The organism is Streptomyces sp. NPDC002602 (assembly GCF_042889445.1).
Lineage (GTDB): Bacteria > Actinomycetota > Actinomycetes > Streptomycetales > Streptomycetaceae > Streptomyces.
In genome coordinates this window covers 522415-580085 of sequence record NZ_JBIAQX010000002.1, presented here as the reverse complement: position 1 = coordinate 580085, position 57671 = coordinate 522415, and the positions used below count along the sequence as shown (strand labels likewise).

Below are 57671 nucleotides of genomic sequence, written 5' to 3'. Positions count from 1 at the left end.
CTGACCACAGCACTGCCAGACACAGTCCGCGTAGCAATCAGCCGCGGCCATCGCCTAGTGACATCGGCAGCATCCGCTCGTGGAGAACGCGACGTCGTACCTCGTCCGCCGACGGTCGTGAGCTAGCGCCACCTCCACCCCAACGGCAGGAAGCCTCCAGACGAGCACTGGGGGCTTCGTTGTGTGCGCTGCGGCTTTCCAAGCTAGTTGCTGTTCCATGGCCTCGTGTACGAGGCTATCCACCTGTGTTCATGCCCCGGCGGCATCTCAGCTGGGTTCGGTTGCCGTCCAGCCCTGAGCGCCCGTGAACCGCACTGAACAGGACGGAACTGAGATGGGGGCTCCGGTGGAACGAGTAGAGGCTGAGCTGTTCACCTACGGCGGGAACGACGCCGTGGTGCGCCTCCAGGGCCGCAACTTTCCTGGTGTCCTGATCCAAGGGGACACCCTCAGCATCCTGCAAGGGGATGTGGCCGAGCTGATCGAGTTGTGTACGGCGGGTGACCTGGAAGAGGCCAAGTACGTGGCGGGCCTCATCCATGCCGATCTGGGGGAGAAGCTGAAGCGCTATACCGATGCGCTGGAGGCCCACGGGATCTCCCGCCCCTTCTGATCTGCAGCTCCAACCAGACCGTCAGCGATGGCCACACTGGCCGCTTCGAGGCTGCGGAGAGCCAATAGGTGTACATCCGCCGTCGGTGATGGCCGGCCGGCCGCTCTCACTCGTCGTCGCAGCGCTCCAGGACCAACCCGAGGGACCCGTCCTCCAGTCCGTTGCTGTCTTCGAGGTGCAGGTGGCTCCCATCGGGAACACCCTCCCCGGCAAGTACAAGCAGATGTCCTGCAAGCGTCCTGAGTCCTGCGGCATTCGCCTCAATCACGACTTCTCCCCCCAAGCCCCGCACCTCAATCCGCGCGTCCGCCTCCCACGTGAAGACTTGCGCGACACCATCGGTGACGGCCGTGACTTGGGTGCTCTCAACGGGGGCGCTGCGGGATTCAGAGGTCATGGCGACCATCATGCCGCCCAGCGCACACGGCTCCGGAGGCCCCGTGCGTCTCACACGTTTCAGCAGGTCGTGGCCTTGGACGCGCCTACCCAGCTTGGGCTGACGAGCTCGTGCATGGTTGGCAGTGAGACGCTGGATCTTGATACCTGATCATGTTCGTGTGGTGGGGAACGGTCTCGTGCAGCGATCATCAGCGATCGGCGGATCACAGGGTTGTCGGCCGAGGTGATCGCCGAACTCGTCGCCGAGGTTGGTCCGTTATGGCATGAACGGCATCGGGCGAGACTGGAGTCCAGGCCACGCAAGCGGGCCGTGGGCGCCGGGGCAAAGCATCAGCTGGTCTTTGTCGATCGGCTCCTGGCCACACTGGTCCACTTTCGCCGCGGTGCTACTCACGACATGCTGGCCTGCTGGTTTGGTGTGGACCGGCCGACACCAAACCAGCAAACGCGAAGCCCGCGGCCTGGACGACAACGAGCCGGACACCGTGCTCGTCCTCGCCTCCTGGCAGTACGCCGGCCACGGACACAGCCCGCGGGAGTCGGTACTAGCCGACACCATCGCCCGCGGCATCCAGCTGAATCGCCAGACCGCCCGCGAAGCCCTGCAGGGAGAGCAGCATGAATGAGCGTTTCCTCAGCGTCGTTCAGGTCGCCGAACTGCTCGGAACCACCGTGCGATTCCCCCGACGCCTCGTCGAGGAGCGGCGGATCACCTATGTGAAGGTCGGCCGGTACGTACGCATCCCCGAGAGCGCCGTTCAGGCGTTCATCACGGCGAACACCGTCGAGCCGCGCCGTCGCCGTCTGGGGGTGGCTGCCTGATGGCCGGAAAGCGCCGCCAGTTCGGCCGGGTCCGCAAGTTGCCCTCCGGTCGGTACCAGGCTCGGTACCTCGGTCCGGACGGGGAGCTCCGTCCCGCACCCGAGACGTTCCGTACGAAGAAGGACGCGGACGACTGGCTCGCGACAAGCAGACCGAGATGCGTAAGGGGGACTGGCACGACCCGGACGCCGGGAAGGTCGCCTTCGGACCGTACGCCGTCGTATGGATCAAAGAGCGCGAGCTGACCAGCACGACGAGACAGCTCGACTCCTTACTCCTCAAGCACCACCTGGAGCCGGCCCTCGGCGCCGTCAACCTGGAGGAGGTCTCTCCACCTCTCGTGCGCAGTTGGCGTGCCGACAAGCTCACCGCGGGCACCGGCCCCACCACAAGCGGTACGCCGAGGCCGGCGCCGACGGCCGCGTTTTCATCGGGGTCAAGGGGGCGACCCCGCGCCGGAACCACTTCAACCGGCTGTGGCACAAGGCGTGTGGTGAGGCGGGCATCAAGGGGCTGCACTTCCATGACCTTCGGCACACGGGCAACACGCTCGCCGCGTCGACGGGTGCCAGCACGCGGGAGCTGATGACGCGTATGGGCCACAGCACCGCCCGCGCCGCACTCATCTACCAACACGCCAGTGCCGATCGGGACCGGCTGATCGCCGACGCGTTGAGCGGGCTTGTGAACAAGAGCCGCAGGAACAACAAGAACAAGAAGTAAGGACGTGCGGGGCACGCGGGAAGATCCACGGCGGAAGGGGCACGCAGGGGACACGGAGAGCTGATCGCCGCCCCGGAAACGCATCGGGGCCAGGTCGAGGAAACATCCTCTGACCTGGCCCTGAGCCGTTGAGAGCGGGTGACGGGAATCGAACCCGCGTAGCTAGTTTGGAAGACTAGGGCTCTACCATTGAGCTACACCCGCAAGACGTGCGACGCAGGTCCGGGGACCGCGGCACGGACAGCATCCTAGCGGGTCGCGGCGGGGGATCGCACACCGCTTTCCGGGGTGGCGTCGTGCCCGGTGTCGGTCCGCCGCCCCACGCGCGCACGCCTCTGTGGGAAACGCGCGCGTCGGAGGGTCTCCGGGCATGTACCCTACGTGTCGCACCGACGGGGTGTGGCGCAGCTTGGTAGCGCGTCCGCTTTGGGAGCGGAAGGTCGTCGGTTCGAATCCGGCCACCCCGACCAGCCAGCCTTATCCGCACGATGATCGCGTTGTGGGCTGATTGCCGCTTGCGGTTACTATGCAAGCTGCGTGCCCGTGTGTCTGATGCCGGGCCGAATCCGCTGAACCGCTGAATCACAGCGTGACGGCAGAACCCCCAGCAGTCAGCCACAAGGAGACCGAACCGTGAAGAGCGCCGTGGAGACCCTGAACCCGACTCGGGTTCGGCTCACTGTTGAGGTGCCCTTCGAGGAGCTCAAGGACAGCCTCGACGCGGCCTACAAGAAGATCAACCAGCAGGTCACGGTGAAGGGCTTCCGCAAGGGCAAGATCCCGGCCCGCGTCATCGACCAGCGCTTCGGCCGCGGTGCGGTGCTGGAGGAGGCCGTCAACGACGCCCTCCCGAAGTTCTACACCGAGGCGGTCAACGAGGCCGACCTGAACCCGCTGGGCCAGCCCGAGGTCGACATCAAGGAGCTGAAGGACGGCGAGCTGCTGTCCTTCACCGCCGAGGTGGACGTCCGCCCCGAGATCGAGATCCCGGACTACGCGGGCATCGAGGTCGAGGTCGACGCCATCGACGTCTCCGACGAAGAGGTCGAGAAGGCCGTCGAGCAGCTGCGCGGTCGCTTCGCGTCCACCAAGGACGTCGAGCGCGCGGCCGAGGACGGCGACGTCGTCACCCTCGACCTTGAGGCGAAGGTCGACGGCGAGGTCCTCGAGGACGGCGTCGCCCAGGACGTCTCCTACACCATCGGCTCGGGCGAGCTTCTCGAAGGCATCGACGAGGCCGTCAAGGGCCTGGAGGCCGGTGGCGAGGCCACCTTCACCTCCCAGCTGAAGGGCGGCTCCGCCGAGGGCAAGGACGCCGAGGTCACCGTCAAGGTCACCAAGGTCTCCGCCCGTGAGCTGCCGGAGCTGGACGACGAGTTCGCGCAGATGGCGAGCGAGTTCGACACCCTCGACGAGCTCAAGGCGGACAGCCGTACCCGCCTGGAGAGCCAGAAGCAGTACGACCAGGCCACCCAGGCCCAGGAGCGCGTCCTGGAGAAGTTCCTGGAGCTCGCGGAGATCCCCGTTCCCGAGAAGCTGCTCGCGGACGAGGTCCAGACCCGCAAGCACAACCTGGAGCACCACCAGCTCGGCCAGATGGGTCTGACCATCGAGAAGTTCCTGGAGCTCCAGGGCAAGACGGTCGAGGAGTTCGAGGCCGAGACCGGCGAGCAGGCCGTCAAGGGCATCAAGACCCAGTTCCTGCTGGACGCCCTGGTCAACAAGGAGAAGCTGGGCGTGACCCAGGAGGAGCTCACCGAGCACCTCATGCGCCGCGCGCAGTCCTCCGGCATGTCCCCCGACCAGTTCGCCCAGGCGGTCGTCGAGGGTGGCCAGGTTCCGATGCTGGTCGGCGAGGTCGCTCGCGGCAAGGCCCTCGCGGTCGTCGTCGAGAAGGCCAAGGTCACCGACACCAACGGTGAGGTCGTCGACCTGTCCGACGAGGACGAGGACGAGGCCGCCGCCGAGGTCGCCGAGGTCGTCGAGGCCGACGCGGACGCCGACGAGGCCAAGGCCGACGAGGCCAAGTAACACCTCGGGCGACGCCTCGCGCGGAGCCCGCCCCGCATGGCTTGAAACATGCCCCGAAGGGCCCGGACGCAGCAGCGTGCGGGCCCTTCTGCGCTTGCCGGCGACGGCTCTGACCTTGCGCTCCGAGCGAACAGTTCGGGAAGCGGGATGGCGTTGTCCCACCTGCGCGTTAGGGTCCATGAATACGAGGGCACGGGAGTACCCGAAGCCGGCGGACGTCGTCCGTACCGGTTGGTCCGCGCCCCAGAACGAGACGCTGAGACGGCATGTGGCCGTCGGAGACGAGCAGGTGGATACGTGACGAATCTGAAGCCTTACGCCGCGGGTGAGCCGTCCATCGGTGGCGGCCTCGGCGACCATGTCTACAACCGGCTGCTCGGCGAGCGCATCATCTTCCTCGGCCAGCAGGTAGACGACGACATCGCGAACAAGATCACGGCGCAGCTCCTGCTCCTGGCCGCCGAGCCGGAGAAGGACATCTTCCTGTACATCAACAGCCCCGGCGGCTCGGTGACGGCCGGCATGGCGGTCTACGACACCATGCAGTACATCCCCAACGACGTCGTCACCATCGGCATGGGCATGGCGGCCTCCATGGGCCAGTTCCTGCTGACCGGCGGCGCCAAGGGCAAGCGCTTCGCCCTGCCGAACACGGACATCCTGATGCACCAGGGTTCCGCCGGCATCGGTGGCACCGCGTCCGACATCAAGATCCAGGCCCAGTACCTGCTGCGCACCAAGCAGCGCATGGCCGAGATCACGGCGTTCCACTCGGGCCAGACTGTCGAGGCGATCATCCGCGACGGTGACCGCGACCGCTGGTTCACCTCCGAGGAGGCCAAGGAGTACGGCCTCATCGACGAGATCATCTCGGCCGCGTCCAACGTTCCGGGCGGCGGCGGCACCGGGGCCTGATTCCCGGCAAGCACCGTCAGTCCCCAGTCGACAGCCCGCAGAACGCCACCAGGATGGTGAACACCCAGATGCACATGAACAACCTCTCTCCCGCGAGCGGCCTTTACACCGGCGCTCAGGTGGACAACCGCTACGTCATCCCGCGCTTCGTCGAGCGCACCTCGCAGGGCGTGCGCGAGTACGACCCGTACGCGAAGCTCTTCGAGGAGCGCATCATCTTCCTCGGCGTGCAGATCGACGACGCCTCCGCCAACGACGTCATGGCGCAGCTGCTGTGCCTGGAGTCGATGGACCCGGACCGCGACATCTCGATCTACATCAACAGCCCCGGCGGCTCGTTCACCGCGCTGACGGCGATCTACGACACGATGCAGTTCGTGAAGCCGGACATCTCGACGGTCTGCATGGGCCAGGCGGCCTCCGCCGCCGCCGTCCTGCTCGCCGCCGGCAGCCCCGGCAAGCGTCTCGCCCTGCCGAACGCCCGCGTGCTGATCCACCAGCCGTCCGGCGGCACCGGCCGTGAGCAGCTCTCCGACCTGGAGATCGCGGCCAACGAGATCCTGCGCATGCGCGACCAGCTGGAGAACATGCTGGCCAAGCACTCGACGACGCCCATCGAGAAGATCCGCGACGACATCGAGCGCGACAAGATCCTCACTGCCGAGGACGCGCTCGCGTACGGCCTGGTCGACCAGGTCGTGTCCACTCGGAAGATGAACGCGGCCTGATCCTTGCCGCCAGTTGACGTGGGTCCGTCGCCGGATTCGGCGATGTGAACCACGTCAAGGGGGCCCCGCACGGGGCCCCCGGCAAGGTACCGTCGGATATGAGGCACCAGGAGTCGCTGAACCAGGCGGCTCCCAGGCGAAGGGGAAGCACCTCGTGGCACGCATCGGTGACGGCGGCGACCTGCTCAAGTGCTCGTTCTGCGGAAAGAGCCAGAAGCAGGTGAAGAAGCTCATCGCAGGACCCGGTGTGTACATCTGCGACGAGTGCATCGACCTCTGCAACGAGATCATCGAGGAGGAGCTCGCCGAGACCTCCGAGGTCCGGTGGGAGGAACTCCCCAAGCCTCGTGAGATCTACGAGTTCCTGGAGAGCTACGTCGTCGGCCAGGAGCCGGCGAAGAAGGCGCTCTCGGTAGCGGTGTACAACCACTACAAGCGGGTCCAGGCCGGCGAGAACGGCGGCGCGCAGGGCCGGGACGACGCGATCGAGCTCGCGAAGTCCAACATCCTGCTGCTGGGTCCGACGGGCTCCGGCAAGACCCTGCTGGCGCAGACGCTCGCGCGCATGCTCAACGTCCCGTTCGCCATCGCCGACGCGACGGCGCTGACGGAGGCCGGCTATGTCGGCGAGGACGTCGAGAACATCCTGCTGAAGCTGATCCAGGCCGCTGACTACGACGTCAAGAAGGCCGAGACCGGCATCATCTACATCGACGAGATCGACAAGGTCGCCCGCAAGAGCGAGAACCCGTCGATCACGCGCGACGTCAGCGGCGAGGGCGTTCAGCAGGCCCTGCTGAAGATCCTGGAAGGCACGACGGCCTCGGTTCCCCCGCAGGGCGGGCGCAAGCACCCGCACCAGGAGTTCATCCAGATCGACACGACGAACGTCCTCTTCATCGTGGGCGGCGCGTTCTCCGGCCTGGAGAAGATCATCGAGTCGCGCGCGGGCGCCAAGGGGATCGGCTTCGCGGCGACGATCCGCTCCAAGCGCGAGATCGAGGCGAGCAACCAGTTCCAGGAGGTCATGCCGGAGGACCTGGTGAAGTTCGGGATGATCCCCGAGTTCATCGGCCGTCTGCCCGTGCTGACCTCCGTGCACAACCTGGACCGCGAGGCTCTGCTCCAGATCCTGATCGAGCCGCGCAACGCCCTGGTCAAGCAGTACCAGCGGCTGTTCGAACTCGACGGTGTGGAACTGGACTTCGAGCGCGAGGCGCTGGAGGCCATCGCGGACCAGGCCATCCTCCGCCAGACGGGCGCGCGAGGCCTGCGCGCCATCATGGAAGAGGTCCTGATGTCGGTGATGTACGAGGTTCCGTCCCGCAAGGACGTGGCCCGCGTGGTCATCACCGCGGACGTGGTCCGCTCCAACGTCAACCCGACGCTGGTCCCGCGGATCGTCCCGAAGGACCAGGGCCCGCACGAGAAGTCGGCGTAACGGCAACGCGGTTGTGTGAAGGGGGCGCCCCGGCCGGTCGGCCGGGGCGCCCCCTTCTTCACGTCGTGTCCAGGCCTCGGGTGACCGGTGCGGCGTGATCGGTTCGACGGCCTTGACGCCTGCCGGGATCGAGTGCTCGCCGCAAGTGCCGAAGGGGCGCCCCAGGCCGGGGCGCCCCTTCGGTGCTGAATGGTGAAGCGGTGCGGGCGGGGGTTATGTCCCGCCCGCTCGGATCACCCCTTGACGCGTGCCGTGTTGTACAGCTTCCCGGCGTACTCCGCGGTCTGGTCGAGGGTGAAGCCGTTCTTGTTGGTCACCGCCGCGCCCAGGTCGATGGGCATGATCATGCCCATGGTGCTGTAGTCGGTCCAGATGCACATGGACATCGAGAACTCCTTCGGGGCCAGCGGATTGGTGGAGGCCGTCTTGGGCTTGAACTTCGCCTCCTGGCACTTCATGAGCGCGCCCTTGAAGCCGGCCGGCTTCTTCGTCGTCGCCTCGCCGACGAAGGTGATCTCGTTCTTCTTGTCCTCCTTCTCGGCGCTGGCCTTCATCAGGTTGAAGGACGCGTCAAGAGTCTTGGCGGGGTCTTCGATCTCACCGTAGATGCCGGAGAAGCTGAGGATCTTGGCAGTGAGGGGGTTGGTCTTGGGATCGCCCGACTGGTAGTCCTGGGAGGCCTGCTGGGGGTTCTTGATGCCGATCCCCTCGGCTTCCTTCTTGTCGTCCGGGTCGAAGGTCTTGTCCGTCGAGCTCTTATTCGGGGGCTTCGTGAACTCGTTCACCGACTGGGGCGGGACGATCTTGAAGCCCTTGGTGTCGTCCGACACCGAGCCCGCGCCGCCGCTGCCCAGGAAGTACCACGCGCCGCCCGCGATGGCCGCCACCAGCACGACCGACAGGACGATCACGCCGGTCTTCGACTTCTTCGGCGGCTGCTGCGGCGGCATCCCGCCGTACGGCGGCTGCTGGGGCGGGATCCCCGGCTGCTGCGGGTAGCCGTATCCCTGCTGCTGCGGGGGCTGCTGGGGGTAACCGGGCTGCTGCGGGTACCCCTGGGGGGCGCCCGGCGGGGGCGGCTGCTGGGGGTAGCCGTAGCCGGGCTGCGGGGCCGGCTGGCCGTACGGGTTCGGCTGCTGCGGAGGCGGACCTCCGTAGGGCCCGGGCTGCTGCGGCTGCCCGCCGCCGTACGGTCCCGGCTGGTTGTAACTCATGACCGCGTCCCCCTTTAGGAACTTCTTATGTTCCTCTCATCCTGACGGAAGGACGCCGGGTTCCGGCCGCCGGGGCCCCAGGCGTTACGGAACCACGACGCCGACGCGGCCCCGAACCGCGAGGTCGGCCGGGAGCGGGCCCGGGAGGCGGAATGGATTCGTGGCCGGGGCGGCACCGCCCGTATCCTGTGCCCCGTGACCGAGAACACGCAGACACCCAGCGCCCCCACCTCCGAACTGCCGACCCAGTACGCGCCGGCCGAGGTAGAGGGAGAGCTCTACGAGCGCTGGGTCGAGCGCGGTTACTTCACCGCCGATCCGGCGAGCGAGAAGCCGCCGTACACCATCGTCATCCCGCCGCCGAACGTCACCGGCTCGCTCCACCTGGGACACGCCTTCCAGCACACGCTGATGGACGCCCTCACCCGCCGCAAGCGGATGCAGGGTTACGAGGCGCTGTGGCTGCCGGGCATGGACCACGCCGGCATCGCCACCCAGAACAAGGTCGAGCAGCAGCTCGCCGAGGAGGGCAAGTCCCGCCACGACCTGGGCCGCGAGGAGTTCATCGAGCGCGTCTGGCAGTGGAAGGAAGAGTACGGCGGCAAGATCCTCGGCCAGATGCGTCGCCTCGGCGACGGCGTCGACTGGTCGCGTGAGCGCTTCACCATGGACGAGGGCCTGTCCAAGGCCGTCCAGACCATCTTCAAGAAGCTCTACGACGACGGTCTGATCTACCGCGCCGAGCGCATCATCAACTGGTGCCCCCGTTGTCTGACCGCCATCTCCGACATCGAGGTGGAGTACCAGGACGACGCGGGCGAGCTGGTCTCGATCCGTTACGGCGAGGGCGAGGACAGCCTCGTCGTCGCGACGACCCGCGCCGAGACGATGCTCGGTGACACCGCCGTGGCCGTCCACCCCGACGACGAGCGGTACAAGCACCTCGTCGGCACCCGGATCAAGCTTCCGCTGACCGACCGGACCATCCCGATCGTCGCGGACACGCACGTCGACCCGGAGTTCGGCACCGGCGCCGTCAAGGTGACGCCCGCGCACGACCCGAACGACTTCGCGATCGGTCAGCGCCACGACCTCGAGTCCATGACGATCATGGACGAGCGCGGCGTCATCACCGTCCACGGCCCCTTCCAGGGCCTGGACCGCTTCGAGGCCCGTTCGGCCGTCGTCGGCGCACTGCGCGAGCAGGGTCGGATCGTCGCCGAGAAGCGTCCGTACCAGCACTCCGTCGGGCACTGCTCCCGCTGCAGCACCACCGTCGAGCCGCGCCTGTCGCTCCAGTGGTGGGTCGGCGTCAAGCCGCTCGCCACGGCGGCCGGCGACGCGGTCCGCGACGGCCGGGTCACCATCCACCCGCGCGAGATGGAGAAGCGCTACTTCGACTGGGTCGACAACCTCAACGACTGGTGCATCTCGCGCCAGCTGTGGTGGGGCCACCGGATCCCGATCTGGTACGGCCCGGAGGGTGAGATCGTCTGCGTCGGACCGGACGACGAGATCCCGACCGGCGAGGGCTGGACGCAGGACACCGACGTCCTCGACACGTGGTTCTCCTCCGGCCTGTGGCCGTTCTCCACGCTCGGCTGGCCGGAGAAGACCCCGGACCTGGAGAAGTTCTACTCCACCGACGTCCTGGTCACCGGCCACGACATCATCTTCTTCTGGGTCGCCCGGATGATGATGTTCGGTTTGTACGCCATGGACGGCGAGGTCCCCTTCAAGACGATCGCGCTGACCGGCCTGGTCCGTGACGAGCGCGGCAAGAAGATGTCGAAGTCCTTCGGCAACGTCGTCGACCCGCTGGACTGGATGGACAAGTACGGTTCCGACGCCGTCCGGTTCACCCTCGCCAAGGGCGCCAACCCCGGCACCGACGTCCCGATCGGCGAGGACTGGGTCCAGGCGTCCCGGAACTTCGCCAACAAGATCTGGAACGCGACCCGCTTCGCCCTGATGAACGGCGCCACCGTCGAGGGCGAGCTGCCGGCCCCCGAGCAGATGTCGGCGACCGACCGCTGGATCCTGTCGCGGCTGAACAAGACCGTCGAGCAGGTGGACGGGTACTACGAGGACTTCCAGTTCTCGAAGCTCAGCGAGGCGCTCTACCACTTCGCGTGGGACGAGGTCTTCGACTGGTACGTCGAGCTGTCGAAGACGACGTTCTTCGCGGGCGGCGAGGGCGCCAAGGTCTCCGGCCGCGTCCTCGGCGAGGTCCTCGACGTGACGCTGCGCCTGCTGCACCCGGTGGTCCCCTTCGTCACCGAGACCCTGTGGACCACGCTCACCGGCGGCGAGTCCCTCGTCGTCGCCGACTGGCCCAAGGACAGCGGCTTCCGCGACGAGGCCGCCGAGCGGGAGATCGAGAACCTCCAGGCCGTCGTCACCGAGGTCCGTCGCTTCCGCGCCGACCAGGGTCTCCAGCCGGGCCAGAAGGTCCCGGCCCGACTGGACCTGGCCGGTACCGCGCTGGCCGCGCACGAGGGTGCGATCCGGCAGTTGCTGCGCCTCCAGCCGGAGGGCGAGGACTTCAGCGCCACCGCGACCCTGCCGGTCGCCGGCGCCACCGTCGCGCTCGACCTGTCGGGCACCATCGACGTGGCCGCCGAGCGCAAGCGGCTGTCGAAGGACCTGGCCGCCGCGGAGAAGGAGAAGCAGCAGGCGGAGGGCAAGCTCGGCAACGAGGCCTTCCTGGCCAAGGCTCCCGACAACGTCGTGGACAAGATCAAGGGCCGGCTCGCCAAGGCCGAGTCGGACATCACCCGGATCAAGGCCCAGTTGGAGACGCTGCCGCCCGCGTAGCGGCCGTCGGCAGGGCACGGGCGAAGGCCCCCACACCGTCGAGCGGCGTGGGGGCCTTCGCCGTACTCGGCCCCCCGCCGCCTCGGTGGGGCCGGCCGGCCCTGCCGGAAATCATCCCGAGTGCCGCAAATCACTTCTTATGCCCCGTCACCTCATTCGATCGGGGCCGCTCACCACGGATGATGGGGGACATGCACGCCAAGCCCGTCGTCTCGGCGCTCCGCCAAGCCGCGGCCACCGGCCGCCGCCTCGGCGAGGGCTGGGCCGGGTCCCCCCGGGCCATGGACGTCCTGACCGCCCTGAGCTGCCTCGCACTGATGGCACTGGACCTGCCGGGCCTGGCCGCCGCCGACAACTCGCTCAACGGCTGGATGGCCGCCGCCGTCCTCACCGCCGGCTGCGCGAGCCTGCTGGTACGGCGCCGCATGCCCTGGCTCGCGTACCTCACCGCGCTCCTGTTCGTCGGATGGCTGCACGAGCTGACGCTGATCCAGTTCGCCCTGTACTCGGTCGGCCGCTACCGGGGCCGGCGGGCCGGAATCCTGGCCACCCTCGGGTACGTGGCGTTCGCGCTCGCTGTGTTCAGCGTTCCGGGATGGCCCGAGCCGCGGGCGCAGAGCCTCAGCGCCTTCCTCAGCCTGGTCGTGCCGATCGGGGTGCTCGCCTCGGCCGTGGGGATCGCCGCGTACCGGCACGACCTGGTGCGCGAGCTGGACGTCCGGCGGGCCGAGTCGGCCGTCCTGCAGGCCGTCCAGCAGGAGCGCACCTCCGTCGCCCGGGACGTGCACGACTTCGTCGGGCGGGAGCTGACCCTGCTGACCGTGCGGTCCGAGGTCCTGTCGACGCGGGCGCGCGAGACGGCGTACGCGAAGGACTTCGAGGAGCTGGCCGACACCGCGCGCCGGGCACACCTGGTGCTGAACGAGATCATCGTGCAGCGCGGCGGGCCGTCCGCGACCCCCGGCGTCGACGGCCTGGCAGCGCTGGCGCAGGAGAGCGGCCGGGCCGGGTCACCCGTTCGCCTGGTGATGGATCCCGAGGTGCACGAGGTGTCGCCGCTGCGTCAGGCGGCGGTCTACCGGGTGGTGCAGGAATGCCTCACCAACGCGGCCAAGCACGCCCGGGGCGAGACCATCGACGTGTCGATCGAGGCCGCGGGCCCGCACCTGCGGATCGCCGTCATCAACAGCCTCCCCGAGCGCACCCCGACCCGCGCCCCCGTCTCGGCGGGCTCGGGCACGGCGAGCATGTCCGAACGCGTGCGCAGCCTGGGCGGAACCCTGAAGGCGAAGCGGACCGACGAGTCGTACGTGGTGATCGCCACGCTGCCACGCGGCTGAGCCGTCCCTCACGGGTCCGCGCGGCCCGGCGGTCAGGCCTTTGCGGGGGAGAGCAGGCCGTTCAGGGTGTCGAGGTCCTCGACGCACTTGCCCGACCCCAGTGCCACGCAGTCCAGCGGGGCGTCCGCGACGAACACCGGGATGCCGGTCGCGGAGGCCATGCGCAGGTCCAGGCCGGGAAGCAGGGCGCCGCCGCCGGTGAGGACGATGCCGTGCTCCATCACGTCGCCCGACAGTTCCGGCGGACACTCCTCCAGGGTGCCGCGCACGGCGGCGATGATCGCCTCGACCGGTTCGTCGAGGGCGGCCCGGACGTCGCCGGCGGTCAGTTCCAGGGTCTTCGGCATTCCCCCGACCCTCTCGCGGCCCCGCACGGTGAAGGCGCGGGTCTCCGCTTCCGGCCGCTCCGGGACCGGCCAGGCCGAGCCGATGGCGACCTTGACGTCCTCGGCGGTGCGCTCGCCGATGAGCAGCCCGTGCTCCTTGCGGACATGGTCCATGATCGCCGCGTCCAGTCGGTCCCCGCCCACCCGCAGCGACCGGGCGGTGACGATGCCGCCGAGCGAGATGACGGCCACCTCGGTGGTGCCGCCGCCGATGTCGACGACCATGGAGCCGCGCGCCTCGGACACGGGAAGCCCGGCGCCGATCGCCGCCGCCATCGGTTCCTCGATCAGGTGCACGGTCTTGGCGCCGGCCCGGGTGGACGCGTGCACGATGGCCCGTCGTTCGACCGGGGTGACCCCGGACGGCACGCAGACCACCATGCGGGTGCGCGGGCGGCGGCCCGGGACGGCCTTGCGGACGAAGTGCCGGATCATCTCCTCGGCGGCCTCGTAGTCGCAGATCACCCCGCCCTGGAGGGGGCGGATCGCGGTGATGGAGCCGGGGGTGCGGCCGATGGTCTCCTTGGCCTCGGTTCCGACGGCCAGCGCGGTGGTCGTACCGGCCCTCACGGCGACCACGGACGGCTCATTGAGGACGATTCCGTGGCCCCGGGCGTAGACGAGCGTGTTCGCGGTCCCCAGGTCGATCCCTATGTCGCGGCTGGACTTCGTCTTGTTGCTGCTGGCCTGCGGCATTTGTTCCCCTATCTCCTGCCCGCAAGGCTTGCATAACGATCCGGTCGCTTTGATCGCCGAAGGTCCTGAAACGGCCGGGCCGAAAGTCCCGCGGGTCCTCGTCCGTAGACTGGCCCCGTGAGTGAGCAGCAGCCCGAGAGCCATGGCCCCGACGAACCGGGCCGCCCCTTCGACGGGATCGACGCGTTCGACCAGATCATCGCGGAGGAGTCCGACCGCGACCCCGACCTGGCGGTGATCGAGGCCGGCAGTCGCACCCTGCGCGCACACGGCGGAGCGCCGCTGGGCGAGCAGGTGCCCGCCGTCCCCACCGACCCGGAGGTGGCCAAGGCGCTGCAGGAGGTGGAGCAGGAGCTGGCCGGCCGCTGGGGCGAGACGAAGCTGGAGCCGTCCGTCTCGCGGATCGCCGCGCTGATGGACGTCCTGGGCGAGCCGCAGCGCGCGTACCCGTCCATCCACGTCACCGGCACCAACGGCAAGACCAGCACCGCCCGCATGATCGAGGCCCTGCTGAACGCCTTCGAACTGCGCACCGGCCGCTACACCAGCCCGCACGTGCAGTCGGTCACCGAGCGGATCAGCCTGGACGGGGCGCCGATCACCCCGGAGCGGTTCGTGGAGACCTACCACGACGTCAAGCCGTACGTGGAGATGGTCGACGCCGCCGAGGAGTACCGGCTGTCGTTCTTCGAGGTGCTCACCGGGATGGCCTACGCGGCCTTCGCGGACGCCCCCGTGGACGTGGCGGTCGTTGAGGTCGGCATGGGCGGCACCTGGGACGCCACCAACGTGATCGACGGCGTGGTCGCCGTGGTCACCCCGATCAGCCTCGACCACACCGACCGGCTCGGCTCCACCCCCGGCGAGATCGCGCAGGAGAAGGGCGGGGTCATCAAGCAGGACGCCACCGTCATCCTGGCGCAGCAGCCGGTCGACGCGGCGCAGGTGCTGCTGAAGAAGGCCGTCGAGGTCGACGCGACCGTGGCCCGCGAGGGCATGGAGTTCGGGGTCGTCTCCCGCGAGGTGGCGGTCGGCGGCCAGATGCTGACCCTGCGCGGCGTGGGCGGCGAGTACGACGGCATCTTCCTCCCGCTGTACGGCGCCCACATGGCGCACAACGCGGCCGTGGCGCTGGCGGCGGTCGAGGCCTTCTTCGGGGTCGGCGCGGAGCACGCGCGGGAGCTGGACACGGACACCGTGCGCAAGGCCTTCGCCTCGGTGACCTCGCCGGGCCGCATGGAGGTCGTGCGGCGCAGCCCGACCGTGGTCCTGGACGCGGCGCACAATCCGGCGGGGGCCCGGGTGACCGCCGAGGCCGTCACCGAGGCGTTCGGCTTCAGCCGGTTGATCGGGGTCATGGCCGCCAGCGAGGGCAAGGACGTCAGGGGCGTCCTGGAGGCCTTCGAGCCGATCTTCGCGGAGATCGTGGTCACGGAGAACTCCAGCCACCGGGCGATGTCGGCCGACGAGCTGGCGGGCGTGGCGGTGGAGGTCTTCGGGGCCGACCGGGTGCAGGTGGAGCCGAGGCTGGACGACGCCCTGGAGGCGGCGATCACCCTGGCGGAGGAAGAGGCCGAATACGGCGGGGCCGGGGTCCTGGTGACCGGCTCGGTGATCACGGTGGGCGAGGCCCGCCTGCTGTTCAAGAGGGGCTGAGGGAATGCGCACGCTCTGCGCGAGCACGCTGATCGGCGAGTTCTTCGTGATCGGTTTCGCGGGCCTGGTGGCCATGAAGGACCCGGACCTGACCCAGGCGACCGTGTGGACGGTGTGCGGCGTCGCGATGCTGCTGTCGATCCTGCTGTGCGGGATGCTGTCGCGGCCCGGCGCGGTGCAACTGGGATGGGCCCTTCAGGTGGGTCTGATCCTCAGCGGTTTCGTGGTGCCGACGATGTTCTTCCTCGGGGCGGTCTTCGCCGGTCTGTGGTGGTGCTCCGTGCACTACGGACGCCGCATCGACGACGTGAAGGCCCGTTGGGCCGCCGCCCATCCGGAGCACGAGGCGCAGGCCTGAGGTCACGGGTGCGTCACCCCTGGGCGGCCGGCGCCCGGCGGGCGCGGTCCGGCCCCGCCGCACCTGTAGATTCGTCCCACCGCACCCGTTTGCCGCAAGGAGTTTCCACATGACCCAGCGCACGCTCGTCCTGCTCAAGCCCGACGCCGTCCGTCGTGGCCTGATCGGCGAGATCATCGGCCGCATCGAGCGGAAGGCCGGCTGGACCATTCCCGCGCTGGAGCTGCGCACGCTCGACCAGGAGACCCTGGAGGCGCACTACGGCGAGCACAAGGGCAAGCCGTTCTACGAGCCCCTCATGGGCTTCATGTCCGGTGGCCCGGTCGTCGCCCTCGTGGTCGAGGGCGAGCGCGTGATCGAGGGTGTTCGCGGCCTCGCCGGCCCGACCGACCCGATCGCCGCGGCGCCCGGCTCGATCCGCGGCGACTTCGGTTCCATCACCCGGGAGAACCTGATCCACGCCTCGGATTCCGAGGAGTCCGCGGAGCGCGAGCTGAAGCTGTTCTTCCCCGCGCTCTGAGGCCGTTCCCCCATCAAGCGGAACGCTGCCACCGCAGTCTCCTCTGACGCGAGATCAGCCGAATAGCGCTCACGACCTGGGGCGACCGAAGTAATTTCGGTCGCCCTTCGGTATTACCGGCGCAGACGGGGAACGCATGTGCAGGACACGACGTCACCACTAAGGGGGCGGGTATCCGTTCCGGCGGGATTGCCGGAGTCCCGTCGCGCGATGTCCGTACACGCGGCACTACGATGGGGCCTCCACCCACACACCCACCTCGCCGACCTGACAGCAGCCGCTATCAACTGGAAGGCCAGACGCTCCTCATGGGGAACAAGGGGAACACTATGTCGTTCATCGGCCGTGACATGGCGATCGACCTCGGGACCGCCAACACGCTGGTGTACGTGAGGGGCCGGGGGATCGTCCTGAACGAGCCGTCCGTGGTCGCCATCAACACGAACACCGGTGGCATCCTGGCGGTCGGCTCCGAGGCGAAGAAGATGATCGGCCGGACGCCCGGCAACATCGTCGCCGTCAGGCCCCTCAAGGACGGCGTGATCGCCGACTTCGAGATCACCGAGCGCATGCTCCGGTACTTCATCCTCAAGATCCACAAGCGCCGTTACCTGGCGCGTCCGCGCGTCGTGGTCTGCGTGCCCTCCGGCATCACCGGAGTGGAGCGCCGCGCCGTCATCGAGGCGTCCACGCAGGCCGGCGCCCGCCAGGTACACATCATCGAAGAGCCCATGGCCGCCGCCATCGGCTCGGGCCTGCCCGTCCACGAGGCCACCGGCAACATGGTCGTGGACATCGGCGGCGGCACCACCGAGGTCGCCGTCATCTCCCTCGGCGGAATCGTCACGGCGCAGTCCATCCGGGTGGCCGGTGACGAGCTGGACAACGCGATCATCCAGCACATCAAGAAGGAGTACTCGCTCCTCCTCGGTGAGCGCACCGCCGAACAGATCAAGATCACCATCGGTTCGGCGTACGACCTCGACAAGGACGAGCACACCGAGATCCGCGGCAGGGACCTGGTGTCCGGGCTGCCGAAGACGGTCGTGATCTCGGCCGCCGAGGTCCGCAAGGCCATCGAGGAGCCGGTCAACGCCATCGTCGACGCGGTCAAGACGACGCTGGACAAGTGCCCGCCGGAGCTCTCCGGCGACATCATGGACCGCGGCATCGTCCTGACCGGCGGCGGCGCGCTGCTGCGCGGCCTGGACGAGCGGCTGCGCCGTGAGACCGGCATGCCGATCCACATCGCGGAGGATCCGCTCGACTCGGTCGCGCTCGGCTCCGGCAAGTGCGTGGAGGAGTTCGAAGCGCTCCAGCAGGTTCTGGACGCCCAGCCCCGGCGGTGATCGACTCCCCGTCCACGGGGCACGCGGAACACAAGGATCCGCCGTACGGGTGCTAGCGCGCCGGTGCGGCGGATCGTTGATATACAGGCAACAGTCCGGTGTGATCACAGCTGCACGTCTCACCGGAGCGGCTCTGCCGCACGGGTATCTACGAGGAAGGCACGGCCGCCGCACGTGAGGGACACACGAGAGAGCCGGCTGCTCCTGGTGCTTCTGATCGCCATCGCGTTCGCATTGATCACGGTGGACATCAGAGCGGGCGAGGAGTCACCGGTCGACGGTGCCCGACAGGCCGCCGCAGCGGTCTTCGGCCCCGTCGAGAAGGGCGTGGCGACGGCGGTGGATCCGGTGGCCCACGCCATAGGAGCCGTACGCGACTCCGGCGAGCGCCACAACCGGATCGCGACGCTGGAGCGCGAGAACACCGCGCTCAAGGCCAAGCTCGGCAGCGACGACCAGAACCGCAGCCGCGTCCGCGAGCTCGACGAGATGCTCAAGCGGGCCGGCGCGGGCCAGTACGGCATCAAGGGCGCCGAGGTCATCGCGATAGGAGCGGCCCAGGGCTTCTCCTGGACCGTCACCATCGACGCGGGCAGCAAGGACGGCATCGAGCGCGACATGACCGTCCTGAACGGGGAGGGCCTCGTCGGCCGGGTCTCGACCGTCGGCCCCGACACCGCCACCGTGGTCCTCGCCAACGACCCCGACTTCACCGTCGGCACCCGACTGGAGAAGACCGGCGAACTCGGCTTCGCCACCGGCCAGGGCGACCGCGCCCTGTCCGTGCAGATGCTCAACGGCAAGGCCAAGATCAACGCGGGCGACCGGCTCGTCACCTTCGGCTCGCGCGGCAACAAGCCCTTCGTGCCCGGCGTGCCGATCGGCGAGGTGGTCAAGGTGGACCCCTCCCGCGGAGACCTCACCCGTACCGTCTGGGTGCGCCCGTTCGTGGGCTTCTCGCGCCTGGACATCGTCGGCGTCGTCGTGATGCCGCCGCGCGAGGACCCGCGCGACGCGGTCCTCCCCCCGAAGCCCGCGGCCCCCAAGCCCACCCCGACGGTCACCGTCACGGTCACCCCGTCCGCCAGTGTGCCCGGCAAGCCGGACGACGAGTAGGAGCTGACCGTCCATGCGTTTCAACCGGATCCTGCTCTCGGCCACGCTCGTGGTGGTCGCCCTCGTGGTCCAGGTCGCCGTTCTCGGCCGGCTCCAACTGCCCGGCGCGGTACCCGACCTGGTCCTCCTCACCGTCGTCGCCCTCGCCCTGGTGTACGGCCACCTCAGCGGGGCCGTCATCGGCTTCGGCGCCGGCCTGCTCGCCGACCTGGCGCCGCCCGCCGACCACGCCGCCGGGCGGTACGCGCTCGTGCTGTGCCTCATCGGCTACCTCGTCGGCCTGGCCCGCCCCGACAACGGGCGGTTCCGCTCGGCCTGGGGTCCGATGCTGACCGTCGTCGCCGCCGCGATCGGCTCCACCCTGCTGTACGCGGGTGTCGGCGCCCTCGTCGGGGACACCGCCGCCCGCCACGTCGGCCTGGCCGGCCTGCTGTTCACGGCGACCCTCTACGACCTGCTGCTCGCGCCCTTCACCGTGCCGTTCATCATGGCGCTCGCCCGGCGCGCCGAGAACGACCCGATGGCCGTCGAGGCCGGCGGCGGCCCGCCCCAGGGCAAGGACGTCTCCTCCGGCTGGCTGGCCGGCGGCACGGGGCTGCGCATCGGCAGCCAGCGCGGTGGACTGCGCCTGAAGACCGCACGCGGACGCGCCAACCGGGCCGGCCGCATAAAGGGCGTCAAGGGTGTGAAGAGCGTCAAGAAACTGTGAGGGAGGAGAAGGCGTGAGCAACAACCCCGACACCGGCCGCACCTCCCGGGTGCGGATCCGACTCGTCATCATCCAGGTGCTCGTCTTCTCCCTGCTCCTCACCCTCGGCGGGCGCCTCTGGTACCTCCAGATCCGCAACGGCGACGAGTACTACCACGAGGCGAAGAACAACCACGTCCAGCAGGTCGTCCAGCCCGCCGTGCGCGGTTCGATCCTCGACGCGCGCGGCATCGCGCTCGCCGACAACGAGACCCGTCTGGTCGTCTCCGCCAGCCGCACCGAACTGATGAAGATGAAGGACAAGGGCAAGGGGGTCCTCACCCGGCTCTCGGACGTACTGGACATGACGCCGCAGGACGTCATGGACAAGGTCCGGCTCTGCGACTCGCGGACCCCCCAGCCCTGCTGGAACGGCTCCCCCTACCAGCCGATCCCGGTCACCAACAAGGCCACCACCCAGCAGGCCCTGCAGATCCGCGAACGCCCCGAGGAGTTCCCCGGGATCACGGCCGAGCCCACCGCGGTCCGCCGCTACGCCGCCCCCGGCGGCGCCAACACCGGACAGGCGCTGGGCTACCTCTCCCCGGTCACCGACGGCGAGATCACCCGGGCGAAGGACACCAACTCGCCCTTCCTGCGCTCCGACCAGGTGGGCCGCTTCGGCCTGGAACGCACCTACGACAGGCACCTGCGCGGCAAGTCCGGCGTGACCCGCTACGAGGTGGACAACCTCGGCCGGGTCATCGGCATGGCCCAGAACGATCCCGCGATCCCCGGCGCCAACCTCGTGACGAGCATCGACGCGCGCGTCCAGGCCGTCGCCGAGTTCGAGCTGAACGAGGCCATGATCGAGGCGCGCAAGCAGATCGACCGCAACACGGGCGTTCCCTACAAGGCCGACGCGGGCGCCATCGTCGTCCTGGAGTCCAAGACCGGCCGCGTCGTCGCCATGGCCTCCAACCCGACCTACGACCCGAACGTCTGGGTCGGCGGGATCTCCGCCAAGGACTACGCGAAGCTGACCGCCAAGGACTCCAACGTCCCGCTGATGAACCGGGCGATCCAGGGCCAGGCCGCGCCGGGCTCCATCTTCAAGGTGATCCCGACCGCCGCCGCCGTCAACGCCGGGTACAAGTTCGACGGCGAGTACCCCTGCCCCAGTTCGTACTCCATCGGCGGACAGGTCTTCAAGAACTTCGAGTCCCAGGGCCACGGCTCCATCACCCTCGGCCGGGCTCTGGAGGTCTCCTGCGACACCGTCTTCTACGCCCTCGGCCACCAGCAGTGGCTGAAGGACGGCGGGCTCAAGCCGAAGAAGCGCCCGGCCGAGATCTTCTACAAGACCGCCCACCAGTTCGGGCTCGGCGCCGAGACCGGCGTCGACCTGCCGGGCGAGGAGAAGGGCCGGGTCCCGGACCGCCAGTGGAAGCAGCGGTTCTGGGCGGCCAACAAGGACGTGTGGTGCAAGACGGGGAAGAAGGGCGGCACCTACGTCGAGCTGCTGTCCTACGAGAACTGCCTCGAAGGCAACCTGATGCGCGCCGGTGACGCCGTCAACTACTCCATCGGCCAGGGTGACACCCTCGTCACGCCGATCCAGATGGCCACCATCTACGCGGCCATCGCCAACGGCGGCACCATGTGGAACCCGACCATCGGCAAGGCGATCATCAGCGCCGACGGCAAGCGGGTCGAGAAGATCCCGCCGCGCGCCCACGGCCGACTGCCGGTCACCAAGGAGACCCTCGTCAAGATGGACGGCGCCCTCGCCGGCGTCGCCACCGAGGGCACCGCCGCATGGCGGTTCGGCGGCTGGCCGCAGAAGGAGATCCCGATGCACGCCAAGACCGGCACCGCCGAGGTCTACGGCAAGCAGACGACCTCCTGGTTCGCCACCTACACCTCGGACTTCACGATCGTCATGACGATCTCCCAGGGTGGTACCGGTTCCGGGGCATCCGGCCCCGCCGTGCGCAACGTGTACAACGCCATCTACGGTCTGGACATGGCCGGCAAGCAGGACGTGAAGAGCGCCCTGCTGATCAAGCCGGAGGCGAACCTGCCGACCATCCAACCCGACGGATCCATCGACGCCCCCGTGGTCAGGCCCTACGTGCGCCCGTCCCCGGAGGAGGTGCCCGCGCTCGCCGGGCCGCCCGCACCGCCCGCAGCAAGGCAGGACTGATGCAGACCGCGAACAAGTTCTCCGTAGCCCGGTACGCCCCGGAACGCGGAGCCATGGCCAAACTCACCGCCCGCGACTCGGTGGTGCGCCGGCTCGACTGGCCGATACTCCTCTGCGCGCTGGCGCTGTCCTTCATCGGCTCCATGCTGGTGTGGTCGGCGACCCGCAACCGGACCTCCCTGAACCAGGGGGACCCGTACTACTTCCTCTTCCGGCACGCCCTGAACACCGGCATCGGCCTGGTGCTGATGATCGGCACGATCTGGCTCGGGCACCGCACCCTGCGCGGCGCGGTCCCGGCCCTCTACGGGCTCTCGCTGCTGCTGATCATCGCCGTGCTCACCCCGCTCGGCGCGACCATCAACGGCGCGCACGCGTGGATCGTGATCGGCGGCGGATTCTCCATCCAGCCCTCCGAGTTCGTCAAGATCACGATCATCCTGGTCATGGCGATGCTGCTGGCCACCCGGGTGGACGCGGGCGACCTCGCTCACCCCGACCACCGCACCGTGGTCAAGGCGCTGTGCCTGGCCGCCGCCCCGATGGGCATCGTCATGCTGATGCCCGACCTCGGCTCGGTCATGGTGATGGTCGTCATCGTGCTCGGCGTGCTGCTGGCCTCCGGCGCCTCCAACCGCTGGGTGCTGGGCCTCATCGGCGCCGGCGCCGGCGGGGCCATCCTGATCTGGCAGCTCGGCGTCCTCGACGAGTACCAGATCAACCGCTTCGCCGCCTTCGCCAACCCCGAACTCGACCCGGCCGGCGTCGGCTACAACACGAACCAGGCGCGCATCGCCATCGGCTCCGGCGGACTGACCGGCTCGGGCCTCTTCAAGGGCTCGCAGACCACCGGCCAGTTCGTGCCGGAGCAGCAGACCGACTTCGTGTTCACGGTCGCGGGGGAGGAGCTCGGCTTCATCGGGGCCGGGCTGATCCTCGTCCTGCTGGGCATCATCCTGTGGCGGGCCTGCATCATCGCCCGCGAGACCACCGAGCTGTACGGGACGATCGTCTGCGCCGGGATCATCGCCTGGTTCGCCTTCCAGTCCTTCGAGAACATCGGGATGACCCTGGGGATCATGCCGGTCGCGGGGCTGCCGCTGCCCTTCGTGTCCTACGGAGGCTCGTCGATGTTCGCCGTGTGGATCGCGGTGGGGCTGCTGCAATCGATCCGGGTGCAACGGCCCCTTTCGGCCTGATCACCCGGGCGGCGGGTTTGGCTCCTGCCGACCTTCTCGCCGCCGGCCGGGCGGGACTAGATTCGAAGCATGGCCGAGACGAAGCGCGAGATCGAGCGGAAATTCGAGTTCACGCAAGCCGACGCGGGGCGGGGGAGCGGTTCGGGCTCCCCCGACCGGTCCGGTCCCCCCGACCGGAAACCGGCCCGGAAGGACCGCCCCCGGCTGCCGGACCTGACGGGCACCGCGGGCGTCGAGACCGTCTCCCCGCAGGGCACCGTCGACCTCGACGCCGTCTACTGGGACACCCCCGACCAGCGGCTCGCCGCCGACGGGCTGACCCTGCGCCGCCGCACCGGCGGCGCCGACGCCGGCTGGCACCTCAAACTGCCCGTCTCCCCGGACGTCCGCGACGAGGTCCGGGCACCGCTCAGCGACACCGTCCCCGACCGGCTCGCCGAACTGGTCCGCTCCCGGGTGCGCGACGGCCGTCTGGAACCGCAGGTACGGCTGCGCTCCTCCCGCGAGGTCAGCCACCTGCTCGACGCCGACGGAGCCGTGCTCGCCGAACTGTCCACCGACACCGTCCGGGCCAGGCGGGGCAAGGCCAGGGCCACCTGGACCGAGGTGGAGGTGGAACTGGCCGACGGGGTGGACCCCGAACTGCTCGACGCCGTCGAACGGCGTTTCCGCGAAGAGGGCCTGCGGGTCTGCGAGGCCCCCTCGAAACTCGCCCGGGCGCTCACGGAGACGGGCGGCGCGCCCCCCGCCCGGACCGAGACCGGGCCCGCCGAGGACACGGCCGGCGCGCGGGTGCTCGGGTACCTGCGCGAACAGCGCGACACCCTGGTCGCCCAGGACCCCGCCGTCCGCAGGGACCTGCCCGACTCCGTCCACCAGATGCGGGTCGCGATGCGGCGGATGCGCAGCGCCTTCAAGACGTACCGCAAGGTCCTCGACCGGGCGGCCACCGACCCGCTCGGGGAGGAACTGCGCCGGCTCGCCGCCGAACTCGGCGTCGCCCGCGACCAGGAGGTCATGGCCGAACGCCTCCTGACGCACCTCGGCGAACTCCCCGACACCCTGCGGCTCGGCCCGGTCCGCGGCCGACTGCGCGTCTGGGACACCACCCGCGGCCACGCCGCCCGGCAACAGGCCCTCGCCGCACTCGACAGCGACCGGTACGTCGCCCTGCTGGACGCCCTCGACGCCCTGCTGGCCGACCCGCCCCTGCGCGAGGCCGCCGGGCGCCCGGCCGAAGAGGTCCTGCCCACAGCGGTGACGCACGACTTCGAACGGCTCGCCGGCAGGGTCGAGACGGCACTCGACCTCGCCCCCGGACACGACCGGGACCTGGCCCTGCACGCCGCCCGCAAGGCCGCCAAGCGGGCCCGCTACGCGGCGGACGCCGCCGTACCCGCCCTCGGTAAGCCCGCCGCACACCTGTCCAAGGCCGCCAAGAAGGTCCAGACCCTGCTCGGTGACCACCAGGACGGCGTGGTCGCCCGCGAGGCCCTGCGAACGATCGCCGTCCAGGCGACCGCCGCGGGCGAGTCCGCCTTCACCTGGGGCCTGTTGTACGGCCGCGAGGAGTCGTTGGCCGAGCGGAGCGAACGCCGGCTCCCGGAGGTCTGGCGCAAGGCGGCGGCCGTACGGGACCGGGTGGACCTCAACGGATAGGTCCCGCCGTGGCCGGTGATCTTGGCGGCGGGCGGCCGCCGGGCATCGGGGTACGCTTGAGAGTCGCCCCCTGCCCGCTTCACGAAAGTCGCGTGATGTCCGAGTCGGTCTTCCCACAGCTCGAAGCTCTGCTCCCGCATGTGCAGAAGCCCATCCAGTACGTCGGTGGTGAGCTGAACTCCACCGTGAAGCCCTGGGAGAGCACGGACGTCCGCTGGGCGCTCATGTACCCGGACGCGTACGAGGTCGGTCTGCCCAACCAGGGCGTCATGATCCTCTACGAGGTGCTGAACGAGCGCGAGGGCGTCCTCGCGGAGCGCACCTACAGCGTGTGGCCGGACCTCGAAGAGCTGATGCGCGAGCACAAGGTCCCGCAGTTCACCGTCGACTCCCACCGCCCCGTCGGTGACTTCGACGTCTTCGGGCTCTCCTTCTCCACCGAGCTCGGCTACACCAACATGCTCACGGCGCTGGACCTCGCGGGCATCCCGCTGGAGGCCCGCAACCGCACGATCGACCACCCCATCGTCCTCGCGGGCGGCCACGCGGCCTTCAACCCCGAGCCGATCGCGGAGTTCATCGACTGCGCGGTCATCGGCGACGGCGAGCAGGCCGTCCTCGACATGACCGAGATCATCCGCGCCTGGAAGGCCGAAGGCCGACCCGGCGGACGCGAGGAGGTGCTGCTGCGCCTCGCCAAGACCGGCGGCGTCTACGTTCCCGGGTTCTACGACGTCGAGTACCTGCCCGACGGCCGTATCGGCCGTGTCGTCCCGAACCGCTCCGGCGTCCCGTGGCGCGTCTCCAAGCACACGGTCATGGACCTCGACGAGTGGCCCTACCCGAAGCAGCCGCTGGTCCCGCTCGCCGAGACCGTCCACGAGCGGATGTCCGTGGAGATCTTCCGCGGCTGCACCCGAGGCTGCCGCTTCTGCCAGGCCGGCATGATCACGCGCCCCGTGCGGGAGCGAAGCATCACCGGCATCGGCGAGATGGTGGAGAAGGGCCTCAAGGCGACCGGCTTCGAGGAAGTCGGCCTCCTGTCGCTCTCCTCGGCGGACCACACCGAGATCGCCGACATCGCCAAGGGCCTGGCCGACCGCTACTCCGACGACAAGGTGGGCCTGTCCCTCCCGTCGACCCGCGTGGACGCCTTCAACGTGGACCTCGCCAACGAGCTGACCCGCAACGGTCGCCGCTCCGGCCTGACCTTCGCCCCCGAGGGCGGCTCCGAGCGCATGCGCAAGGTCATCAACAAGATGGTCTCGGAAGAGGACCTGATCCGCACCGTCGCCACCGCCTACGGCAACGGCTGGCGCCAGGTGAAGCTGTACTTCATGTGCGGCCTGCCGACCGAGACCGACGAGGACGTCCTCCAGATCGGCGACATGGCGGTCAACGTCATCGCCAAGGGCCGCGAGGTCTCCGGTCAGAACGACATCCGCTGCACGGTGTCGATCGGCGGGTTCGTGCCGAAGCCGCACACCCCCTTCCAGTGGGCGCCGCAGCTGAGCGCCGAGGAGACCGACGCGCGGCTCACCAAGCTCCGCGACAAGATCCGCGGCGACAAGAAGTACGGCCGCTCCATCGGCTTCCGCTACCACGACGGCAAGCCCGGCATCGTCGAGGGCCTGCTCTCGCGCGGCGACCGGCGCATCGGTGACGTCATCCGCGCCGTGTACGAGTCCGGCGGCCGTTTCGACGGCTGGCGCGAGCACTTCAGCTACGACCGCTGGATGCAGGCCGCCGAGAAGGCGCTGCCCGCGTACGGCGTGGACGTCGCCTGGTACACGACCCGCGAGCGCACCTACGAGGAGGTCCTGCCCTGGGACCACCTCGACTCCGGTCTCGACAAGGACTGGCTCTGGGAGGACTGGCAGGACGCCCTCGACGAGACCGAGGTCGAGGACTGCCGCTGGACCCCGTGCTTCGACTGCGGCGTCTGCCCGCAGCTCGACCTCGACATCCAGATCGGCCCCACCGGCAAGAAGCTGCTGCCGCTCACGGTCGTCAAGTGACCGTCGTGCGAAGGCGGTGACCCGACGGCTGTCGAAGACGGCCATCGGGTGACGCGCCTCGGTCACATTCGGTAACACCTCGGTCTCGACAGGCCCCCACTCGCAACGGTGGGGGCCTGTCCCGTGTCCCTACCTGCATGGAACTCGACAAGGGGCGACCGACGAACGGCGGCGAGGGCTGCCTCGTCGGCGTCGTCCGCATCCCCGTGAAGATAGTGACCGTGCTCGTCGTACTGCCCGTACGAGTGGTGTGGGACCTGCTCGTGGCGTTCGGGCGGACGCTGAACCGGCACCTTCTCGGCCCCATCGGCCGCGGCCTGTCCTGGTGCCACCGGACGGTCGTCCGCCCGGTGGCGCGCACCCTCGGCCTGGTCCTCGTGACCCTGCTGAAGCTGGTGTTCGTCTGGCCCTGGGCGGGACTGTGGCGGTACGTCCTGGTCCCGGTCGGGCAGGGCCTGGCCCGGCTCGGGAGCGCCCTGACCAGCCACGTCCTAGCCCCGATCGGCGGCGCGCTGCTGCGGTACCTGCTCCGGCCCGCCGGACGGGGGATCTCCCGGCTGGCCCGCGCCGTGTACGCCCGCCTGCTGACCCCCCTCGGCCAAGGGTCCGCCCGCCTCCTGTCGTTCCTGGGCAAGGTGCTGTTCGTATGGCCGTGGGTGGGTCTGTGGCGGTACGTCCTGACGCCCGTCGGTCGGGGTGTGGCCTGGTCGGCGCGGTGGATCGGCGCGGGTCTCGGGTGGCTGGCGAAGGCGCTGTTCGTCTGGCCCTGGGTGGCTTTGTGGCGGTACGCCGTCGCCCCGATCGCGGTCGGCGCGTACCGGTACGTGCTCGCCCCCGTCGGGCGCGGGCTGTACACGTACGTCCTCACGCCCCTCGGACACCTGCTGCGCGGAGCCTGGTACCTGGCCGGCCGGATCAGCCGCACCCTCGGCCGCGGCCTGCTCCTCCTGTGGCGCGGGCTCGTGGTCCGGCCCGCCCGCTGGGCCCACCGGCGCATCGCCACCCCCGTCGGGCACCTGGTCCGGGAGGTGTGGCGGACCTCCCGCACCGCGGTGCGGGAAGCGCGGGCCGAGGTGCGACGGGCGCTGTTCGGTACGCCTCCGAGGGAACCGGCGAGGTCACGGGCGCGTAGTCTGGGTAGTACGACAGTCGCAGGCAACACGCCCGCCCCCGAGATCTCCCTCCACAAAAGGCAGGGGTGAGCCGGCCGGTGGGGCGTGGCCGGCAGGCTCACCAGACCTCAGGGCGACGCGCGAGCCGCGAAGCCCCGCACAAGGAGAAGAACCACTGGGCAAGCGACAGCCCGAAGGCCCGCCTCCCGCACCGGTGGTGCAGCGCATCCGACTGCGCTACACCAAGCGCGGCCGCCTCCGGTTCACCAGCCACCGGGACTTCCAGCGTGCCTTCGAGCGGGCCCTGCGCCGCTCGGAGGTGCCCATGGCGTACTCGGCCGGCTTCACCCCCCACCCCCGGGTCTCCTACGCGAACGCCGCACCCACCGGCACCGGCAGCGAGGCCGAGTACCTGGAGATCGCCCTCGCGGCACCCCGCGACCCCGACAAACTCCGGATCCTGCTCGACGAATCGATGCCGGTCGGCCTCGACATCGTCGACGCGGTCGAGGCCAGGACGTCCGGGCTCGCCGAGCGACTGACCGCCTCCGTGTGGGAGCTGCGCCTGGACGGCGTCGAGCCCGCGGACGCCGAGCGGGCCGTGGCCGCCTTCCTCGCGGCCGACACCGTCGAGGTCCAGCGCCGCACCAAGAACGGCATGCGGACCTTCGACACGCGCGGCGCCGTGGTCAGTCTCGAAGCACATCCGGCCCCGGCTGATAGGCCTCTGGACAATGCCTGTGCGATACTGCGGCTGGTTGTTCGGCATTTGACACCTGCCGTACGACCCGACGACGTCCTGTCCGGTCTCCGAGCTGTGGCCGACCTGGCGCCGCCGGTCCCCGCAGCGGTGACCAGGCTGGCGCAGGGGCTCTTCGACGAGGAGTCCGGCACGGTGACCGACCCGCTCGCGCCCGACCGCGAGGCTGTCACGGCCGCCCCACCCACGGCCGCCGTAGCCGCCGACGCGAAGGCGCCGGAAGGTCCCGCCGCGTAAGGAACGCCGTTGTCGCGCCGCCCTGGCACTCGGAAGCCTCCTGGGCCGGGCAGCGCACACAGACCTGAAGACTTCCGCCAGGCCGTACGGACAACACGTACGGAACCGGCGGCCATGAAACTGAGCTCCCGTGTGGCGAACGCGCCCCGGAGGCCGGTTCCGCGCTCATTACGCGGCGCCGTGCCGGACCGGATGTCAGCCGCGGCGCCCGGGAGCGTGACGGGAGAACCGCCCGCAATGCTCAACAACGAAACGTCTGAGAACAACCACACCGCCGGCAACGCCGATGGTGGAAGCCCCAGCGACAACCTGCCCCCGCGCAGGCGTCGCCGCGCCGCCTCACGGCCCGCGGGCCCGCCCGGCGCCACCGCCGCCGAGGCCGTGACCGAGACCCCGGCCGCCGCCCCCGCCGCAGTCGCCGCCGAAGAGCCCGCAGCCCCCGCGCCGCGTGCCCGCCGCCGTGCCACCCGCGCCGTCGCCGCGCCGGCCGCTCCCGCCGCCGAGGCCGCCCCGGCGCCCGCGGTCGAGACCCCGGCCGTCGAGACCCCGGCCGCTCCCGCCGTCGAGGAGCCCGCGGCCCCCGCGCCGCGTGCCCGTCGCCGTGCCACGCGTGCGGTCACCGCCCCGGAGGCACCCGCCGCCGAGGTCGCCCTGGAAGAGCCCGCCGCCGTCGAGGACCCGGTCGCCCCGGCGCCCCGTGCCCGTCGCCGTGCCACCCGCGCCGTCGCCGCGCCGGCCGCTCCCGCCGCCGAGGCCGCCCCGGCGCCCGCGGTCGAGACCCCGGCCGTCGAGACCCCCGTCGTGGAGGAGTCCGCGGCCCCCGCCCCGCGTGCCCGTCGCCGTGCCACCCGCGCCGTGACCGCGCCGGCCGCTCCGACGGCCGAGGCCGTCGTGGAGACCCCGGCCGAGGCGCCCGCCGCCGTCGAGGCCCCGGCCGTCGAGGAGTCCGCGGCCCCCGCGCCGCGTGCCCGTCGCCGTGCCACCCGCGCCGTCGCCGCGCCGGCCGCTCCCGCCGCCGAGGCCGCCCCGGCCCCCGCCGCCGAGACCCCGGCGCCGGCCGTCGAGACCCCGGTCGCCTCCAAGGCCACCGTCACCGTCGCCGACGCCGTGGACTCCCCGAAGCGCGGCGGCCGTCGTCGTGCCACCCGCTCCGGCGCCGTCACCCCGGCCGCCGCCGCGCAGCCCGCCGCCGAGGCCGAGGCGCCCGCCGCCCCGACCCAGTCCCGCGCCGGCCGTCGCGCGGCGCGTCCCGCCGTGGCCGTGTTCCAGGCCCCGGTGTTCGCCGAGCCGATGTTCCAGACCCCGGAGACCGCCGCCATGGCCGCGGCTGCCGCTGCCGCCGCCGGCCAGGTCGACGAGGAAGAGGACGAGGACGACACGGAGGTCGTGGCCGAGGCCGTACAGGCTCCCGCCGCCCAGCCGGCCGGTCGTCGCCGTCGCCGCGGTCGTGGGGCCGCCGAGCCCGCGGCCCCGGCCGTCGAGTCCGCGCCCGTCTCCCTCGCCGATGTGGAACTGCACCAGGCCGAGGAGACCGAGGGCGAGGCCGAGTCCGCCGACCTCGACGAGGACGAGAACGACGGCGAGCGTCCGTCGCGTCGTCGTCGTCGCGGGGGCCGTCGCCGCCGTCGCGGCGAGGCCTCCGACCTCGACGAGTCCACCGACGAGGACACCGAGTCCGAGTCCGCCGACCAGGAGACCGAAGAGGAATCCGCCGAGGAGGACGACGAGTCCGACGACGGCGCCCTCGGCTCCAGCTCCAGCCGGCGTCGCCGGCGTCGCCGCCGCCGCAGCGGTGACGGCGGTACCGACGCCGACGCGGCCGAAGAGGACGGCGTACGCACCGTCGTCAAGGTGCGCGAGCCGCGTCCCGCGCGCGAGCGCTCCGAGTCCGCCGCCGGTTCCGGCTCCACCTCCTCCGACGAGGTCCAGTCCATCAAGGGCTCGACCCGCCTGGAGGCGAAGAAGCAGCGCCGTCGCGAAGGCCGCGAGCAGGGCCGCCGCCGCGTGCCGATCATCACCGAGGCCGAGTTCCTGGCCCGTCGTGAGGCCGTCGAGCGTGTGATGGTCGTCCGCCAGGCCGGCGAGCGCACCCAGATCGGCGTCCTCGAGGACGACGTGCTCGTCGAGCACTACGTCAACAAGGAGGAGGCCACCTCCTACGTCGGCAACGTCTACCTGGGCAAGGTCCAGAACGTGTTGCCGTCGATGGAGGCCGCCTTCATCGACATCGGCAAGGGCCGCAACGCGGTCCTCTACGCCGGTGAGGTCAACTTCGAGGCGCTCGGCATGGCCCACGGCCCCCGCCGCATCGAGTCCGCCCTCAAGTCCGGCCAGTCGGTCCTGGTGCAGGTCACCAAGGATCCGATCGGCCACAAGGGCGCCCGTCTGACCAGCCAGGTCTCGCTGCCCGGCCGCTACCTCGTCTACGTGCCCGAGGGCTCGATGACCGGTATCAGCCGCAAGCTGCCCGACACCGAGCGCGCGCGCCTCAAGACCATCCTCAAGAAGATCGTCCCCGAGGACGCGGGCGTCATCGTGCGCACCGCCGCCGAGGGCGCGAGCGAGGACGAGCTGCGCCGTGACGTCGAGCGCCTCCAGGCCCAGTGGGAGGACATCCAGAAGAAGTCGAAGCAGATCTCGACCTCTTCGCCGAGCCTCCTGTACGGCGAGCCGGACATGACCGTCCGCGTCGTGCGCGACATCTTCAACGAGGACTTCTCGAAGGTCATCGTCAGCGGTGACACCGCCTGGGAGACCATCCACGGCTACGTGAACCACGTGGCCCCGGACCTGGCCGACCGGCTCTCGCGCTGGACCTCCGAGGTCGACGTCTTCGCGACGTACCGGATCGACGAGCAGCTCGCCAAGGCGCTCGACCGCAAGGTGTGGCTGCCCTCGGGCGGCTCCCTCGTGATCGACAAGACCGAGGCGATGATCGTCATCGACGTCAACACCGGCAAGTTCACCGGTCAGGGCGGCAACCTCGAAGAGACCGTCACCAGGAACAACCTGGAGGCGGCCGAGGAGATCGTGCGCCAGCTGCGGCTGCGCGACCTGGGCGGCATCGTCGTCATCGACTTCATCGACATGGTCCTGGAGTCCAACCGCGACCTGGTCCTGCGGCGCATGCTGGAGTGCCTGGGCCGCGACCGCACGAAGCACCAGGTGGCCGAGGTCACCTCGCTGGGCCTGGTCCAGATGACCCGCAAGCGGGTGGGCCAGGGCCTCCTGGAGTCCTTCTCCGAGACCTGCGTCCACTGCAACGGCCGCGGTGTCATCGTCCACATGGAGACCCCGACCGTGGTCGGTGGCGGCGGCAACGGCAAGCGCTCCAAGCGCCGCGGCGGCCGCACCCAGGACCACGACCACGACGTCGAGTCGGTCGAGTCGACCGACACCGGTGACACCGAGGTCTACGAGACCGAGGAAGAACTGGCCGCCGAGGTCTCCGCGCCCCGCGCGCTGCCCGAGCCGGAGTTCGTCCCGGACGAGGAGCTGTACGGCAGCCGGGCCGAGGCGGAGGCCGCGGCCTCCGGCGTGAGTGGTCGACGCAACCGTCGCCGTGCCACCCGCAAGGCGACCGCTCCGGCGGGCGCCCCGCGCGGCGCGGCGGCCCCGGAGCGGGCCCCGGCCGTCGTGGCCGAGCCCGAGCCGGTCGTGGAGCCCGTCGCCGAGCCGGTGGCCGTCGTCGAGCCCGAGCCCGTCGCCGTCGCCCCGGTCGAGCCCGAGGTCGCCCCGGAGCCGGTGGTCGAGGAGGCCCCCAAGGGCCGTACGCGTCGCCGTGCCACCCGCAAGGCCACCGCCCCGGCGGGTGCCCCCGCGGTCGCCGCCGAGGCCGCCGCGGAGCCGGAGCCGGTCGTGGAGGCCGTCGTCGAGCCCGTCGTGGAGCCGGAGCCCGAGCCGGTCGTCGTCGAGACCCCGGCCGAGCCGGTGGCCGAGCCCGTCGCGGACGCCGCGCCGGCCCGCCCGCGTCGCCGTGCCACCCGCAAGGCCACCGCACCGGCCGGTTCCCCGGCGGGCGCGGCCGAGGCGGCCGTCCTGGTCGTCGAGGCCGCTGCGGCAGCCGAGTCGGAGCCCGAGGCGGCCCCGGTCGAAGCCGACGCCGAGCCCGAGGCGCCGGTGAAGAAGAAGGCCGCCCGCAAGGCTCCGGCCAAGAAGGCGACCACCACCGCGGCGAAGAAGGCCCCGGCCAAGAAGGCGGCGGCCACCAAGACCGCCGCGAAGAAGACCGTCGCCAAGAAGGCCGCCACCACGGCCAAGAAGGCGCCGGCGAAGCGGGCCACGAAGAAGACCGCGGCGGCGGAGCAGCAGACGCTCCCGTCCGTCTCGGCTCCCACCGAGGCCTGATCCGCGTCACACCCGTGGGCCCCGCCGAACGGCGGGGCCCACGGGCGTTCCGGGCCCGGTTTGACCCCCTGGAACCGGGCCCGTAACCTAGACCGTCGGCATGTCCTAGATGATTTTCCGTCTAGTGCGCGTCGCGCTCCTGAGCACCTTCCTCCTCTGTACCTCCGCGTACGCGCCTCGCGCGTGCGCGCCGCCGGGGAGAGGCCGCTCGTCCAATCCGGATCACCGTGGGCCTCGGCCCGCGTGAGCGGCTGGCTTCAGGAGCATCCGTCCCGAGTGAGAGAGAGATCCGCGTGTACGCCATCGTGCGCAGCGGTGGTCGCCAGCACAAGGTTGCTGTTGGTGACATCGTTGAGGTTGACAAGATTTCCACTGCCAAGGTTGGCGACACGGTCGAGCTCTCGACCCTGCTCGTTGTCGACGGCGACGCCGTGACCAGCGACCCGTGGGTGCTGGCCGGGATCAAGGTCCAGGCCGAGATCGTGGACCACCACAAGGGCGCCAAGATCGACATCCTGCGCTACAAGAACAAGACCGGCTACCGCCGTCGCCAGGGTCACCGCCAGCAGTACACGGCGATCAAGGTCACCGGTATCCCCACGGCTGCGAAGTAAGAGGGACTGAGACATGGCACACAAGAAGGGCGCATCGTCCACCCGGAACGGGCGCGATTCCAATGCTCAGCGGCTCGGCGTGAAGCGCTTCGGCGGTCAGGTCGTTTCCGCCGGCGAGATCCTCGTCCGCCAGCGCGGCACCCACTTCCACCCGGGTTCGGGTGTCGGTCGTGGTGGCGACGACACGCTGTTCGCGCTGCAGGCCGGTTCGGTCGAGTTCGGCACGCACCGTGGCCGCAAGGTCGTCAACATCGTTCCGGCCGCCTGATCCAGCTCCTGCTGCATCACACGCGTTCGTAACACCCCGAGGGCGGATCTCAACTCTTCCCGGCGGAAGCCGGGAAGAGAGGTCCGCCCTCGGCGCGTTGTCACATAGACACGTTTAATGGGCGGCAAGGCCTGCCCGGGACATTCCCGTATGTATCTGGAGGAACACCCATGACCACCTTCGTGGACCGCGTCGAGCTGCACGTCGCCGCGGGTAACGGGGGCCACGGCTGCGCCTCCGTTCACCGGGAGAAGTTCAAGCCGCTCGGCGGCCCCGACGGCGGAAACGGCGGCCGTGGCGGTGACGTCATCCTCGTGGTGGAGCAGGCGGTCACCACCCTGCTGGACTACCACCACAGCCCGCACCGCAAGGCCACCAACGGTCAGCCCGGCGCCGGCGACAACCGCTCCGGCAAGGACGGCCAGGACCTGATCCTGCCCGTGCCGGACGGCACCGTCGTCCTCGACAAGGAGGGCAACGTCCTCGCCGACCTCGTCGGCCAGGGCACCACCTACGTCGCAGGTGAGGGCGGCCGCGGCGGCCTCGGCAACGCGGCCCTGTCGTCGGCGCGCCGCAAGGCGCCCGGCTTCGCGCTCCTCGGCGTCCCCGGCACCACCGGTGACATCGTCCTGGAGCTCAAGACCGTCGCCGACGTGGCGCTGGTCGGTTTCCCGAGCGCCGGCAAGTCCTCGCTGATCTCGGTGCTCTCCGCGGCCAAGCCGAAGATCGCGGACTACCCGTTCACCACCCTGGTCCCGAACCTGGGCGTCGTCACGGCCGGCTCGACGGTCTACACGATCGCCGACGTCCCGGGCCTCATCCCCGGCGCGAGCCAGGGCAAGGGCCTCGGCCTGGAGTTCCTGCGCCACGTCGAGCGCTGCTCGATCCTCGTGCACGTGCTGGACACCGCCACCCTGGAGTCCGACCGCGACCCGGTGGCCGACCTCGACGTCATCGAGGAAGAGCTCAAGCTCTACGGCGGTGGCCTGGAGAAGCGCCCCCGCCTCGTGGTCCTGAACAAGGTCGACATCCCGGACGGCCAGGAGCTCGCCGACATGGTCCGCCCGGACCTCGAGGCGCGCGGCTACAAGGTCTTCGAGGTTTCCGCGGTGTCCCGTACGGGCCTGAAGGAACTCTCGTACTTCCTCGCCGAGGTCATCGCCAAGGCCCGCGCCCGCAAGCCGAAGGAGGAGGCGACCCGCATCGTCATCCGTCCGAAGGCCGTCGACGACTCCGGCTTCACCGTCACCTACGACGAGGTCGAGGACGTCTACCAGGTGCGCGGCGAGAAGCCGGAGCGCTGGGTCCGCCAGACCGACTTCAACAACGACGAGGCCGTGGGCTACCTCGCCGACCGCCTCGCCCGCCTCGGCGTCGAGGAGGCGCTGAAGAAGGCCGGCGCCCGCGCCGGTGACGGCGTCGCCATCGGCTCCGAGGAGAACTCCGTCGTCTTCGACTGGGAGCCGACCATGATGGCCGGCGCCGAGATGCTGGGCCGCCGTGGCGAGGACCACCGCCTGGACGCGCCGCGCCCGGCCACCACGCGCCGCAAGGACAAGGAAGCCAAGCGCGGCGACTCCGCCCAGCAGGAGTACGACGAGTTCCGACCCTTCTAGGACATGTCCGGATCCTGACGGCGGTCCGCCGCCGTCAAGGGTCCGACGGGGGTCTTGAGGCGACCTTTACCCGGGTCGCCTAGGATCCAGCGGGTGACCAGCATCAATCCCGCCACCGTCTCCGTCGTGGTGATCGCGTACAACGACGCCGGGCTCGTGGGCGAGGCCGTCTCCTCGGCTCTCGACCAGGGCCCGGTGGTCGACGAGGTCATCGCGGTCAACGACGCCTCGTCCGACGACACCGGGCGGGTCCTGGACGAGCTGGCCGCCCGCCATCCCCGCCTGAAGGTCCTGCACCGCACGGAGAACAGCGGCGGCTGCGGGACCCCGCGCAACGACGGGATCGCGGCCGCGACCGCCCCGTACGTCCTCTTCCTCGACAGCGACGACGTCCTGCCGCCCGGCGCGGCGGACGCCCTCGTGAGAGCCGCCGAACGGCACCGCGCGCCGGTGACGGTCGGCGCGTGCGTCCGGCGGGAGCTGCCGCAGCGTCAGGACGTGCCCTGGGTACCGGGGCTGTACACCGCGGGCGACGTCATCGAACGGCCCGCCGACCGGCCCGAACTGGTCCGCGACACCCTCTGCGTCAACAAGCTGTACGCGCGCGCCTTCCTCGACGAGCACGACATCCGCTTCCCCGACGGCCGCTTCGTCTACGAGGACTTCGTCTTCACCGCCCGCGTCCTGGCCGCCGTGCCCCGCGTCGCCGTGATCGACGACCTCGTCTACGTCTGGCACGTGCGCCGGTCCGCCGCCCAGGTGTCGATCTCCCTCGACCGCAAGGACGTCGCCAACTGGCTCTCCAGGATCGAGGCGCACCGCACCGCCGCCCGGATCCTCACCGCCTCCTCGCCGGAACTGGGGCACGCCTGCCAGGTCAAGTTCCTGGAGTACGACCTGCGCATGTACCTGCGCGAACTCGGCGAGGACCCCGACTACCAGGCCGCCTGGTGGACCGCGACGCGCGACTACCTCGACGGGTTCACGGACGCCGACGTCGAGGCCGCCGGGGCGCACGCGCGCTGGATCGTACGACTGCTGCGGGCCACTCCGAAGCCGCCCGCCGACGTGGAGCGGCTGACCCGCTTCGCCGCCGAGCCCCCGCGGCTGCTGCCGCCGTACGCGAGCACCCCGGAGGGGCTGCCCGTGTGGAGCGAGGAGCTCCCGGTGGTGCTGGACGGCATGGCGACGCTGCCGACCGGGGAACTCCCCGTCACCGTCGACGCCCGCCCGAGCGGAACCGCGGGCCTGCGGATCCGCGTCCACGACATGTACGGACGGCTCGCCGCCGCCGGGCCGCGCACCGCGTGGTTGGACTTCCAGGCGCGCTCGGGCGGGGACCCGGTCCTCGGCGAACCCGTGGAGTTGACCCCCGCGACCGACGGGGACGGCTGGACGGCCGAGCTGCCGTTCCGGCTCACCGCGCTCGCGGAGGCCGGACGGCGACGCGGCGGACACGGGATGCAGGCGTGGGGGGTGCGGATCGGAGTGCGGTGTGCGGACGGGAGCTCCCTCGTGATCCCGCCGCGGCCCCTCGACGACCTGCTGCGACGGCGGGCGCTGCCCAGCAGCCGGTACGGTGTTCTGCTGGCGCAGCCGTACCGCACGGCCGCGGGTTCGCTGGGCGTGCGGCTCGCGCCGGGCGCGTCCGGGGCCATGAGCCTCGTACGCAACCGCCTCGGCAGGTTCAAGGCAGGCCTGCGGTCGAGCTGACATAGGGACCCCGGTCGCAGACGGCCGGCGGAATCGGACAGGACTCGGGAGAACACGGCATGACTTTTCTGATCACCGGTGGCGCCGGATACATCGGCTCACACGTCGTCCGCGCGATGAGGCTCGCGGGGGAGGAGGTCGTCGTCCTCGACGACCTGTCCACGGGCAACGAGAACCGCGTCCCGGACGGCGTCCCGCTGGTCATCGGCTCGGTGCTGGACCGGCCGCTCCTGGACAAGACCCTCGCGGAGCACCGCATCACCGGCGTCGTCCACCTCGCCGGGAAGAAGCAGGTCGGCGAGTCCGTCGAGAAGCCGCTGTACTACTACCACGAGAACGTGCAGGGCCTCACGGTGCTGCTCCAGGCCGTGGCAGAGGCCGGCATCCGCAACTTCCTCTTCTCCTCCTCCGCCTCCGTCTACGGCATGCCCGACGTGGACCTGGTCACCGAGGACACCCCCTGCCTGCCGCTGAGCCCGTACGGCGAGACCAAGCTCACCGGCGAATGGCTCGTCCGCGCCGCCGGCAAGGCGCACGGCATCTCCACCGCCTGCCTGCGCTACTTCAACGTGGCGGGCGCCGCCACCCCCGAACTCGCGGACACCGGGGTCTTCAACCTCGTCCCGATGGTCTTCGAGCGCTACGAGGCCGGCGAGGGCGCCCGCATCTTCGGCGACGACTACCCGACCCCGGACGGCACCTGCATCCGCGACTACATCCACGTCGAGGACCTCGCGGACGCCCACGTGGTGGCGGCCCGCAAGCTCGCCGAGTGGGGCGCGCAGGGCGAGTACAAGGACCTCACCGTCAACATCGGCCGCGGCGAGGGCGTCTCCGTCCGCGAGATGGTCGAGTTGCTGAACGCCGACACCGGCAACGACTTCGCGCCGGTGGTCACCCCGCGCCGTCCCGGCGACCCGGCGAAGGTCGTGGCCTCCGCCGACAGGATCGCCGCCGAGCTGGGCTGGAAGGCCCGCCACGACGTCCGCGAGATGATCACCTCGGCGTGGGCGGGCTGGCAGGCCAACAGGGTGGCCGCGCAGCGCTAGGCCGCGCCTCCCCGGACCCCGTCGTCCGCTTCGGACATGCCACCGGCCCGCCGCCCCGATCACCCGGGCGGCGGGCCGGTGCGCGTGTCAGCGGGCCGGCGTGCGCACGATCCGGGAGACCGTCCGGCGGGCCTGCCGGCCGAGCCGGCGGTGCAGCGGCAGCGGTACCCGTACGGTGAGCGCCACCCCGTCCGCCGAGTGCACCGGCAGCTCCCGGCTGAACCCCCGGTCCCGTATCCGCAGCCGAACCTGCCACTCGCCCTCCGGCACGCCCCGCACCTGCGACCGCACCCGCAGCCGGCCGTCCGGATCGGCGACACCCACCGCCGGCGTGCTGAACGGGGCCCGGCCCGGCGCGTGCAGCACGAAGTCCACCGGCGCGCCCGCCGGCCAGCCCGGTATGGTCGCCGTCGCCTCCAGGACCGGGGCGCCCACGACCCGGGCGGCGGCTGTGCCGCGCGCGTCGCCGGCCAGCGGTATCCGGGTGGCGCCCAGGTCGAGGTTGACGTGCTGGTGAGCCTCGGAGTGGAACACCGTCGCGGCCTGCGGCGGCTCCCCGGGCGTGCCGTGCACGATCCGGGGCACCGGGGCGGCGTCGTACTCGGCGGCCTTCGGTCTCGGCAGCCAGGCCTCCTTGACGAGGGAGCCCGCCGCCACCGCGACCCGTACGGTCCATATGCCGTCGTCGAGCCGGAGGCCCTCGGCGGCCCGGTTGACGTCCACCGCCGCCTCGTAGCCACCCCGCTCGTCGGTCCGCGCCGCCGGTATCCGGATGGTGTGGCCCTGCCGCCGCAGCAGCAGCGACACATCCTGCTCCTCCGCGCCGCCCACGCCGTCGAGCCGGGCCGTCCCGCGCAGCCGCAGCACCGGACCGTCCCAGTCGTACGAGGCCAGCTCCTGCCGCAGCACCACCCGCGAGGTCAGGTCGTACAGCTCGTCGGGCAGGCCGGCGGCGGGGTCGCGGAAGAACGGGTAGGCGGCGAACGCCCGGCCGTCCTCGATCAGGGCCGGACCGAGCCCGTCCACGGTGTCGGCGGCGATGACGGCGGTCAGCTCAGGGGCGCGTCCCGCCCCGATCAGATGGGCGCGCAGCCGCAGCCGGGGCGGCAGCGCGGCGCTGACCCGCTCGGTCAGGTACGCCTCGACGAGCGGAGCGGCGGCCCGGACCATCGCCTCGCGGCCCGCCTCGTCGCGCGCCAGGTACGGCTCGGCGAACATGCCCAGCACCTCGCCGTGGAAGTGGCGCTCCATCAGCTTGTCCCGCTCGGGACCGGCCGGCACGTGGGCGGCCACCATCTCCAGGACCTCGCCGACGTAGGCCAGCTGCGCCACCCAGTCGGCATCCTGCTCGGTGGCGTTCGTGCCGTCGCCGCGCCCCTCCAGGTAGTAGCAGTCGTGATCGGCCACCACCGAAATCCGGCGGGCGTGCAGCAGGGCGTGCGCGCTGAACGGCACGTCCTCGCCGAGCAGCCGGCCTTCGGTGAACCGCAGCCGGTACTCCTCGACCAGGCTGCGGCGCCACAGCTTGTAGGCGGCGAGCGTCCAGTACACGGGGGAGTCGTAGAGGGAGACCTCGCCGCTGGTGGTGCGCAGGTCCACCGGGGCGGCCCGCCCGTTGATCCCGACGATCCGCCCGTACACGACGTCGGAGTCCTGCTCCTCGGCCATCGCGACCAGCCGCTCCAGGGCCTCCGGGCCCAGGTAGTCGTCCGAGTCGAGGAAGAACAGGTAGTCGCCGGTGGCCGCCTCGATACCGACGTTGCGCGGCTTCCCGGCGCCGCCGGAGGCCGGCTGGTGGATCACGGTGGTGTTCGGGTGTTCGGCCGCCCAGGCGTCCAGCCAGTCCCCGGAGTCGTCGGTGGAGCCGTCGTCCACGGCGATGACCTCGATCCGGTCCGCCGTCAGGGTCTGGGCGGCCACCGAGTCGAAGCAGCGCTGCAGGAAGCGCCGGGTGTTGTGCACCGGTACGACGACGCTGACGCTCACTGGGGAGCTCATGGGCGGTTCCTCGGATTGGTTGGTCACGTGGCTGGCTGTATCAGCGAGGGTATGTCGGCCGGCCGCCGCCGAGGAAGGGCCGAAGGGCCGGCGGCTCTCCTTCGGCGGACCGCGGCCCGGCCCGGCGCGCCGGTGGGCCGCGGTGGAAGAGACGAGGCCGCCCGCCCCGGAAGGATCCGGGGCGGGCGGCCTCGTACGTGTTCACCGGCGGGAGCTCAGCGCTCCAGGAAGGAGAACAGCTCCTCCCACCGGTCGGTGATCTCGGCGCTGGAGTAGCGCTTCACGTTCCGGAAGGCGGCGTCCCCGAGCCGGTCGCGCAGCTCGTGGTCCGACATCAGCGCGTCCAGGTGCGTGGCCAGCTCCATCGTGTTGCCCAGCCGGGCCAGCAGCCCGTCCTCGCCGTGGCTCACGATCTCCCGTACGCCCGGCGCGCAGTCGAACGCGGCCGCGGGCACGCCCGCCGCCATCGCCTCCAGCAGAGTGATGGGGAACCCCTCGGCCCGCGAGGCCTGCGCGAAGACCGAGGCCTCGCACAGCGCGCCCAGCACGTCGTCCGTGCTGCCCATCCACTCGACGCTCTCGTCCAGCCCGAGCGAGGTGCAGTGCGCCCGCAGCGCGGGCTCCTCCGGACCGGCCCCGTAGATCCGCAGGACCCAGTCGGGGTGCAGCGGGACGGCGTCCGCCCACGCGTCGAGCAGCAGGTCGAGGCCCTTCTCGAAGGCCAGGCGGCCGACGCTGGCGACGACCTTCGCGGTCCGCGGGGCGGGGGACTCCGGCATGAACGGCAGCGGGTTCGGCATGCTGCCCACGTTCTCCATGCCGGCCCTGATCCACAGGTCCGCGTCCTCCGGCGTCAGCACCAGCAGCCGGTCGACCTCCGTGTAGTGCAGGCGGACGCGTCCGCCCCGGCTGGACTTGGCGCTGGCCTCGAAGGACTCGTGGCTCATGCCGATGACGCTGAGCCCCTTGGTGTCGGCCAGCGTCACCCACTCCATCGCCCAGACCTGTGTGACGATCACCACGGCACCCGGGCGGGCCGCCTGGAACAGCGCGCCCATGGTGTCCGCCTTGGCCTGCATCTGCGCCCGGCGGGCCGACTGCCGGCGCCGCTCGGGGGCGTTCAGCCTGCCCTTGATGCCCTGGAGCCGGCGCGCCCCCGGGGGGCGGGCGGAGTACAGGGTCGTCGTCGCGTAGGGGAGGTCGCGCGGCAGCTTCTGCCGGAGCTCGTCCTCGACCGGCGCGATGCCGATGACGTGTACCCGGTGCCCCCGGTCGGTGAGCAGCCTGGCCATCTGGTGCGACCAGGTGGTCACGCCACCGAGCTCGTCCACGCTGTTGGCGACGAGGAAGACGTCACGTCCGCCCGAGACGGGGACGACGGACGGCTCGTCGGCGGTCTGCTGGCTCACTTGCCGCTCCTGGTGAAGAACTTCTCGACGATCTGGCGGGCCGCGTCCCCGCGGTCGTACTCGCCGAACTCGGTCAGGAAGCGCCGGCGCGCCTCCGCGTACTTGGTGTCGGCCTCGTCGAGGACGGCGACGGCCTGCATCAGCTCGTCGGCCGTGGCCACCACCGGGCCCGGGGCCTTCTCCTTGAGGTCGAAGTACGTGCCGCGGATGTCCGTGGAGTACTTCTCGTAGTCGTACGCGAAGAACACCATCGGCCGGTCCAGCACCGAGTAGTCGAACATCACCGACGAATAGTCGGTGATCAGCCCGTCCGCCAATTCCAGCAGCGGGGTGATGTCGTGGTGCCGGGACACGTCGATCACCCGGCCCGCGACGGACGGCGGCAGCGACACGCTGTTGAGGTAGTGCGTGCGCACCAGCAACGTGAAGCGGTCGCCGAGGCGATCGGCGAACTCATCCACGTCGAAGGGGAACGTGAAGCCCTCCACCGCGCCGTCCGCTTTCGACCGGAACGTCGGCGCGTAGAGCAGCACCTTCTTCTCCGGGTCGATGCCGAGCTCCGCCGCGAGCGGACCGCGGACGCGCTCCCCGGTGTCCGCCTCGGCGCGCTGCGCCTGGACCAGGGCGTCGTTGCGCGGGTAACCGGTGCGCAGCAGCACCTCGTCCCGCAGCCGGAAGCCCTTGGCCAGGGTGCGGGTGTCGTGCTCGGAACGGATCAGGAAGTGGTCGAAGCGGTCGACGGCGGCCTGGAAGCGGTCCTGGCCGGCCTTGCCCTGCGCCTTGGTCCGGGGCTCGTGGAAGCCCATCCGCTTGAGCGCGGAACCGTGCCAGGTCTGGATGTACGTGGTGCCCGCGCGCTTGGCCAGCGCCAGCGGGAAGCCCTGGTTGTCCACCCAGAACTCGGCCTGGGCCAGAGCCCGCAGGTACGGCCAGCTCCAGCGCCGCACCAGGGTGGCCTCCGGCGGGAAGCCGGTGGGCTTCGCGCCCGCGTACGACCAGATCCCGTCGAACCGCACGCCCTGGCGGACCATCTCCTCGTAGATGGCCTTCGGGCTGTCGCTGTACTGCTTGCCCATGTGGCTCTCGAAGACGACCGTGCCCTTCTTGATCGGCAGCTTCGAGAAGACCTCGTGGTAGATCTTGACCTTCTGCTCGCCCGAGCCTAGGTTGCGGCGGGCCTTGAGGGCGCGGCGCAGGTTGCGCTTGACCAGGCCCGCGGTCCTGCCGTGCATGGCGTTGTTGATCAGCGTCTGGGTGCGCACGGCGGCGGCGCCCTCGGCCGTCAGGACGTAGGAGAGGTTGCCCTTCTTGGTCATCTCCGGCTCGAAGCGGTCGGAGACCAGGCGGGTCAGCCTCGGGCGCACGCGCAGCCGGGCCGCCGACTCCAGGTCGAGACCGTCGACCGAGACGCGGGTGGTGATCTTGGTGCCGCCGGCGTTCAGCTTCAGCCGGACGTCCCACACGGCGTCGATGATGCCGAGGGGGCGCACCGTGCTCCCGACGTCCGCCGTCGTGCTCCACTCGATCTTGTCGTCGGCGCGGTGCACGGCCTCCACGGGGAAGCTGAACGAGCGCACCCCGATCTGGCGGCGGGCCCGGAATTCGAGGGTGGCCTTCAACGCGGTCCCGGCCTTGATGCGGCCGAGCGGGTTCACGATCGCCCCGGAGAGCGTGACCGTGCCGCGTCCGTCGTCCTCGTACGAGGTGAGGCGGTTGCCCAGGGCCATGGAGCCGAGCGGGGCGGTGTGGAAGCCCTGCGCGGTGACGTCCAGTATCCGGCGGCCCTCGACGTCGTCGAGGTGCTCGGCGCACCAGTAGACGCGCCCGTCGCGCTCGGCGAGCGGGGAGGTCAGCCGGCCGCTGTTCGTCATCGCGGCGGCGGCCGGGAGCAGGTTCTCCCAGTCCTCCTTGCCGAGCAGGTAGGCGCAGATGGCCTGGAGGTACGTGACGTTCTCGTACGCGGCGGGGTCGATGCCCGCCAGGTAGCCGTTGGCGAGGCGGGCGAACTCGTGCCGGTACGCGTCGTCGAGCAGCGGCAGGTCGCGCAGGTGCAGGACCAGGTCGTGCTTGAGGAACTTGGTGTCCTTCGCCGACTTGATCTGGTCGTGGCCCTTGGCGGCGAGCAGGTCGTCGACGCGGCGGTGGATCTCCATCCGGTGGACGAAGTTCTCGATCTCGTGCCGCCGGTTGCTGATCGACTTCGACGCGGCCTTCTCGACCACGTTCCAGAAGTAGACGTGGTTCGGGATCAGCGTGATGCGGCGGGCGGCGACGTAGGCCTGCGCGGAGAAGAGCAGGTCCTCGTAGTGGATGCCGACCGGGAACTTCAGGTCCTGCTCCAGCAGGAACGCGCGCCGGTAGCACTTGTTCGTGGAGAGGGTGTCGAAGACCAGCAGGTCCGGGTACTCGGTGATCGACTCCAGCGTGCGGGTGTGCGAGTAGATCCAGGGATACCACTCGGTGGTCTTGTTCGACCGGTTGTCCAGGTGCACGCGCACACACATGCCGGACACCAGGTCGGACCCGGTGCGCTCGGCGGCGGCCAGCATGTTCCGGCAGGCGTTCCGCTCGAGGATGTCGTCACTGTCCAGGAACATGACGTACGTACCGGTGGCCTGCTGGATGCCGTGGTTGCGGGGGGCGCCGCAGCCGCCGCTGTTCTCCGGCAACTGGTAGGCGCGCACCCTTTCCGGATGTGCCGCTTCAAGTTCTTTCGCGACCGAGAATGACCGGTCCTTGCTGCAGTCGTCCACGATCACGACTTCGACCCCATGCAGGGTCTGGTCCAAAACCGACTGGACGGCTGTCGGCAGACGCTCTGCGTCGTTGTAGACGATGACGACCACGGAGACGTCAGGCACGTGCACCTCGATCCCTTTGTTCCAATGCGTTTATCCCGACAAAGCTACCGTGTGCGGCACTCGACTCGGGCAGCGCGGCTCGGCCGTGCATACTTCTCAAGAGGTGGTGGTGTCGAGCCAGTCGTCGACAATCACCCGTTCGGATCCGGCAGGAAGTGTTCATGACCAAGCTGTCCGTAGTTGTTCCTTGCTACAACGAAGAAGCCGTCATCGACAGCTTCGACGCGGAGATCCGCAGGGTCCTCGACGCCCTGCCCATCGAGTACGAGGTTTGCTACGTCGATGACGGTAGCCGGGACGGCACGCTGGAGAAACTTCGCAAGATCGCCGCGGAGTACGGCGACCAGACGCGCTACGTCTCCTTCAGTCGTAACTTCGGCAAGGAGTCCGGCATGCTCGCCGGGCTGCGCGAGGCCACCGGCGACGCCGTGGTGATCATGGACGCGGACCTCCAGCACCCGCCGGAGCTCATCGCCACCATGCTGGAGCACTACCGGCAGGGACACGACCAGGTCATCGCCCGCCGCACCCGCGAGGGCGACAAGAAGGTCCGTTCCGCCCTCAGCCGCATGTACTACCGAGGCGTCAACCGCTGGGTGGACGTCGAGCTCACCGACGGGGTCGGCGACTTCCGACTGCTCTCGCGCCCCGCCGTGGACGCCCTGCTCGCGCTCCCCGAGTACAACCGCTTCTCCAAGGGACTCTTCTCCTGGATCGGCTTCGACACGGTCCACTTCGACTACCGCAACGCCCAGCGCGAGGCCGGCGAGACGAAGTGGAAGTTCGGCGCCCTGCTGAACTACGGCATGGACGGGTTGATCTCCTTCAACAACCGTCCGCTCCGGATCGGGATCTGGCTCGGCGTGTCGTTGGTCGCACTCACGGGCCTATACGCCCTGTGGACCACCGTGATGGCGATCACGTACGGGGTCGAGTCGCCGGGTTACGTCACGCTCGTGGCGCTCATCACAGGCCTGGGCGGCGTGCAGATGATCATGCTTGGGCTGATCGGCGAGTACATCGGCCGCATCTACTACGAGTCCAAGCGCCGCCCGCACTTCCTGGTCAAGGAGGCGCACGGCGCGGAGCGGGTGCCCGGCGTCTCCGAAGCCGTGATCTCGGAGCGCAGCCGCCGATGACTTCGAACGTCCCCGCTCCCGGTCACCCGCCGGTGACCGGGAGCGCCCCGGCGCCCCCGAGCACCCGACGGGAACAGCTGGGGCAGATCGTCCGCTTCGGCCTGGTGGGCGGCGTCAACACAGCGACCTTCTTCGGCATCTACCTGCTCCTGCACCCGTGGATGCCGTACTTCGCCGCGTACACGCTCGCCTTCCTGCTGTCGATGGTCGGCTCGTTCTTCATGAACACCTACTTCACCTACCGGACCCGGCCCACGTGGAAGAAGTTCGCGCTCTTCCCGCTGACGAACATCACCAACTACGTGATCCAGTCGGTCGGCCTGTTCGTCCTGGTGCAGTGGGCCGGCATGGACGACCGGATCGCCCCGCTCGTCGCGGCCGTCGTGGCCATCCCGTTCACCTTCCTGCTGTCCCGCAAGATCCTGGTCCCGGGCGCCGCCGCCGCGACGGAAACCGAGCCGGTCCGCGGTTCGTCCACCCTCTGAAACCCGCGCGCGGCCCCGACGGGCCACCCCGTAGATTGAGTTCCCGGCACCTGCGGCAAGGCGCCGGGAACATCAGGCAAGGGGCAAGGGGACAGACGTGTCAGCGGCTAGGCAGAGCGTCGTGGACGCCCGCAGGATCGTGGTCAAGGTCGGCTCCTCCTCCCTGACCACCGCCACCGGCGGCCTCGACGCGGACCGGGTGGACGCCCTGGTCGACGTACTGGCCAAGGCCCGCAGCGGCGGCGAGAAGGAGATCGTCCTGGTCTCCTCCGGCGCCATCGCCGCCGGCCTCTCCCCGCTGGGCCTGCGCCGCCGCCCCACCGACCTGGCCCGCCAGCAGGCCGCCGCCAGCGTCGGACAGGGCCTGCTCGTCGCCCGGTACACCGCCTCCTTCGCCCGCTACGGCGTCCGCGTCGGCCAGGTCCTCCTGACCACCGACGACACCAGCCGCCGGGCGCACTACCGCAACGCCTACCGGACGCTGGACCAGCTCCTCGCCATGGGCGCGCTCCCGGTGGTCAACGAGAACGACACCGTCGCCACGGACGAGATCCGGTTCGGCGACAACGACCGGCTCGCCGCCCTGGTCGCCCACCTCGTCCGCGCCGACCTGCTCGTGCTGCTGTCCGACGTGGACGGCCTCTACGACGGCGACCCCTCGCTCCCCGGCACCACCCGCATCGACGAGGTGCGCGGCCCCGAGGACATCGCGCACGTCTCCATCGGCAGCGCCGGCAAGGCGGGCGTGGGCACCGGCGGCATGGTCACCAAGGTCGAGGCCGCCCGCATCGCGGCGGCCGCCGGCATCCCCGTCGTCCTGACCTCCGCCAGCCAGGCCACCGACGCCCTCGCCGGGCGCGGCACGGGCACCCTCTTCCACTCCACGGGCCGCCGCTCGGCGGACCGGCTGCTCTGGCTCCAACACGCCTCCACCCCCCAGGGGCACCTCGTACTGGACGACGGGGCGGTCCGCGCCGTCACCGAACGCGGCAGTTCCCTGCTGGCCGCCGGGATCGCCGGCGTCGAGGGCGACTTCGTCGCCGGGGACCCGGTCGAACTGCGCACCACCGACGGCCGCGCCGTGGCCAGGGGGCTGGTCAACTTCGACGCCAAGGAACTCCCGCAACTCCTCGGCCGCTCCACTCGCGAGCTCGCGCGGGAGCTCGGACCCGCGTACGAGCGGGAGGTCGTCCATCGTGACGATCTGGTCCTGCTGCAGGGCTGAGGTTCGGCAAAACCGCCGCGCGGCCGGCCGAGGACTGGTCAACTGTGTGGGGCGGACACGCGTAGCGCAGACAGGAGGCGGCTGGTGAGACGAGCGCTGACCAGCGTCGGCACCGGGGACGGTGACGGCGGCGTTGGCGGGGGCGGCAACGGGGACGGGCCGGACACCTCTCGCCTCTGGCACGTCACCCTGAGCGTCTCCGGCAAGCCGGCGCCGTTGTCCGAGGTCCGGCGCGGGCTGGAACAGCTCGCCCACGACCATCCCTTCCTGCTGACCAGCCGGTACGCCGACGACCACGCCGAGATCCGGTACTGGGAGGAGGCCCGCGACCTGCACGACGCGGCCGCCGTCGCCCTGCGGCTCTGGGGCGAGCACCGGTCCTCGGCGCAGCTCCCGCCCTGGGAGATCGTCGGCCTGGAGGTCATCGACCGCGCGACCTACCACCAGCGCGTGGCCGAGGGCTACGGGCCGCCCCCGGCCCACCCCGTGGGCGTGCACCCCTACTGAACGCGAGCGCGGGACGGGTGAGGGCGCCCGCGCGACACCGCCGCCCCGCCGTGACACCCCCGTCTCGCCGCTGCTCGTCCCGCCCCGCCGCGTCCCGCCCCGCCGCGGCCCGTCGCGCGACGGCCCGTCGCGGGCGACGGCCCGACTCCCGGGGTGTCCCGTCTCGCGGGGTGGAATCCCGTCGGACCGGCCCGGACCGGGGCTTACCCTGGGCCGCATGACCTCGCTCGACGACGCCACCGCAGCCTCCCCCGTGATCGCCACCGCGCGAGCAGCCCGGACGGCCGCCGCAGCCATCGCCCCACTCCCGCGGTCCGCCAAGGACACGGCCCTCCTGGCCATCGCGGACGCGCTGGAGGCCCGTACCGCGGAGATCGTCGAGGCCAACGCCCTCGACACCGCCAAGGCCCGGGAGGCGGGCACGAGCGAGACCGTCATCGACCGCCTCACCCTGACCCCCGAGCGCGTCGCCGCGATCGCCTCCGACGTCCGCGACGTGGCCGCCCTCCCGGACCCCGTCGGCGAGGTCGTCCGCGGTTCCACCCTCCCCAACGGCATCGACCTCCGCCAGATCCGGGTACCGCTCGGCGTCGTCGGCATCATCTACGAGGCCCGCCCCAACGTCACCGTCGACGCCGCCGCACTCTGCCTCAAGTCCGGCAACGCCGTTCTGCTGCGCGGCAGTTCCTCCGCCTACGCCTCCAACAGCGCCCTCGTCGCCATCCTCCGGGACGCCATCGAGTCCGCCGGACTGCCCGCCGACGCCATCCAGCTCGTCCCCGGGGAGTCCCGCGACTCCGTCCGCGAGCTGATGCGCGCCCGCGGCCTCGTCGACGTGCTGATCCCGCGCGGCGGAGCCTCGCTCATCAAGACCGTCGTCGAGGAGTCCATCGTCCCGGTCATCGAGACCGGCACGGGCAACTGCCACGTCTACGTCGACGCCCAGGCCGACCTCGCCATGGCCGTGGACATCCTCGTCAACTCCAAGGCGCAGCGCCCCTCGGTCTGCAACTCCGCCGAGACCCTCCTGGTCCATCGGGACATCGCCGCCGCGTTCCTGCCGCTCGCCCTCGACGCCCTCGCGGACGCCGGAGTGACCGTCCACGGCGACGGCGAGGTCCTCGCGTACGCCGAAGGGACCAAGGTCACCGCACTGCCCGCCACCGACGAGGACTGGGCGGCCGAGTACCTCTCCTACGACATCGCCGCGGCCGTCGTGGACTCCCTCGACGACGCCGTCACCCACATCCGCCGTTGGACGTCGGGGCACACCGAGGCGATCGTCACCACCTCGCAGGCCGCCGCGCGCCGCTTCACCCAACTGGTCGACTCGACCACGGTGGCGGTGAACGCCTCCACCCGCTTCACGGACGGTGGCCAGTTCGGTTTCGGCGCGGAGATCGGCATCTCCACGCAGAAGCTGCACGCCCGGGGCCCGATGGGCCTTCCGGAGCTCACCTCCACCAAGTACATCGTCACCGGAGACGGTCACGTTCGGTAGTCGGACCCCGAACGTCGGGTGGCCGGGATTCGGCGGACACCCTGCCCAAAGCGGCCCCCCAGGTCTACGCTGGTCCCGTGCCGGACGACGTGGGGGGCAAGCCGTTCCCGGACGACGGGGAGCCCGACGACGACCGCGGAGGCGCGGATCAGCACTTCGCCTCCGTGGTGTTCGACGAGGCCTTCGTCCGGAACGCCGAGATCCATGAACCGAGCGCGGCCGAGCGCCAGCGGGCCGCGGACCGGGCGCGTGCCGAGGCCGAGGCCGCACGCGTGGCCGGCGGTTGGACGACCGAGGACGAGCACGACGGGTACTCCTACGGCCACCCCGACGGGTACGGCCTCGACGAGCCGGGCTGGGAACACGGCCCCTACGGCCACGGCCACGGCCACGGCTACGCGGAAGGCCCTTACGGCGTCTACGGCGGCAGCATGCGCCCCTACCGCGGCCGGGCACCCTGGCTGCGCCCCGTCGCCTGGGTGCTCGCCTTCGTGATGGGCCTCGGAATGATCGCGCTCGCCTTCAGCGCCGTGTACCGCAGCGCCTCAGGAGACGCGGACCACGCACCCGCCCCAGCCAGCACCCCGCAGCGCGAAGTGACCGGCGTCGGAGCGTTTACCTACCCCGTCGGCCGCCAACCCTGAAAGTACGCCCCGCTTGCGTTCACCGGATTCGGGGGCTTCTCTGAAGCGGGGACAGCGGGGAGAAGCGATGGCCGTTCCAGGAGATCCACCCAACGGCGCCCCCGACGGCATCGGCGAGGGCGATGACGAGTTCCGGTCGGACGAGTTCCGGTCGGTCGTGTTCGACGAGAACTTCGTGCGGGCCGCGCGGCTCCAGGAGTACTCCGCCGAGGAACGCATGGGCGAGCACGCCCGGGCGGTCCGCAGCCGCTCCCTCTGGACGGGAGGCGGCTCCTCGGGCCATCACGACGGCACACCGAGCCACGGTGCCCGCCAAGGCCTGCTGATCGTGCTCCTCATCGCCACGGCCTTCGCCGCCGCCGTCTACATGGGCCTGCGCAGCCCGTACGTGCCCGCGCCCGGCACCACCGCGGAACCGCTCGCGGCCACGATCGTCCCGCTCGCACCGACCACCGCCGTGCCCGGCGGGAATCCGGCCGACCTGTTCGCGAAGAGCCCGGCGGCCGAGTACCGCATCGGGGCGGCCGGGATCACCCTGCCGGCCGTACGCCGCACCCACCATTTCAGCGAGAGCCAGATCGTCTCCGCGCTGTCCATCGCCAAGGACTACCTGGTGCAGTCGGCGCTGGACCCGGACGTGCTCGCCGGGACCGCCTCACGGCCCGTGCGGGTGCTGCTCGACCCCGACCAGCTCGCACAGTTCGACCGGAGCATGACCGCGCCCGTCGGTGACGGGAGGCACGCCGCCACCGGATGGCTGGTGCGCTTCGACCCCGCCGTCGCGGCCGTGGCCGACCCCAGGGTCCGGGTGAGCGGAACCCTCGCCTACCAGGAGGTTTCCGCCCAGGTGCTGGAGGTCACCACCGACCACACCTTCGTCTACGCCGTACGCTCCGCCGGCGGGCAGCCGTCGGCCGCCGACGGCGCCTCGCTCTTCACCGTCCGGCGGGAACTGCGGCTGCGGCTCGACCGCGAGGACCTCGTCGCACGCCGGGCGGAGCTGGCCTCCGCCTACGTGATGGCAGGCCCCCAGGACTGCGCCTCCGAGCCCGCGGCGGGCTTCCGGCCGCTGCTCGCCGGGGCCGGACCCACCACCGTCGGCCCGGCCGCGAGCGACCCGTACGCCTCCGGCCACCCGCGGCGCTCCGCCGGGCTCTGCGGGGTCCTGGCGCCGCCCACGAACCCCCAGGACCCTCCTCCGCCGGCAGCCGTCGGCCCCGTCAGCCCGGCTGTTCCGTAGCGCCGCCGGGGGCGCCCTTGCCCTCGCCGGCGCCCGCGGAACCGTTCGCCGCGCCGGCGCCGGCCCCGGTGAACTTGTCCCGGAGCTTGCCGCCCAGGTCGCCCGCACCGCCCGCGAGGTCGCCGACCAGCTTCATCAGCGGGTCCTTGCTGGTGCGCACCGAGTCGGCGTAGTGCGAGGCGGACTGCCGGAAGGAGTCGCTCACCGAGGCGTCCTTGTCCTCGTCCCGCCGCGGGTAGTGGCCGTCCATGATCCGCTGGTAGTCGCGGTTCTGCGACCACTTCTTCAACTCGGCCGCGCGGACCGTGGTGAAGGGGTGCGAACGCGGCAACACGTTGAGGATCTTCAGCACGGAGTCCCGCAGGTCCCCGCTCGACTCGTACTCCTCGGCCTGGGCCAGGAAGGCGTCCACGTTCATCTCGTGCAGGTGGTTGCCGCCCGCGATCTTCATCAGGCCGCGCATCGAGGCGTTCACGTCCTGACCCACCAGCAGCCCGGCCCGGTCCGCCGACAGCTCGGACTTGCGGAACCACTCCCGCAGCGCGGTGACGAGCGCCATGATCGCCACATTGCCCAGCGGGATCCACGCGACCTTCATCGCCAGACCCGTCAGGAACAGCAGCACCGTGCGGTAGACGGCGTGCCCGGACAGCGCGTGGCCCACCTCGTGGCCCACGACCGCCCGCATCTCCTCCTCGTCGAGGAGTTCGACGAGGCCCGTCGTGACGACGATGATCGGCTCGTCCAGCCCGATGCACATGGCGTTGGGCTTCGGGTCCTGCTGCACGTACATCTGCGGGACCTTCTCCAGGTCCAGGATGTAACAGGCGTCCCGCAGCATCCCGTGCAGGTGCGGGAACTGGGTTTCGCCCACCCGCACCGACTCCGACAGGAACAACAGCCGCAGGCTGCGCTCGGGCAGCAGCCCGCTCAGCGCCTTGAACACCGTGTCGAAGCCGCTGAGTTTGCGCAGCGCGACCAGCGCCGAGCGGTCCGCCGGATGTTCGTACGCCCGCGAGGAAATGCCGGGGAACCTCCTGCGGTTCCGCGCCGGCACCTTCTCGAAACCGGTGTCCGTCATCTTGCCCTCCCCCTTGATCGACCTGTCCGCTTCTGCGTCCATCCTCTCCAACGTCCGAGTCGGCGTGAGCGTGCCCAGGGGCCCCGCATACGATGTGAGCGAAGTCTCCGCCCGGTCCCCGACTCGATAGGTATCTGCCTGATGAGCCTCTCCACCACCGCCCACAACCTGGTCGTTCTCGCCTCGGAGGGTGGCGCCGAGCACGGCGGCAACCACGACAGCCTGAGCCCGTACCTGACCGGTGGCGGCGCGTTCGTGATCCTGCTGCTGATGCTCTGGGTGACCACCCGCCTGAACCGCGACCGCTAGACGGCCCAGTGCCGTGACCGGATGGGTTTGCCGCCTCACCGGGCCAGTAGGCTCTGCGCTCATGGGAGAGCAGGAAATGCCTACCGGCCCGGTCAAGCGCCGGCTCGGCGTGATGGGCGGGACGTTCGACCCGATCCACCACGGACACTTGGTCGCCGCCAGCGAGGTGGCCGCCCTCTTCCACCTCGACGAGGTGGTGTTCGTACCGACGGGCGAGCCGTGGCAGAAGTCGCAGCGGGCCGTGTCGCCCGCCGAGGACCGCTATCTGATGACGGTCATCGCGACGGCTTCCAACCCGCAGTTCTCGGTGAGCCGCATCGACATCGACCGCGGCGGCCCCACCTACACGATCGACACCCTGCGGGACCTCAAGGCCATCAACGACGACGCGGACCTGTTCTTCATCACCGGCGCCGACGCCCTCGCGCAGATCCTCACCTGGCGCAACGCCGACGAGCTCTTCTCGCTGTCGCACTTCATCGGCGTCACCCGTCCGGGTCACGTGCTCACCGACGACGGTCTGCCCGAGGGCGGCGTCTCCCTGGTGGAGGTCCCCGCGCTGGCCATCTCGTCCACAGACTGTCGTGCGCGGGTCGCCAAGGGCGATCCTGTCTGGTATTTGGTGCCGGACGGTGTCGTGCGCTACATCGACAAGCGTGAGCTGTATCGGGGAGCCTGAGCTTCCGGTTTCGGAGAGAGGGGCCCGCGGTGAACGACCGACAGGATCCGTACGACCCGTACGCAGCCCAGGAGCGGCAGCTCATCGGCTACGACGCGTACGGTCAGCCGGTGTACGGACCGGTGCCCGCGCAGCCCGCCGACCAGGCGCCCCGGTACGAGCAGCAGCCGGGCCCCTCGTACGAGCAGCAGCGGTACGCGCAGCCGTATCAGCAGGAGTATCAGCAGTACGAGCAGCCGCAGCAGTACGGCTACGACCAGCAGGCGTACGGGCAGCAGTACCAGGCGCCGCAGCAGACCTCCCCGGGCGATCCGGGCCGGGAGCACGCCGGGGAGCCCTACGCCCAGGCCCCAGACCAGGGGTACGACACCCCGCGGTCCCCGCAACAGACCCGGCAGTGGATCCCGCGGCAGGGCGCCCCGCAGGCGCCCGCCGAGCCCGATCCGGCCCCGGAGCCCGCCGCGTCCCGGGTCCCCGAGCCGCGCCGGCCCGACGCCGGATCCGAGGGGGACCGGGACTACGACACCGGGATGTTCGCCTTCATCGACCAGCCGGACGAGGAGTCCGACGACGTCATCGACTGGCTGGCCTTCACCGAGAGCCGCACCGAGCGCCGCGAGGAGATCCGCCGCCGGGGCCGCAACCGGGTGGTCGCGCTGATCGTCGTCCTCGCCGTGTTCGTCGTCGGCGGCCTCGGCTACCTCTGGTACGCGGGCAAGCTCCCCTTCCTCGACGGCCCCGGGGAGAAGAAGGGCGCCGCGGCGGCCCCCGGCGCCCAGAAGCGCGACATGATCGTCGTCCACGTGCTCAACACCAAGAAGGGCGGCACCTCCACGGCGCTGCTCGTCGACAACGTCACCACCGGGCAGGGCGCCACCGTGCTGGTGCCGAACACCCTCGGCTTCCCCCAGACGGACGGCACGGGGACCACCCTCGGCAAGTCCGTCGAGGGCGGCGGCCTCGGCACCAAGGACTCCCTCGACTCGGCCCTCGGCACCCACATCGGCGGTACCTGGCGTCTGGACACCCCCTTCCTGGAGAGCCTGGTCGAGCTGATCGGGGGCATCGAGGTGGACACCGACACCGCGGTCCCGGCCGACGACAAGGCCAAGACCCCGGCGGTGGGCAAGGGCCCCAAACAGAGCCTCAACGGCGCGATGGCCGTGGCGTACGCCACCCACCGCGGCCAGGGCGAGCCGGAGGTCAGGCAGTTGGACCGGCTGGGCAAGGTGCTGTACGCGGTCCTGCGGAAGATCCCCTCCGACCCGAAGGCGGCGGCCACCACGGTCGAGAGCATGGGCCAGATCCTGGACCCGGCCCTCGACGCGCAGAACCTCGGCGGCCTGCTGTCGCGGATCGGCGAGCACGCCAAGGTGGGCGACTACCGCACCGACGTCCTCGGGGTGAAGCCGGACGGCGGCCTCACCGACGAGGCCAACAAGAAGATCGTCAAAGAGGTCCTCGGCGGCTCCGCCACGGCCGCACCGCCCGGCGCCACCCCCCGGGTGGGTCTCAGGGACGCCACCGGGAACGAGAAGACACAGAACGCGGCGAAGGCGGCCCTGCTCAACGGCGGCTACACCTTCGTCGACGGAGGCAAGGCCGACGACACGGCCGGGACCTCGCAGATCACCTACCAGGACGACGCCCAGCGGGAGCGCGCCGTCGAGGTGGCCAAGACACTGGGGCTGCCGGAGACCGTCGTGAAGAAGGCCGAGAACGTCGTCAACGCGGACGTCGTGGTGGTCCTGGGCCGGGACTACAAGGCGTCCTGACGCCCCCGATCCGGCCCTGAGCTGTGATTTCGCCCGCGCGGAACGTTCCGCGCGGGCGGGGTCGGCGGTACATGAGACCCTTGTAAGGATCTGCCCGCCAACCCGAAAGCATGGCCAGTGACCGCCACGGACCGCTCCATCGAGCTCATCACCGCCGCCGCCCAGGCCGCGGCCGACCGGCTCGCGCACGACATCATCGCGTACGACGTCAGCGACGTGCTGTCGATCACCGACGCCTTCCTGCTCGCCTCCGCGCCCAACGACCGCCAGGTCAAGTCGATCGTGGACGAGATCGAGGAACAGCTGCTCAAGAAGCTCGGCGCCAAGCCGGTGCGCCGTGAGGGCGACCGCGACGCCCGCTGGATCCTGCTGGACTACGTCGACATCGTCGTCCACGTCCAGCACAGCGAGGAGCGCGTCTTCTACGCGCTGGAGCGCCTGTGGAAGGACTGCCCCGAGATCGAGCTCCCCGAGGACGCCAAGCTCACCATCGGCAAGGCCGAGGAGCACGCCAAGCTGCGCGAGGCGCAGGGCGACGACGAACTGGACGGTGATCTGTTCTGAGCGGGACCGACACGGGCACGACCACGTCGACCGGGACGGACACCTCGTCCGGCTCCGGCTCGGGCAGGACCGGCAGGAAGATCGTCCTCTGGCGACACGGTCAGACCGCCTGGAACCTGGAGCGCCGCTTCCAGGGCTCCACGGACATCGAGCTGACCGACACCGGTGTGGCGCAGGCGCGCCGCGCCGCCCGGCTGCTCGCCTCGCTGAAGCCGGACGCCATCGTGGCCTCCGACCTGCGGCGGGCCGCGGACACGGCCGCCGAACTGGCCGCCGTCACGGGGCTGGCGGTGGACCACGACGAGGCGCTGCGCGAGACGTACGCCGGCGAGTGGCAGGGCCTCACGCACGACGAGATCCTCGCGAAGTACGGCGAGCAGTACGCGGCGTGGAAGCGCGGCGAGCCCGTCCGCCGCGGCGGCGGGGAGTTGGAGACCGAGGTCGCCGACCGGGCCGCCCCGGTCGTGCTGCGCCACGCCGACCGGCTGCCGCAGGGCGGCACGCTGGTCGTGGTCAGCCACGGCGGCACCATCCGCACGACCATCGGCCGCCTGTTGGGCCTGGACTCGTACCACTGGGAGGGTCTCGGCGGGCTCTCCAACTGCTGCTGGTCCGTCCTCGGCGAGGGTGCGCGCGGCTGGCGTCTGATGGAGCACAACGCCGGCACGCTGCCGGAACCGGTGCTCGGCGACGACGACTGAGCGCTGCTCGCGGAGGCTTCCACCCGGATTTCACTTTCCGGCTGGTCACAGGCTAGAGTTCTTCTTGTTCGCAGCGCGGAACACCGGAAACGGGGGAAGCGTGGCGGAGAGCGGGGCTATAGCTCAGTTGGTAGAGCGCCTGCATGGCATGCAGGAGGTCAGGAGTTCAATTCTCCTTAGCTCCACAATCAGGATCCCGTCCCCAACTGGGGGCGGGATTCTTGCGTTTGTTCCTTTTGCGTCGGCTGACCTGGCCCGTACCGGCATGGCAGAATCGGACGGCCGGAGGGGGACACGACGGCCCGACGCGGGAGGGAGTCGCTGACGGATGGGTGCACACCGGCGGCGGTGCGACTGGTGCAACAACGGCACGCCGATCGTGCGTGACATGGACCCGGTCAATCCCGACTACCAGTACTGGTGCGAGGAATGCGCGCGGGCGCTGATCATAAAAGGCGACCCGATCGAGACCTACCGCGAGCTGGAAGGGGAACCGATCTACGGCCGCCTGCTCGACGAGCACTGCACGCTCAAGCGGTTCTATCAATTCGCGAGAGCGTGACCCGCGCGGCAGACGCGACCGGTACGGCGCGAGTGACCGGCGAGGCACGCGTGGCCCCTGGGGCACGCGTGGCCGGTACGGCGTGAATGTGTGACGGAGTGGAATATTTCGGACATGGCCCGAGGTCGCCGAAACCGATTTTTGGACCAGGGCCATGACCGTGTAATGTTTGGGACGTCGCCAAGGGGAACCGGCAAGGGAAACCGAAACGACAAGCACAACAAGGGGCTATAGCTCAGTTGGTAGAGCGCCTGCATGGCATGCAGGAGGTCAGGAGTTCAATTCTCCTTAGCTCCACAGTGAAGAGAAGCGGGGGCCCCCCCGCCGGGGGGGGGGGGGGGGGGGGGGGGGGGGGGGCGGCGGGGGGGGGGCGGGGGGCCC

At 70.6% G+C, this 57671-nt stretch carries 47 protein-coding genes, 4 tRNA genes and 2 pseudogenes; 45 read left to right on the top strand and 8 right to left on the bottom strand.

Features of this window, described 5'->3' with window-relative positions; translation table 11 throughout:
- The first annotated feature begins 346 nt into the window (after positions 1–346).
- Positions 347–613 (top strand): DUF6959 family protein, encoded by a 267-nt coding sequence (locus ACFYW3_RS08020; protein ID WP_351754992.1) that lies wholly within the window; start codon positions 347–349, stop codon positions 611–613.
- A gap of 106 nt (positions 614–719) precedes the next feature.
- On the opposite strand, the gene ACFYW3_RS08015 is transcribed toward ACFYW3_RS08020, so the two are convergent.
- Positions 720–1010 (bottom strand): hypothetical protein, encoded by a 291-nt coding sequence (locus tag ACFYW3_RS08015; protein ID WP_351754995.1) that lies wholly within the window; start codon positions 1008–1010, stop codon positions 720–722.
- Between the two features lie 225 nt (positions 1011–1235).
- Here ACFYW3_RS08015 and ACFYW3_RS08010 point away from each other — a divergent pair.
- The 4 genes and pseudogenes from ACFYW3_RS08010 to ACFYW3_RS07995 form a co-directional block, all read left to right on the top strand.
- Positions 1236–1397, top strand: a pseudogene (locus tag ACFYW3_RS08010) (transposase); the annotation flags it as partial.
- Between the two features lie 67 nt (positions 1398–1464).
- Positions 1465–1638 (top strand): annotated as a pseudogene (locus tag ACFYW3_RS08005) (replication initiation protein); the annotation flags it as partial.
- Positions 1631–1834: an excisionase family DNA-binding protein gene (locus ACFYW3_RS08000; protein ID WP_351754998.1), complete on the top strand. Its 204-nt coding sequence runs from the start codon at positions 1631–1633 to the stop codon at positions 1832–1834. The pseudogene ACFYW3_RS08005 and the gene ACFYW3_RS08000, both read left to right, overlap by 8 nt.
- A 348-nt stretch (positions 1835–2182) precedes the next feature.
- Complete coding sequence (locus ACFYW3_RS07995) at positions 2183–2557, top strand: tyrosine-type recombinase/integrase (RefSeq protein WP_351755001.1); 375 nt, start codon at positions 2183–2185, stop codon at positions 2555–2557.
- A 133-nt stretch (positions 2558–2690) separates the two neighbouring features.
- Here ACFYW3_RS07995 and ACFYW3_RS07990 read toward each other — a convergent pair.
- Positions 2691–2761, bottom strand: a tRNA-Gly gene (locus ACFYW3_RS07990).
- A gap of 189 nt (positions 2762–2950) precedes the next feature.
- On the opposite strand from ACFYW3_RS07990, the gene ACFYW3_RS07985 reads away from it, so the two are divergent.
- The 5 genes from ACFYW3_RS07985 (at position 2951) to clpX (ending at position 7672) form a co-directional block, all read left to right on the top strand.
- A tRNA-Pro gene (locus tag ACFYW3_RS07985) sits at positions 2951–3027 on the top strand.
- Positions 3028–3190: 163 nt separating this feature from the next.
- Entirely contained in the window at positions 3191–4588 is a 1398-nt protein-coding gene (tig, locus tag ACFYW3_RS07980) for a trigger factor (RefSeq protein ID WP_389385842.1), read from the top strand.
- A gap of 297 nt (positions 4589–4885) precedes the next feature.
- Positions 4886–5503 (top strand): ATP-dependent Clp protease proteolytic subunit, encoded by a 618-nt coding sequence (locus tag ACFYW3_RS07975; RefSeq protein ID WP_053674923.1) that lies wholly within the window; start codon positions 4886–4888, stop codon positions 5501–5503.
- A 53-nt stretch (positions 5504–5556) separates the two neighbouring features.
- The gene (locus ACFYW3_RS07970) at positions 5557–6231 is read left to right on the top strand and encodes an ATP-dependent Clp protease proteolytic subunit (RefSeq protein ID WP_351755007.1); all 675 of its coding nucleotides are present in this window, start codon (positions 5557–5559) and stop codon (positions 6229–6231) included.
- 154 nt (positions 6232–6385) lie between these two features.
- The gene (gene clpX / locus ACFYW3_RS07965; RefSeq protein ID WP_351755010.1) at positions 6386–7672 is read left to right on the top strand and encodes an ATP-dependent Clp protease ATP-binding subunit ClpX; all 1287 of its coding nucleotides are present in this window, start codon (positions 6386–6388) and stop codon (positions 7670–7672) included.
- 233 nt (positions 7673–7905) lie between these two features.
- Here the strand turns inward: clpX and ACFYW3_RS07960 are convergent, their stop codons facing one another.
- Positions 7906–8886: a hypothetical protein gene (locus ACFYW3_RS07960; RefSeq protein WP_389385841.1), complete on the bottom strand. Its 981-nt coding sequence runs from the start codon at positions 8884–8886 to the stop codon at positions 7906–7908.
- A gap of 195 nt (positions 8887–9081) precedes the next feature.
- Here ACFYW3_RS07960 and ACFYW3_RS07955 point away from each other — a divergent pair, with 195 nt between their 5' ends.
- Complete coding sequence (locus ACFYW3_RS07955) at positions 9082–11703, top strand: valine--tRNA ligase (RefSeq protein WP_389385840.1); 2622 nt, start codon at positions 9082–9084, stop codon at positions 11701–11703.
- A 191-nt stretch (positions 11704–11894) separates the two neighbouring features.
- On the top strand, positions 11895–13043 hold the full coding sequence (locus ACFYW3_RS07950) for a histidine kinase (protein WP_351755019.1): 1149 nt from the start codon (positions 11895–11897) through the stop codon (positions 13041–13043).
- Positions 13044–13075: 32 nt separating this feature from the next.
- Here the strand turns inward: ACFYW3_RS07950 and ACFYW3_RS07945 are convergent, their stop codons facing one another.
- Positions 13076–14125 (bottom strand): rod shape-determining protein, encoded by a 1050-nt coding sequence (locus tag ACFYW3_RS07945; protein ID WP_389385838.1) that lies wholly within the window; start codon positions 14123–14125, stop codon positions 13076–13078.
- A gap of 117 nt (positions 14126–14242) precedes the next feature.
- On the opposite strand from ACFYW3_RS07945, the gene ACFYW3_RS07940 reads away from it, so the two are divergent.
- The 18 genes from ACFYW3_RS07940 (at position 14243) to galE (ending at position 38610) form a co-directional block, all read left to right on the top strand.
- Positions 14243–15781, top strand: coding sequence for a bifunctional folylpolyglutamate synthase/dihydrofolate synthase (locus tag ACFYW3_RS07940; RefSeq protein WP_389385837.1), 1539 nt, complete (start codon positions 14243–14245; stop codon positions 15779–15781).
- 4 nt (positions 15782–15785) lie between these two features.
- Positions 15786–16139: a DUF4233 domain-containing protein gene (locus tag ACFYW3_RS07935; RefSeq protein WP_053674940.1), complete on the top strand. Its 354-nt coding sequence runs from the start codon at positions 15786–15788 to the stop codon at positions 16137–16139.
- A gap of 109 nt (positions 16140–16248) precedes the next feature.
- On the top strand, positions 16249–16659 hold the full coding sequence (gene ndk / locus ACFYW3_RS07930) for a nucleoside-diphosphate kinase (protein ID WP_053674942.1): 411 nt from the start codon (positions 16249–16251) through the stop codon (positions 16657–16659).
- Positions 16660–16988: 329 nt separating this feature from the next.
- Complete coding sequence (locus ACFYW3_RS07925) at positions 16989–18008, top strand: rod shape-determining protein (RefSeq protein WP_008738981.1); 1020 nt, start codon at positions 16989–16991, stop codon at positions 18006–18008.
- A 174-nt stretch (positions 18009–18182) separates the two neighbouring features.
- Positions 18183–19124, top strand: coding sequence for a rod shape-determining protein MreC (gene mreC, locus ACFYW3_RS07920; RefSeq protein ID WP_053674944.1), 942 nt, complete (start codon positions 18183–18185; stop codon positions 19122–19124).
- A gap of 13 nt (positions 19125–19137) precedes the next feature.
- Positions 19138–19833 (top strand): rod shape-determining protein MreD, encoded by a 696-nt coding sequence (mreD, locus tag ACFYW3_RS07915; protein ID WP_351755024.1) that lies wholly within the window; start codon positions 19138–19140, stop codon positions 19831–19833.
- Between the two features lie 13 nt (positions 19834–19846).
- Positions 19847–22018 carry a penicillin-binding protein 2 gene (gene mrdA / locus ACFYW3_RS07910; protein WP_389385836.1) on the top strand — a complete coding sequence of 724 codons (2172 nt, stop codon included), beginning with the start codon at positions 19847–19849 and terminating at the stop codon, positions 22016–22018.
- A complete protein-coding gene (gene rodA, locus ACFYW3_RS07905; RefSeq protein WP_351755030.1) occupies positions 22018–23217 on the top strand; it encodes a rod shape-determining protein RodA in 1200 nt (399 codons plus the stop codon). Before mrdA ends, rodA begins: the two co-directional genes overlap by 1 nt.
- Positions 23218–23286: 69 nt before the next feature.
- Positions 23287–24876, top strand: a complete 1590-nt coding sequence (locus ACFYW3_RS07900) for a CHAD domain-containing protein (protein WP_389385834.1) — start codon at positions 23287–23289, stop codon at positions 24874–24876.
- A gap of 92 nt (positions 24877–24968) precedes the next feature.
- Positions 24969–26894, top strand: coding sequence for a TIGR03960 family B12-binding radical SAM protein (locus tag ACFYW3_RS07895; protein WP_351375818.1), 1926 nt, complete (start codon positions 24969–24971; stop codon positions 26892–26894).
- Positions 26895–27031: 137 nt separating this feature from the next.
- Positions 27032–28096 carry a hypothetical protein gene (locus tag ACFYW3_RS07890; RefSeq protein ID WP_389385833.1) on the top strand — a complete coding sequence of 355 codons (1065 nt, stop codon included), beginning with the start codon at positions 27032–27034 and terminating at the stop codon, positions 28094–28096.
- A gap of 127 nt (positions 28097–28223) precedes the next feature.
- Positions 28224–29003: a TIGR03936 family radical SAM-associated protein gene (locus tag ACFYW3_RS07885; protein ID WP_351755051.1), complete on the top strand. Its 780-nt coding sequence runs from the start codon at positions 28224–28226 to the stop codon at positions 29001–29003.
- A gap of 237 nt (positions 29004–29240) precedes the next feature.
- A complete protein-coding gene (locus ACFYW3_RS07880) occupies positions 29241–33350 on the top strand; it encodes an Rne/Rng family ribonuclease (protein WP_389385831.1) in 4110 nt (1369 codons plus the stop codon).
- Positions 33351–33643: 293 nt separating this feature from the next.
- Complete coding sequence (gene rplU, locus ACFYW3_RS07875; RefSeq protein ID WP_030159347.1) at positions 33644–33964, top strand: 50S ribosomal protein L21; 321 nt, start codon at positions 33644–33646, stop codon at positions 33962–33964.
- Between the two features lie 13 nt (positions 33965–33977).
- Complete coding sequence (gene rpmA, locus ACFYW3_RS07870) at positions 33978–34232, top strand: 50S ribosomal protein L27 (RefSeq protein ID WP_030013081.1); 255 nt, start codon at positions 33978–33980, stop codon at positions 34230–34232.
- A gap of 170 nt (positions 34233–34402) precedes the next feature.
- Complete coding sequence (gene obgE, locus ACFYW3_RS07865) at positions 34403–35848, top strand: GTPase ObgE (RefSeq protein WP_389385829.1); 1446 nt, start codon at positions 34403–34405, stop codon at positions 35846–35848.
- A gap of 93 nt (positions 35849–35941) precedes the next feature.
- Positions 35942–37561, top strand: coding sequence for a glycosyltransferase family 2 protein (locus ACFYW3_RS07860; RefSeq protein WP_389385828.1), 1620 nt, complete (start codon positions 35942–35944; stop codon positions 37559–37561).
- A gap of 59 nt (positions 37562–37620) precedes the next feature.
- Positions 37621–38610, top strand: coding sequence for a UDP-glucose 4-epimerase GalE (galE, locus tag ACFYW3_RS07855; RefSeq protein WP_351755045.1), 990 nt, complete (start codon positions 37621–37623; stop codon positions 38608–38610).
- 87 nt (positions 38611–38697) lie between these two features.
- On the opposite strand, the gene ACFYW3_RS07850 is transcribed toward galE, so the two are convergent.
- The 3 genes from ACFYW3_RS07850 to ACFYW3_RS07840 all read right to left on the bottom strand — a co-directional run bounded on the left by ACFYW3_RS07850 (position 38698) and on the right by ACFYW3_RS07840 (position 44884).
- Positions 38698–40608, bottom strand: coding sequence for a glycosyltransferase family 2 protein (locus ACFYW3_RS07850; RefSeq protein ID WP_389385826.1), 1911 nt, complete (start codon positions 40606–40608; stop codon positions 38698–38700).
- A gap of 215 nt (positions 40609–40823) precedes the next feature.
- Entirely contained in the window at positions 40824–42017 is a 1194-nt protein-coding gene (locus tag ACFYW3_RS07845) for a glycosyltransferase (protein ID WP_389385825.1), read from the bottom strand.
- Entirely contained in the window at positions 42014–44884 is a 2871-nt protein-coding gene (locus tag ACFYW3_RS07840) for a bifunctional glycosyltransferase family 2 protein/CDP-glycerol:glycerophosphate glycerophosphotransferase (protein ID WP_351758511.1), read from the bottom strand. The genes ACFYW3_RS07845 and ACFYW3_RS07840 overlap by 4 nt, the downstream gene beginning before the upstream one ends.
- Before the next feature lie 155 nt (positions 44885–45039).
- Between ACFYW3_RS07840 and ACFYW3_RS07835 the strand changes: the two genes are divergently transcribed.
- The 7 genes from ACFYW3_RS07835 (at position 45040) to ACFYW3_RS07805 (ending at position 51619) form a co-directional block, all read left to right on the top strand.
- Complete coding sequence (locus tag ACFYW3_RS07835) at positions 45040–46017, top strand: glycosyltransferase family 2 protein (protein WP_351758514.1); 978 nt, start codon at positions 45040–45042, stop codon at positions 46015–46017.
- Complete coding sequence (locus ACFYW3_RS07830) at positions 46014–46502, top strand: GtrA family protein (RefSeq protein ID WP_351758517.1); 489 nt, start codon at positions 46014–46016, stop codon at positions 46500–46502. The genes ACFYW3_RS07835 and ACFYW3_RS07830 overlap by 4 nt, the downstream gene beginning before the upstream one ends.
- Before the next feature lie 97 nt (positions 46503–46599).
- Positions 46600–47727 (top strand): glutamate 5-kinase, encoded by a 1128-nt coding sequence (proB, locus tag ACFYW3_RS07825; protein WP_351375847.1) that lies wholly within the window; start codon positions 46600–46602, stop codon positions 47725–47727.
- 42 nt (positions 47728–47769) lie between these two features.
- Positions 47770–48234 (top strand): hypothetical protein, encoded by a 465-nt coding sequence (locus ACFYW3_RS07820; RefSeq protein ID WP_351758589.1) that lies wholly within the window; start codon positions 47770–47772, stop codon positions 48232–48234.
- Positions 48235–48451: 217 nt separating this feature from the next.
- Positions 48452–49735, top strand: coding sequence for a glutamate-5-semialdehyde dehydrogenase (locus tag ACFYW3_RS07815; protein WP_351758519.1), 1284 nt, complete (start codon positions 48452–48454; stop codon positions 49733–49735).
- Between the two features lie 77 nt (positions 49736–49812).
- Positions 49813–50379, top strand: a complete 567-nt coding sequence (locus tag ACFYW3_RS07810; RefSeq protein WP_389385823.1) for a hypothetical protein — start codon at positions 49813–49815, stop codon at positions 50377–50379.
- A 67-nt stretch (positions 50380–50446) separates the two neighbouring features.
- Positions 50447–51619: a hypothetical protein gene (locus ACFYW3_RS07805; RefSeq protein WP_351758524.1), complete on the top strand. Its 1173-nt coding sequence runs from the start codon at positions 50447–50449 to the stop codon at positions 51617–51619.
- Here ACFYW3_RS07805 and ACFYW3_RS07800 read toward each other — a convergent pair.
- Positions 51600–52700: a M48 family metallopeptidase gene (locus ACFYW3_RS07800; RefSeq protein ID WP_351758592.1), complete on the bottom strand. Its 1101-nt coding sequence runs from the start codon at positions 52698–52700 to the stop codon at positions 51600–51602. The genes ACFYW3_RS07805 and ACFYW3_RS07800 overlap by 20 nt on opposite strands.
- 141 nt (positions 52701–52841) lie before the next feature.
- Between ACFYW3_RS07800 and ACFYW3_RS07795 the strand changes: the two genes are divergently transcribed.
- The 8 genes from ACFYW3_RS07795 to ACFYW3_RS07760 all read left to right on the top strand — a co-directional run bounded on the left by ACFYW3_RS07795 (position 52842) and on the right by ACFYW3_RS07760 (position 57587).
- Complete coding sequence (locus tag ACFYW3_RS07795; protein WP_199826412.1) at positions 52842–53009, top strand: hypothetical protein; 168 nt, start codon at positions 52842–52844, stop codon at positions 53007–53009.
- Between the two features lie 61 nt (positions 53010–53070).
- On the top strand, positions 53071–53688 hold the full coding sequence (nadD, locus tag ACFYW3_RS07790) for a nicotinate-nucleotide adenylyltransferase (protein ID WP_267798808.1): 618 nt from the start codon (positions 53071–53073) through the stop codon (positions 53686–53688).
- Positions 53689–53717: 29 nt separating this feature from the next.
- Positions 53718–55463 (top strand): LCP family protein, encoded by a 1746-nt coding sequence (locus ACFYW3_RS07785; RefSeq protein ID WP_351758528.1) that lies wholly within the window; start codon positions 53718–53720, stop codon positions 55461–55463.
- A gap of 117 nt (positions 55464–55580) precedes the next feature.
- Positions 55581–56027 (top strand): ribosome silencing factor, encoded by a 447-nt coding sequence (rsfS, locus tag ACFYW3_RS07780; protein WP_053674983.1) that lies wholly within the window; start codon positions 55581–55583, stop codon positions 56025–56027.
- Positions 56024–56728 (top strand): histidine phosphatase family protein, encoded by a 705-nt coding sequence (locus tag ACFYW3_RS07775; RefSeq protein ID WP_389385976.1) that lies wholly within the window; start codon positions 56024–56026, stop codon positions 56726–56728. Before rsfS ends, ACFYW3_RS07775 begins: the two co-directional genes overlap by 4 nt.
- A gap of 112 nt (positions 56729–56840) precedes the next feature.
- Positions 56841–56913, top strand: a tRNA-Ala gene (locus tag ACFYW3_RS07770).
- Between the two features lie 143 nt (positions 56914–57056).
- Positions 57057–57290, top strand: coding sequence for a hypothetical protein (locus ACFYW3_RS07765; RefSeq protein ID WP_008738908.1), 234 nt, complete (start codon positions 57057–57059; stop codon positions 57288–57290).
- A 224-nt stretch (positions 57291–57514) separates the two neighbouring features.
- Positions 57515–57587: transfer RNA gene (locus ACFYW3_RS07760), tRNA-Ala, on the top strand.
- Positions 57588–57671: the final 84 nt, after the last annotated feature.

What these genes read in the sequence shown, in the direction of transcription:
- ndk (WP_053674942.1), top strand. Translation starts at nt 16,249, where the DNA reads ATGACCCAGCGCACGCTCGTCCTGCTCAAGCCCGACGCCGTCCGTCGT.
- ACFYW3_RS07900 (WP_389385834.1), top strand. Translation starts at nt 23,287, where the DNA reads ATGGCCGAGACGAAGCGCGAGATCGAGCGGAAATTCGAGTTCACGCAA.
- rpmA (WP_030013081.1), top strand. Translation starts at nt 33,978, where the DNA reads ATGGCACACAAGAAGGGCGCATCGTCCACCCGGAACGGGCGCGATTCC.
- ACFYW3_RS07950 (WP_351755019.1), top strand. Translation starts at nt 11,895, where the DNA reads ATGCACGCCAAGCCCGTCGTCTCGGCGCTCCGCCAAGCCGCGGCCACC.
- obgE (WP_389385829.1), top strand. Translation starts at nt 34,403, where the DNA reads ATGACCACCTTCGTGGACCGCGTCGAGCTGCACGTCGCCGCGGGTAAC.
- ACFYW3_RS08000 (WP_351754998.1), top strand. Translation starts at nt 1,631, where the DNA reads ATGAATGAGCGTTTCCTCAGCGTCGTTCAGGTCGCCGAACTGCTCGGA.
- ACFYW3_RS07805 (WP_351758524.1), top strand. Translation starts at nt 50,447, where the DNA reads ATGGCCGTTCCAGGAGATCCACCCAACGGCGCCCCCGACGGCATCGGC.
- galE (WP_351755045.1), top strand. Translation starts at nt 37,621, where the DNA reads ATGACTTTTCTGATCACCGGTGGCGCCGGATACATCGGCTCACACGTC.
- ACFYW3_RS07835 (WP_351758514.1), top strand. Translation starts at nt 45,040, where the DNA reads ATGACCAAGCTGTCCGTAGTTGTTCCTTGCTACAACGAAGAAGCCGTC.
- ACFYW3_RS07850 (WP_389385826.1), bottom strand. Translation starts at nt 40,608, where the DNA reads ATGAGCTCCCCAGTGAGCGTCAGCGTCGTCGTACCGGTGCACAACACC.
- ACFYW3_RS07970 (WP_351755007.1), top strand. Translation starts at nt 5,557, where the DNA reads ATGGTGAACACCCAGATGCACATGAACAACCTCTCTCCCGCGAGCGGC.
- rodA (WP_351755030.1), top strand. Translation starts at nt 22,018, where the DNA reads ATGCAGACCGCGAACAAGTTCTCCGTAGCCCGGTACGCCCCGGAACGC.
- ACFYW3_RS07830 (WP_351758517.1), top strand. Translation starts at nt 46,014, where the DNA reads ATGACTTCGAACGTCCCCGCTCCCGGTCACCCGCCGGTGACCGGGAGC.
- nadD (WP_267798808.1), top strand. Translation starts at nt 53,071, where the DNA reads ATGGGAGAGCAGGAAATGCCTACCGGCCCGGTCAAGCGCCGGCTCGGC.
- ACFYW3_RS07890 (WP_389385833.1), top strand. Translation starts at nt 27,032, where the DNA reads ATGGAACTCGACAAGGGGCGACCGACGAACGGCGGCGAGGGCTGCCTC.
- ACFYW3_RS07815 (WP_351758519.1), top strand. Translation starts at nt 48,452, where the DNA reads ATGACCTCGCTCGACGACGCCACCGCAGCCTCCCCCGTGATCGCCACC.
- ACFYW3_RS07800 (WP_351758592.1), bottom strand. Translation starts at nt 52,700, where the DNA reads ATGACGGACACCGGTTTCGAGAAGGTGCCGGCGCGGAACCGCAGGAGG.
- ACFYW3_RS07925 (WP_008738981.1), top strand. Translation starts at nt 16,989, where the DNA reads ATGTCGTTCATCGGCCGTGACATGGCGATCGACCTCGGGACCGCCAAC.
- ACFYW3_RS07945 (WP_389385838.1), bottom strand. Translation starts at nt 14,125, where the DNA reads ATGCCGCAGGCCAGCAGCAACAAGACGAAGTCCAGCCGCGACATAGGG.
- ACFYW3_RS07935 (WP_053674940.1), top strand. Translation starts at nt 15,786, where the DNA reads ATGCGCACGCTCTGCGCGAGCACGCTGATCGGCGAGTTCTTCGTGATC.
- ACFYW3_RS07880 (WP_389385831.1), top strand. Translation starts at nt 29,241, where the DNA reads ATGCTCAACAACGAAACGTCTGAGAACAACCACACCGCCGGCAACGCC.
- mreD (WP_351755024.1), top strand. Translation starts at nt 19,138, where the DNA reads ATGCGTTTCAACCGGATCCTGCTCTCGGCCACGCTCGTGGTGGTCGCC.
- ACFYW3_RS07795 (WP_199826412.1), top strand. Translation starts at nt 52,842, where the DNA reads ATGAGCCTCTCCACCACCGCCCACAACCTGGTCGTTCTCGCCTCGGAG.
- ACFYW3_RS07960 (WP_389385841.1), bottom strand. Translation starts at nt 8,886, where the DNA reads ATGAGTTACAACCAGCCGGGACCGTACGGCGGCGGGCAGCCGCAGCAG.
- ACFYW3_RS07765 (WP_008738908.1), top strand. Translation starts at nt 57,057, where the DNA reads ATGGGTGCACACCGGCGGCGGTGCGACTGGTGCAACAACGGCACGCCG.
- ACFYW3_RS08015 (WP_351754995.1), bottom strand. Translation starts at nt 1,010, where the DNA reads ATGACCTCTGAATCCCGCAGCGCCCCCGTTGAGAGCACCCAAGTCACG.